Annotated in this window: 32 protein-coding genes and 1 pseudogene; 16 read left to right on the top strand and 17 right to left on the bottom strand. The window is 75.3% G+C overall.

Going from position 1 to position 41,836, the window contains the following annotated elements:
- Together A0J59_RS14055 and A0J59_RS14050 are read left to right on the top strand one after the other, a co-directional pair.
- Window positions 1-691: TetR/AcrR family transcriptional regulator (locus A0J59_RS14055; RefSeq protein ID WP_064316526.1), on the top strand; the 691-nt coding region annotated here is incomplete at its 5' end.
- 63 nt (window positions 692-754) lie between these two features.
- Window positions 755-1,798 (top strand): NAD-dependent epimerase/dehydratase family protein, encoded by a 1,044-nt coding sequence (locus tag A0J59_RS14050; RefSeq protein ID WP_053371728.1) that lies wholly within the window; start codon window positions 755-757, stop codon window positions 1,796-1,798.
- 103 nt (window positions 1,799-1,901) lie between these two features.
- Here the strand turns inward: A0J59_RS14050 and A0J59_RS14045 are convergent, their stop codons facing one another.
- Window positions 1,902-2,345, bottom strand: a complete 444-nt coding sequence (locus A0J59_RS14045) for an OsmC family peroxiredoxin (RefSeq protein ID WP_064316525.1) — start codon at window positions 2,343-2,345, stop codon at window positions 1,902-1,904.
- A gap of 254 nt (window positions 2,346-2,599) precedes the next feature.
- Here A0J59_RS14045 and pnuC point away from each other — a divergent pair, with 254 nt between their 5' ends.
- From pnuC to A0J59_RS14010, 7 genes are all read left to right on the top strand, one after another.
- Window positions 2,600-3,241 (top strand): nicotinamide riboside transporter PnuC, encoded by a 642-nt coding sequence (gene pnuC, locus A0J59_RS14040; protein ID WP_064316524.1) that lies wholly within the window; start codon window positions 2,600-2,602, stop codon window positions 3,239-3,241.
- Window positions 3,238-4,365: an AAA family ATPase gene (locus A0J59_RS14035; RefSeq protein ID WP_064316523.1), complete on the top strand. Its 1,128-nt coding sequence runs from the start codon at window positions 3,238-3,240 to the stop codon at window positions 4,363-4,365. The genes pnuC and A0J59_RS14035 overlap by 4 nt, the downstream gene beginning before the upstream one ends.
- A gap of 82 nt (window positions 4,366-4,447) precedes the next feature.
- Window positions 4,448-6,052: a MoxR family ATPase gene (locus A0J59_RS14030; protein WP_064316522.1), complete on the top strand. Its 1,605-nt coding sequence runs from the start codon at window positions 4,448-4,450 to the stop codon at window positions 6,050-6,052.
- A complete protein-coding gene (locus A0J59_RS14025) occupies window positions 6,028-7,272 on the top strand; it encodes a hypothetical protein (RefSeq protein WP_064316521.1) in 1,245 nt (414 codons plus the stop codon). Before A0J59_RS14030 ends, A0J59_RS14025 begins: the two co-directional genes overlap by 25 nt.
- Window positions 7,269-9,233 carry a hypothetical protein gene (locus A0J59_RS14020; protein WP_156533051.1) on the top strand — a complete coding sequence of 655 codons (1,965 nt, stop codon included), beginning with the start codon at window positions 7,269-7,271 and terminating at the stop codon, window positions 9,231-9,233. The genes A0J59_RS14025 and A0J59_RS14020 overlap by 4 nt, the downstream gene beginning before the upstream one ends.
- On the top strand, window positions 9,223-9,834 hold the full coding sequence (locus A0J59_RS14015; protein ID WP_053371735.1) for a hypothetical protein: 612 nt from the start codon (window positions 9,223-9,225) through the stop codon (window positions 9,832-9,834). The genes A0J59_RS14020 and A0J59_RS14015 overlap by 11 nt, the downstream gene beginning before the upstream one ends.
- Window positions 9,835-9,856: 22 nt before the next feature.
- Window positions 9,857-11,383, top strand: a complete 1,527-nt coding sequence (locus tag A0J59_RS14010; protein WP_064316519.1) for an AMP-binding protein — start codon at window positions 9,857-9,859, stop codon at window positions 11,381-11,383.
- Between the two features lie 4 nt (window positions 11,384-11,387).
- Here A0J59_RS14010 and A0J59_RS14005 read toward each other — a convergent pair whose 3' ends face one another.
- Window positions 11,388-12,113: a hypothetical protein gene (locus A0J59_RS14005; RefSeq protein ID WP_064316518.1), complete on the bottom strand. Its 726-nt coding sequence runs from the start codon at window positions 12,111-12,113 to the stop codon at window positions 11,388-11,390.
- Between the two features lie 288 nt (window positions 12,114-12,401).
- On the opposite strand from A0J59_RS14005, the gene A0J59_RS14000 reads away from it, so the two are divergent.
- The gene (locus A0J59_RS14000) at window positions 12,402-16,025 is read left to right on the top strand and encodes a S8 family serine peptidase (RefSeq protein WP_156533049.1); all 3,624 of its coding nucleotides are present in this window, start codon (window positions 12,402-12,404) and stop codon (window positions 16,023-16,025) included.
- An 89-nt stretch (window positions 16,026-16,114) separates the two neighbouring features.
- Here the strand turns inward: A0J59_RS14000 and A0J59_RS13995 are convergent, their stop codons facing one another.
- Window positions 16,115-16,537 carry a GNAT family N-acetyltransferase gene (locus A0J59_RS13995; protein WP_064316516.1) on the bottom strand — a complete coding sequence of 141 codons (423 nt, stop codon included), beginning with the start codon at window positions 16,535-16,537 and terminating at the stop codon, window positions 16,115-16,117.
- Between the two features lie 84 nt (window positions 16,538-16,621).
- Between A0J59_RS13995 and A0J59_RS13990 the strand changes: the two genes are divergently transcribed.
- A complete protein-coding gene (locus A0J59_RS13990) occupies window positions 16,622-17,311 on the top strand; it encodes a DUF4241 domain-containing protein (RefSeq protein WP_172820065.1) in 690 nt (229 codons plus the stop codon).
- A 104-nt stretch (window positions 17,312-17,415) separates the two neighbouring features.
- Here the strand turns inward: A0J59_RS13990 and A0J59_RS13985 are convergent, their stop codons facing one another.
- The 9 genes from A0J59_RS13985 to A0J59_RS13945 form a co-directional block, all read right to left on the bottom strand.
- Entirely contained in the window at window positions 17,416-18,834 is a 1,419-nt protein-coding gene (locus tag A0J59_RS13985; RefSeq protein WP_053371740.1) for an alkaline phosphatase family protein, read from the bottom strand.
- Window positions 18,831-20,060, bottom strand: coding sequence for a metabolite traffic protein EboE (eboE, locus tag A0J59_RS13980; protein ID WP_220084486.1), 1,230 nt, complete (start codon window positions 20,058-20,060; stop codon window positions 18,831-18,833). Before eboE ends, A0J59_RS13985 begins: the two co-directional genes overlap by 4 nt.
- A gap of 12 nt (window positions 20,061-20,072) precedes the next feature.
- Window positions 20,073-20,951: a TatD family hydrolase gene (locus tag A0J59_RS13975; RefSeq protein ID WP_053371741.1), complete on the bottom strand. Its 879-nt coding sequence runs from the start codon at window positions 20,949-20,951 to the stop codon at window positions 20,073-20,075.
- Window positions 20,951-21,655: an EboA domain-containing protein gene (locus A0J59_RS13970; RefSeq protein ID WP_064316514.1), complete on the bottom strand. Its 705-nt coding sequence runs from the start codon at window positions 21,653-21,655 to the stop codon at window positions 20,951-20,953. The genes A0J59_RS13975 and A0J59_RS13970 overlap by 1 nt, the downstream gene beginning before the upstream one ends.
- Window positions 21,652-22,599, bottom strand: a complete 948-nt coding sequence (locus A0J59_RS13965) for a sugar phosphate isomerase/epimerase (protein WP_064316513.1) — start codon at window positions 22,597-22,599, stop codon at window positions 21,652-21,654. The genes A0J59_RS13970 and A0J59_RS13965 overlap by 4 nt, the downstream gene beginning before the upstream one ends.
- The gene (locus tag A0J59_RS13960; RefSeq protein WP_064316512.1) at window positions 22,596-23,513 is read right to left on the bottom strand and encodes an SCO3242 family prenyltransferase; all 918 of its coding nucleotides are present in this window, start codon (window positions 23,511-23,513) and stop codon (window positions 22,596-22,598) included. Before A0J59_RS13960 ends, A0J59_RS13965 begins: the two co-directional genes overlap by 4 nt.
- Window positions 23,510-24,748, bottom strand: a complete 1,239-nt coding sequence (locus A0J59_RS13955) for an inositol-3-phosphate synthase (RefSeq protein WP_053371744.1) — start codon at window positions 24,746-24,748, stop codon at window positions 23,510-23,512. The genes A0J59_RS13960 and A0J59_RS13955 overlap by 4 nt, the downstream gene beginning before the upstream one ends.
- 288 nt (window positions 24,749-25,036) lie before the next feature.
- On the bottom strand, window positions 25,037-26,500 hold the full coding sequence (locus tag A0J59_RS13950; protein WP_064316511.1) for a hypothetical protein: 1,464 nt from the start codon (window positions 26,498-26,500) through the stop codon (window positions 25,037-25,039).
- A 70-nt stretch (window positions 26,501-26,570) separates the two neighbouring features.
- A complete protein-coding gene (locus A0J59_RS13945; protein ID WP_047232235.1) occupies window positions 26,571-27,134 on the bottom strand; it encodes an RNA polymerase sigma factor in 564 nt (187 codons plus the stop codon).
- 139 nt (window positions 27,135-27,273) lie between these two features.
- Between A0J59_RS13945 and A0J59_RS13940 the strand changes: the two genes are divergently transcribed.
- Complete coding sequence (locus tag A0J59_RS13940; protein WP_082919045.1) at window positions 27,274-29,115, top strand: DUF4012 domain-containing protein; 1,842 nt, start codon at window positions 27,274-27,276, stop codon at window positions 29,113-29,115.
- 243 nt (window positions 29,116-29,358) lie between these two features.
- Window positions 29,359-30,399 carry a hypothetical protein gene (locus A0J59_RS13935; protein ID WP_052877525.1) on the top strand — a complete coding sequence of 347 codons (1,041 nt, stop codon included), beginning with the start codon at window positions 29,359-29,361 and terminating at the stop codon, window positions 30,397-30,399.
- A gap of 99 nt (window positions 30,400-30,498) precedes the next feature.
- Here the strand turns inward: A0J59_RS13935 and A0J59_RS13930 are convergent, their stop codons facing one another.
- Window positions 30,499-31,119, bottom strand: coding sequence for a hypothetical protein (locus A0J59_RS13930; RefSeq protein ID WP_156186331.1), 621 nt, complete (start codon window positions 31,117-31,119; stop codon window positions 30,499-30,501).
- A gap of 203 nt (window positions 31,120-31,322) precedes the next feature.
- Complete coding sequence (locus tag A0J59_RS13925; protein WP_255365228.1) at window positions 31,323-33,494, bottom strand: glycosyl hydrolase family 18 protein; 2,172 nt, start codon at window positions 33,492-33,494, stop codon at window positions 31,323-31,325.
- A gap of 46 nt (window positions 33,495-33,540) precedes the next feature.
- On the opposite strand from A0J59_RS13925, the gene A0J59_RS22660 reads away from it, so the two are divergent.
- Window positions 33,541-33,741 (top strand): glycine zipper domain-containing protein, encoded by a 201-nt coding sequence (locus A0J59_RS22660; protein WP_369799779.1) that lies wholly within the window; start codon window positions 33,541-33,543, stop codon window positions 33,739-33,741.
- Here the strand turns inward: A0J59_RS22660 and A0J59_RS22655 are convergent.
- The 3 genes and pseudogenes from A0J59_RS22655 to A0J59_RS13915 form a co-directional block, all read right to left on the bottom strand.
- A pseudogene (locus tag A0J59_RS22655) lies at window positions 33,693-33,971 on the bottom strand (carbohydrate-binding protein); the annotation flags it as partial. The gene A0J59_RS22660 and the pseudogene A0J59_RS22655 overlap by 49 nt on opposite strands.
- Window positions 33,972-34,270: 299 nt before the next feature.
- Entirely contained in the window at window positions 34,271-36,178 is a 1,908-nt protein-coding gene (locus A0J59_RS13920) for a glycosyl hydrolase family 18 protein (protein WP_064316509.1), read from the bottom strand.
- Between the two features lie 259 nt (window positions 36,179-36,437).
- Entirely contained in the window at window positions 36,438-39,527 is a 3,090-nt protein-coding gene (locus A0J59_RS13915) for a LuxR family transcriptional regulator (RefSeq protein ID WP_064316508.1), read from the bottom strand.
- Window positions 39,528-40,037: 510 nt separating this feature from the next.
- Between A0J59_RS13915 and A0J59_RS13910 the strand changes: the two genes are divergently transcribed.
- Entirely contained in the window at window positions 40,038-40,238 is a 201-nt protein-coding gene (locus tag A0J59_RS13910) for a hypothetical protein (RefSeq protein ID WP_064316507.1), read from the top strand.
- Entirely contained in the window at window positions 40,238-41,269 is a 1,032-nt protein-coding gene (locus A0J59_RS13905; protein ID WP_064316506.1) for a CorA family divalent cation transporter, read from the top strand. Before A0J59_RS13910 ends, A0J59_RS13905 begins: the two co-directional genes overlap by 1 nt.
- The last annotated feature ends 567 nt before the right edge of the window (window positions 41,270-41,836 follow it).

Below are 41,836 nucleotides of genomic sequence, written 5' to 3'. Positions count from 1 at the left end.
CTCCGTCGATCCCCCGCCCCCCGCCGACGCGGCGGGCCAGCCGCACGGCTCGCGCCGCCGCCGCGAGCCCGCCGACCGCCGTCGCGAGCTGCTCGACGCCGCCGCGCAGCAGGCCGACGAGCACGGCCTGGACTCGCTCACGCCTGCGGCCGTCGCCGCGCGCGCGGGGGCGTCCAAGGCGCTCGTCTTCCACTACTTCGGGTCCACCGCGGGACTGCGCCGGGCCGTCGCGCTCGAGGCCGTGGCGGGGCTCGAGGCGGCGACCGTCGCACCGGACGATCGTCCCCTCGTGGAGCGCCCGGCGCTCGCCGTCGCGTCGTTCCTCGACGCGGTCGAGGCCCGGCGCCTCGTCTGGCAGGACCTCTGGCGGGGCGCTCTCGGCGAGGACGACGCGACGCAGGACGCGCTCGCGCGCGTCCGCGAGGGCCTCGTCGCCCGCCTCACCTCGACGGTCACCGCGACGACGGCCGGCCCGCCCCTGGACTCGCCGCGCCTGCGGCTCATCGCGGCGGGCTGGGTCGCGCTCGTCGAGAACGTCACCGCCGCGTGGCTCGGCGGCAGCGACCTGTCCCGCGCGGAGATCGAGCGGCTCGTCCTCGCGAGCACCGTCGTCCTCGTGCCCGAGCTCCCCGAGCCCGCGCGGGGTGCCGTCCTCGCCATCGCCCGGGCGAACTCGGGCGCGGCGGGCTAGCGTCGGGAGAGCGGCCGCCGAACACGGACACCCGGCGGCGCGGACGAGGTCGGGAGGCAGCGCATGCGCGTGGTGGTCGTCGGGGCGAGCGGGAACGTCGGCACGGCGGTGCTGCGCCGGCTCGCGGCCGAACCCGTCGTGACGTCCCTCGTGGCGGTCGCGCGACGCGTGCCGCGCGCCGACGGCTCCAGCACCGTGCGCGCCCCGCACGACGCGGCGACGTGGCGGTACGCGGACGTCGCGGCGCCCGACGCGGACGAGCGGCTCGACGCCGCGTTCGCCGGGGCGGACGTCGTCGTGCACCTCGCGTGGGCGATCCAGCCGAGCCACGACCGCAAGCGCCTGCGCCGCGTCAACGTCGAGGGCACGCGGCGCGTGGTCGAGGCCGCGCAGCGCGCCGGGGTCGCGCACCTCGTCGCCGCGTCGTCGGTCGGCGCCTACTCGCCCGCTCCGTACGCGGGCGACGCGCGCGACACGCCGGTCAACGAGGGCTGGCCCGTCGAGGGGGTCCCCGGCTCGTCGTACTCCGAGGACAAGGCGGCCGTGGAGTCGCTCCTCGACGACGTCGACCGCCACAGCGGGATCGTCGTCTCGCGCGTCCGCTCGGCGCTGGTGTTCCAGCGCGACGCCGCCTCCGAGATCACGCGGTACTTCCTCGGACCGATCGGCACGCGCGTGCTCCGCCGGGCGCCCCTGCCCACCGTCCCGCTGCCCGACGGCCTGCGGCTCCAGGTGGTGCACGCCGAGGACGTCGCCGAGGCGTACGCGCGCATCGTGGTGGGCCGCCACCCGGGGCCGTTCAACGTCGCCCACCCCACGGTGCTCACGCCGCAGGACGTGGCGGACGTCGTCGCGGACGGCTCGCTGCGCACCGTCCCCTACGGCACGGCGCGGACGGCGGTCGCGGCCGCGTGGCGGGCCCGCCTGGTGCCGGTCGGCGAGGGCTGGCTCGACATGGCGATGCGCGTCCCCGTGCTGGACACGAGCCTCGCCGGGGAGCTCCTGCGGTGGCACCCGGCCCACGGCGCGAAGGACACGCTCGCCGAGCTCGTCGACGGTATCCGCGACGGCGCCGGCACCTCGACCCCGCCGCTCCTCCCCCGCTGAGCTCACCCGGGCTGCGCCCCGGGCGTCGCCGAGCACGACCTGAGGGTCGCTATCCCACGGATAACGACCCTCATGTCGTGCTCGGCGCGCGGGTGTGCGTGCGTCAGCTCTCGAGCGCGGCGTCCAGCGTGATCGTCGGGACGCTCGCGAGCGCCTTCGACACGGGGCACGTCGCCTTGGCCGTCTCGGCCGCCTGCTGGAACCCGGCCTCGTCGATGCCCTCGACCTCGCCGCGGACCGTGAGCGCGATCGTCGGGATCTGGAAGCCGCCGGCCGGGTCCGGCGCGAGCGTGACCTCGGCGGTCACCTCGAGCGAGACGGGCGTGGCACCGGCCTCGGCGAGCACCGCCGAGAACTGCATGGCGTAGCAGGACGAGTGCGCCGCGGCGATGAGCTCCTCGGGGCTCGTGACGCCGCCCGCGTCGTCCGCGGCGCGGCGCGGGAACGAGACGTCGTACGTGCCGACCTTCGAGCTCGACAGCTCGACCTGGCCCTGACCGTCCTGCAGTCCACCGTTCCAGGCGGTACGAGCGATACGCGTGGGCATGCGAGATCTCCTTCGACGTCGGGGTGCCCGGGAGGGACCGGGCTCGTCCCGACCGTAACGCCCCGACGGCCCGCCTGCCCCCGAGCGCGGTGCACGTCACAGTGCCGCGAGATCGGCGGTCCCGGTCGAGATCGGCGGTCCCGGTCGAGATCGGCGGTCGCAGTCGCCGATCTCGACCGCAGGCGCCGAGGTGGCGGAGCGCTCGCACGAGCGCCGCCCGGGCTCTCGGCGCCGCGCCCGTAGAGTGTGCGCCCGTGAGCGTCGAGGAGATCCTGGGGTTCGTCACGGGCGCCGCGTGCGTGTGGCTCGCGGTGCGGCAGAACGTGTGGACGTTCCCCGTCGGGCTGGCCAACAACGTCGTGTTCCTCGTGCTGTTCACCGGTGCGGGCCTCTACGCGAACGCGGGGCTCCAGGTCGTGTACCTCGTGCTCGGCGCGCTCGGCTGGTACTGGTGGCTCCGGGGCGGCACCGACCGGGGACGGCTCGTCGTGCACCGCACGCCGCGCGCGGCGTGGGTGGTCGGGCTGGCCGCCGCCGCGGCGACCACGGCGGCGCTCGTCGCCGTCCTCACCACCTGGACCGACTCCGCGGTGCCGTTCTGGGACGCCCTCACGACGTCGTCGAGCCTGCTCGCGCAGACGATGCTCGGGCGCAAGTGGATCGGCAACTGGTGGGTGTGGATCGCCACGGACGTGGTGCTCGTCGGGCTCTACGCGAGCCAGGGCCTGTGGCTCACCGCCGCGCTCTACGTGGGGTTCGTCGCGCTGTGCGTGCAGGGCCTGCGCGAGTGGTCGGCGGCACGGCGCGACCCCGGCGCCGAGCCGGCCGCAGGCACCGCGGAGACCCGTGCCGTCGGCCCGGCCCCCGTGCCCGACGGCGCGGAGCAGGCCCGGTGACCCGGCTCGCCCACGGCCTCGTCATCGGCAAGTTCTACCCACCGCACGCCGGCCACGTGCACCTCGTCCGCACCGCGCTCGCGCGCTGCGAGCGCGTCACCGTCCAGGTGCTCGCCTCGACGAGCGAGTCGATCCCCGCCGCGCTGCGCGCCGAGTGGCTGCGGGCCGAGGTGCCCGGTGCGCGCGTCGTGCACGGCCTCGACGACGCCCCCGTCGACTACGCGGACCCGCACGCGTGGGACGAGCACGTCAAGGTCATGCGGTCGTTGCTCGACCCGGACGACCCTCCGGTCGACGCGGTGCTCACGTCCGACCGGTACGGCGTCGAGCTCGCGCGGCGGTTCGACGCGACGTGGGTCCAGGTCGACCCCGACCGCCGCCACCTGCCCGTGTCCGGCTCCGCGGTCCGCGCCGACCCCGCCGCGCACTGGTGGGCGCTGCCCGCCCCGGTCCGGTCCTGGTACGTGCGGCGCGTCGTCGTGCTGGGTGCCGAGTCCACGGGCTCGACGACCCTCGCGACCGACCTCGCCGCCCACCTCGGCCTCGATCCCGTGCTCGAGTTCGGGCGCGAGTGGTCCGAGGTCCGGCCCGGCGGCCTCGCCGCACCGTGGCACACCGCCGAGTTCGACCTCGTCGCGCGCGAGCAGGCCCGGCGCGAGGACGACGGCGCCGCCGTGTCGCCCGTGCCGCTCCTCGTGTGCGACACCGACGTGCTCGCCACGACCCTGTGGCACGAGCGCTACGTGGGGCACCGCTCCCCCACCGTCGAGGCGCTCGCCGCGGCCCGCCGCCCCGACCTCTACGTCCTCACCGGCGACGAGATCCCGTTCGTCCAGGACGGCCTGCGCGACGGCGAGCACGTGCGCCACGCGATGCAGGACCGGTTCCGCGAGGTCCTCGCCGCGACCGGACCGCGCCTGGCGGACCCGGCCGACGTCGTCCACCACCTCGGCCCCGCCGAGCTGCCGAGGCCGGACGGTGCCCGCCCCGGCGTCCCGTGGTTCGAGGTGCGCGGCGACCGGGCGAGCCGGCTCGACCAGGCGCTGGCCGCCGTCGGGCCGCTGCTCACCACCCCGCGCCACGTCGCCGACCCGCTCCCCCAGGCCGGCACCGACGCCTTCTGATCCTCGGCCCCGCCCCGGCGAGCCTCGCAGACCCGGCACGGACGTCCCCACGACCCGCGGACGACGGTGGCAGGATCGGCCCGTGACCGATCTCGAGCACGTGTCCTCCGCGCCGACCCGGCCGCAGCCCGCGGGGCAGGCCGCGCGCGACCCGTTCGCCCTGGGCGTCGACGACCTGTTCGGCACGCCCGTCGCCGAGGCGGGCCCCGACGGCGGCGCGGCCCCGAGCGGTCTGCCGCTCGACGAGAAGTTGCGCCAGGCGTACTTCTGGGTCGTCAACCACGCGATCATCAGCCCGCACTACGACGTCGAGTTCGCGGCGCCCGGCGCGCGGGAGACGAGCTTCCGCCTCGGCGACTCGAAGGCGCTGCTCACGCTGCCGAGCGACCAGTCGTACTCGAGCTTCGTGCTGCTGCCGCTCCTGACGTTCGCCGTGCGCGGGCGGTGCCTCATGATCGGCGGGCCGGGGCGCGGGAAGACCGCGAGCGCCGTGCTCATGGGAGTCCTGGCGGGCTACCCGGTGCGCGAGGTGCGCCGCGCGATGCAGCACGGGCACCCGCAGCTCACGGTGTCGGACCTGTTCGGCACCCCGCTGCCCAAGGACCTCGTGCAGGCGGACAGCCTCGCGGACGTGGACGTCGCGTGGCGCTCGTGGCTGGGCATGCGCGTGAAGATCGTCGACGAGTACAACCGCATCCCGACGCGCACGCAGTCGGCGCTGCTCACGGTGCTCGCGGACGGGTACGTCGAGGTCTACGACCAGGTGTACGAGACGGGCGACGCCGCCTGGTACCTCACGGCGAACGACGACGCGGGCGGCGGCACGTACCAGGTGGTGGACGCGCTGCGGGACCGCATCGACGTCGTCGTGCACGCGCTGCCGTTCAACAACCGCTTCCTCGGCGACCTCGTGGCCCGGGCGGAGCGGCGCGTGCGCCCGGAGGAGAACGTGCCGCCGGAGATCGTGTTCGACGCCGCCGAGCACGACGCGCTGCACGCCGCGATCCTCGCCGTGCCGTTCCCCGAGCCGGTGCGCCGTCGCCTCGAGTTCTTCGCGAGCCAGCTCGAGGTGCTGGAGCGCGCGGGCTGGCAGTTCGAGTACCGGACCAAGGACACGGCGCGGGTCGCGGGCGTGGACCCGCACCTCGTGGCGACGGCGGACACGGGCCGCGACCGCCTGGGCGACGTGGGCGCGCAGACGCTCAACGGCCTGTCGGTGCGCGCGCTCCAGTCGCTCGTCGCGTACGCGAAGGCGATGGCCTACTTCCGCGGGGACGCCGAGGTGGAGCTCGCGGACCTGCGCGCGGTGCTCCCGTTCGTCCTGCACGACAAGCTGCTCCCCGACCTGCAGTCGGCCCCGTTCGACGACCGCGAGCGGGAGCCGCTGCGCTCGGACCGCGTGTCCTGGATCCGCGACCTGTTCGACACGGCGTGCCGGCAGTACGACGCCGCGGGCCTCGACGACCAGGACGACGTGGGGGCGGTCCTCGCGGACGTCGCGGCCGGGTTCGAGGGGCTGCCCGAGGCGGACGTGCTGCGGCGGCTCGCCCGGATCGAGCAGGTCCTCGCGTCGTGGGAGAAGCACGCCAAGCTCCATGGCCACGTGTACGAGGACGCGCTCGCGCTCAAGTACGCCCACCAGCGGTACACGAACTACCTCGCGTGGCTGCGCTGGAGCGGCTCGTGACCGGGGTCGCCACCGGTCCCGCCCCGGGGCCGCGCGAGGTCGCGCCGACCGCGTTCTCGTCGCGCGCGCTGGCGGCGCGCGAGCGCTACGACGCGGCGCTGGCTCGCGCCCTCGCGCTCGGCGCGGACCGGGACGTGCTCGCCGAGGCGGTGCGCGAGGCGGCCGCCGCGGCGGACCCCCTCGCCGGCCCGCTCGGTGCCGACGCCTTCGCGGCGACGTGCGACGCGCTCCTCGACGCGGTCGCGCGGCTCGTGGCGGCGCGGCGCTGGCGCGTCGGCGGGCCGGAGCGGCACGCCGTCCTCGACCTGGTGCCGCGCCTGGGGCCGTGGCTCACGGCGGCGCCCGCGGTCACGGTCGCCGCCGTCGTCGACGGCGCGCGTGCCGTGGGCGGCGGACCGGGGTCGCGGGGGGACGTCGCCGGCTGGGCGGCGCGCGTCGCGGCCGCGGCCGAGGCGACGCCCGCCGCGGGGCCGGGTGCGCCGGTGGCCGGCACCGTCCAGGACGCGGTGCTCGTCGCCGCGTGGCGCAGCGGGCTCGTGCGCTACCGGGACGCGGCGCTCGACGCCGCGCGCTCGCTCCCGGCGCCGGTCGCGCGTGCGGCGCTCTCTCTCCCGGCGACCGGCGCGGGCACGCGGACCGGTCCCGCCGACCTGGGGGCCGCGCTCGACCGCCACGCCGCCGACCCGTGGTGGTGGCCCGCCTCCCCGCAGAGCGACGAGCCGGGCGGCACGGGGTGGGTCCACCTGCCGGGTGCTCCCGGACCCGCCCGGGTCCTGGGGCGGTTCGGCGGCTTCCGCGGGTTCGGCGGCCCGTGGCGGTCGCCCGCGCTGGTCGTCGGTGCCGACGCGCGCCACCCGGGCGTGCGCTGGGTGCTGCTCTCGACCGGCGACGGGCCGCGGGCCGGCGACGCCGCCGCGACCGACGACGAGACGGTCGAGTGGACGCTCGTCGCCGACGTCCACGGCGCGTTCGTCGCGCGCGCGCCGGGCGCCGGCGACCACGCGACGGGCACGGTCACCCCGCCGGGGCCCGACGCCGTCGACCAGGGCCTCCACGGGTCGGACCACGGTCCCGCCGGCATGCGTGCGACCGCACCGGCCCCCGACGACGTCCTGAGCGACGTGAGCGGCGCCGCGGTGGTCGAGACGCCGTCGGGCCGGCTCGCGCTGCTGAGCCGGACCGGCTCGTACGACGTCCTCCTCGTGCGGTGGCCCCGGTGAGCGCCGCGGCACCGGACCGCCCCGGCGCGCCGCCCGACCTCGGGGCGCTGCGCGAGCGGTGGCACGCCGCGTGGCCCGAGGCGCTCGCGGCCTGGGGGCGGTTCACGCGCCTCGGCGCCCCGACGCTGCACGGCCCCGGCACCGCCCCGGAAGGGGTCGGCTCGTTCGCGTGGTTCTCGACGACGCGCGTGAGCGTCCACGTGGACCTCGCCGAGGTCGTGGAGCTGGGCATCGAGGACCACGCGGTCGCGGTCCTCGCGCACGAGGTGGGGCACCACGTGCTCTCCCCCGGCGACCTCACGACGAGCGCCCTCCTCGTCGCTCGCACGCGCGCCGGGCTCGTGGACCAGGACCAGCTCGCGCCGCTCACCGCCAACCTGTGGAGCGACCTCCTCATCAACGACCGCCTCCAGCGCCGCGCCGGGATCGACCTCGCCGGGCTCTGGCGCGCGCTGGGGCCGGGGACGAGCACCGTCATGCAGACGGTGCTGCGCGCGGACGAGATCCTCTGGGGCCTGCCACGCGGCGACCTCACGTCGTCCGACGTCCCGGTGGCCGAGCGCGAGGCGACGCTCGTGGCGCGGCTCGTGCGCGCCTACGCGGACGACCCCGTCGGCGGCGCCGCGGGGTTCGCCGCGCTGCTGCGCACGCTCCTCGCGTCGGAGGCGGGGTCGCCGGCGACCGCGCAGGACCCGCGCCGCCGGGCACGACCCGAGCAGGGAGACCGCGAGGCCCGACGACGGCACCTCCGGCGTCGGCGGTCCACGCTGCCCCAGGTGGTCTGCGGCCAGGACGAGGTGGCCGGGGCGGTCCCGGGCGGGCTCGCGACCGACCCGCGCGCCGTCGAGCCCGTGCGCCACCCCGCGCTCGACCCGCGCGTCGTCGGGGACCTCGGGCTGGGCACGGACGACGACCCCCCGGCGCGACCGGACACCGCGCAGCAGGTCCCCGGGTCGGACGGCGAGGGCGCGCACGACGCGACCGGCCAGGCGCTCGCACCGGCGGACTACGACGCGACGCTCCGGCTGCTCGGGCTCACGACGGACGCCGCGGCGTCGGCCCGGCGCTGGTACCGCGAGCACGCCGCGCCCCTGCTCGTCCCGTTCCCCGTGCGCGAGCACGTGCGCTCCACCGAGCCGCTGCTCGGCGCGCACGAGCAGTGGGACGTGGGCGACGAGCTGAGCGAGGTGGACTGGACGGGCACGCTGCTGCGCTCGCCGGTCGTCGTACCGGGGTTCACGACCGTGCGCCGGTCGGTCGACGAGGACACGGGCGACGAGCCCGACCGCGTGCCCGTCGACCTCGACCTCTACCTCGACTCGTCCGGCTCCATGCCCGACCCGACGCGGCGGGTCGCGCCGATCGCGCTCGCCGGGGCCGTCCTCGCGCTCTCGGCCCTGCGCGCCGGCGCCCGCGTGCAGGCGACGACGTGGAGCGGGCCGCGACAGGTCGCCGGGACGGACGGGTTCGTGCGCGACGAGGACCGCGTGCTCGACGCGGTCGTCGCGCACTTCGGTGGCTCGACGTCGTTCCCGGTCCCGCTCCTGGAGCGCACGCACCTCGGCGACCCGGCGACCGGAGCCCCGCCGACCCGCACGCGCCCGTGCCACGTCGCCGTCATCTCCGACGACGGCGTCGTCTCGATGTTCGACGACGTCGTCCGGATCCGGTGGGGCGCTCGCCCCGACGCCGAGCTGGTCGCGCCGCACGAGGGCACCGCGGCGCGCGCCGTCGCGGCCGCCGGGGGCGGGGGCACGCTCGTGCTGGACGTCCCGGCGAAGGGCGCCGAGACGGTGCGGGAGTACGCGGTGGGCTACCGGGTCCACGCCGTGCAGACCCAGGAGGACCTCGTCGCGTTCGCCCGCGCCTTCGCGCGCGAGCTGTGGGGCGCCCCGGCGAGCACCTCGACGAGGAGCGCGACAGCGAGCAGCCGACCGGAAGGAGCCCGTCGTGGCCGATGACCTCACCCGCCCCACGGTCGAGGGCCCCGCGCTCGCCGACGTCGTGCACCGCCTGGCCGACACGCCCCCGGACGTGCTGGACCACCCCGTGGTCGTGGCCGCCGCGCTCGTCGGCGACACCGCGGACCTCCTCGCCGGCGGCGGCGCGGTCGGCGTGCTGCGCGGCCCGCAGCGCGCCGCCGTCGAGGCGCTGTGCACCCACGCCCCGTACGCGGCGCTCGCAGGGACGGTCTGCTGGCTCCTGCGCGACGAGCACCTGCTCGCCGCGCCCGCGTTCCGGGCCGCCGCGACGCCGGGCGCGCTCGTCCGGGTCGTCGAGCAGGCCGTGCCCGCCCTGGCGCTGCTGCGGACGCCGGACGACTGGCTGCACGCGCCCACGGCGCGCGAGGAGCTGGCCCGCGCCGTGCTGCGCGAGCTCGGGCTGCGGCCCGCGGGCGAGAGCCCCGAGGTGGCCCAGGACCGGTGGACCGCCGTGAGCACGGCGGAGCAGCGCCGGATCGCTCACGAGATGGCGCAGGAGGCGCGGCGGGCCGAGCAGCTCGCGCGCGAGCTCGCGGAGAAGCGCGCCAAGGAGGCCGCCGCGCAATACGCGAACTACTAGCGAGACTCGTGACGAGGACTCCATGACGACACCCGACGACGCCCCCGACCTCACGCTCGACGAGTACGCCCCCGGCGCGGCGGTCGCGCTCACCGACGCGGAGCGCTGGCCCACGCTCGACGACGCCGGCCGAGCCACGCTCGACGCCGTGCGGGGCCACCCCGCAGCCCCCGCCTGGGTCCACGTCACCGGCGACCGGCTGCGCCCCGACGACCTGCCCGTGCTCGACGAGGTCGCGGCGCGCCTCGCCGCGGGCCACCCCGACGCCCGTGCCGACACCCGCGCCGCGTACCGGGGCGCGCCGCCCGCCACCGCGGACGGGTCGCCGCTCGCACCGCCCGCGTGGGTGGGTGCCCTCATCGACCGGGCGCACGCCGTCGTGCCGCGGTACCGCCGGGCGCGCGACCGCGGCGAGAGCCGAGCCGGGTCACCGCTCACCGCGGTCCCGCCCGTCACGCGCGACGACCTGCGACACGACGTGGCGTCGTTCGTCCCGGTGGACGTGCCGCTCGGCCGCGTGCTCGAGGGCACGAGCTCCGGCAGCACGGGCGCGGCGGTCCGCGTGCCGCTGCACCCCGTCGCCGTCGCGGCGGACCTCGTGCTCCTGCAGCATCTCGTCGCGTCGGCGGGCGCCACGTGGGAGCCCGTCCCCGGCCGCCTCGGTCTGGTGAACCTGGTGGACCAGCGCGACGCCTTCACGTACGCGTCGGCGATGACCGGGTTCCGGCGCGACCCCGGCGTCGCCGCTCCGAGCATGGCGCGCGTGAACCTCGACCCCGGCGCCTGGAGACACCCTGACGACCGCGCGGCGTTCTTCGCGGCGCAGGACCCGCAGGTGGTGTCGAGCTCCCCGCTGCCGCTCCTCGCGCTCGCCCGCCTCGCGGAGGAGCAGGGCCTCGCCCTGCACCCGCTCGCGCTCGTCAGCGGGGCCGCGCACCTGTCCGACGTCGCCCGCGCGCGCCTGCGCGCGACGTGGGACGTCCCCGTCGTCGACCTCTACGGCCTGCGCGAGACGGGCGCGGTCGCGGCCCGCACCGACGCGGGCCCGTTCGTCGTCGTCGCGGGCCGGCGCGTCTGGGTCGAGGTCCTCGACGACGACGGGGCCCCGGTCCCCGACGGCGACCTCGGCGAGGTCGTCGTCACGGTCGACGAGAACCCGTACCTGCCGCTCCTGCGCTACCGCACCGGCGACCGCGCGCGGATCGTGCGGCGCGGGGAGCGGGTCGAGCTGCACGACCTCGAGGGCCGGTCCCCCGTGCGCTACCTGCGGCCCGACGGCGCGTGGGTGCCGTCCGTCGACGCCGCCCAGCACCTCCAGGCCCACGGCATGGCCGCGTGGCAGCTCCACCAGTCCGCCGACGGGAGCGTCGTGCTCGACGTCGTCCCCGACGTCCCGGGCGACGCCGGGGCGCGGGCCGCGCGGACTGCGGGCGACGCCGTCGGGCACCTGCTGGGTCGCCGTGTCACCGTGCGCGAGGTGAGCCCGGCCCGGCTCGGCGCCGGTCGCGCCCGCCGCTGGTCCAGCGACGTGCCCGGCGGTGCCGCGTGACGTCTCAGCCGAGCTGGCCCACGGGGCGGTAGACGACCGAGGACGCCTTGTTGTCGAACGTGCCCAGCGTCGCGCAGTGCGGCGTGCAGTTCTTCTTGGCACCCGCGTAGCTGTAGGAGTCGTAGAGGGTCACCCAGCAGCCCGCGTAGGTCGTCGCGGAGGTGACGACGTTGTTCATGAGCAGGTTCGCGAGGTTCGGGAAGCCGTAGGTCGAGCCGGTGTAGCACCCGTTGGTTCCCGACCCGTAGAGCACCTTGGACGCGCCCTTGTAGTTCGCGTCGCGCCACAGCACGCCCAGGACGAGCGAGCTGGCGGCAGCGGTGGTGGCCCGCTCCGTCCCGGCGAGGCGCTGCCCGGTCGGGGCGGACGACGCCGACGCGTTGAGCTCCGACACCAGTCCCTCCATCTCCGCCGCCGTCGCGTCGGCGAGCCGCGACGAGGCGACGTCACCGCCCGAGACGAACTCGAGCGCCTCCTCGAGCGAGCCGAAGCACACCTCGGGCGCGGGCGGGAGCGTGTCGGGGTCCTGGCCGGGCAGCAGCGGCTGCGCCTCGACCGCACAGCTCGCGCCGGTCGAGACCTGCGCGTCGGCGGCGGGGTCGGCACCGCGGTCCCAGGTCACGACCCGCAGGTCCGGCTCCGACGCGAGGGCGGGCGCCGCGGCGGCAGCGCTGAGGACAAGTCCGGCGACGAGCGCGGCGGACAGGACGCGGAGCGAGGATCTGGTCATGGTTTCTCCTTCTGCGTGGGCCACGCCCCCGGGTTCGCACCCCGTGGACCTGCCGCGGGAAGGGGACTCCCACAGGACGGCCACGTCCTGTGACCCCGCCCGCATCGTAGAGCGTGCGGTGCCCGTTGTCTCCGGCTCGTCGCCGGCCTCCGCACCCGCCGCTGGGCAGGTCGGGCGCTCGTTCGTTACCGTGCTCGGGTGGCCTCCGTCCCACCCGGGCGAGACCGCTGGGAAGGACCCATCCACGAACCCTTCGCCGAACCGGCCCTGCCGGGGAGATGAGTGTCGATGAAGCACCGTTCTCTACCCGTGTCGCTGACCGCTGCCGCCGCGAGCCTCGCCGTCGTCGCCGCGGCCGCCGCACCTGCTGTCGCGGACCCGCCGCCCGACCCCGGGGACACCCTCGGTGTGCAGTCGGGCTCGTCCCTCGCCCCGACCGACAAGGTCGCCCCGTCGCTCGCCACCGCGCGCGGCACGGTGACGGCGTTCGTCGAGCTCGACGCGCCGTCGGCGGTCGACCTCACGGCGCAGGGCGCGTCGCCGGACGAGGTCGAGGCCAACGCGCAGGAGGTCGCAGCGCTCGCGGACGACGTCGTCCCGCAGCAGGCGACCGCCCGTAGCGCCGGCGCACGCGACCCGCAGCAGGTGTCGGTGACCAGCACGCTCGTCGCGGGCGTCGTCGTCACGGGCGACGCGGCCCGGGTGCGCGACCTCGCGCGCGACGCCTCGGTCGTCACGGTCTACCGGATCATCCCCAAGAAGCCCGCGAACAAGGGCACGGACGTGTTCACGCGGGCGCTCGAGACGTGGCAGAGCACCGGCCTCACCGGCGAGGGCGTGCGCATCGGCATCATCGACACGGGCATCGACTACACGCACAAGGCGTTCGGCGGCCCCGGCACCCAGGAGGCGTTCGACGAGGCCTACGGCGACCGCGGCGCCGGCCCGGTCCCCGACGGGACGTTCGACGAGCTGAAGTTCCTCGGCGGGCACGACTTCGCGGGCTACGACTACGACGCGAGCGGCACCGTCCCCGGCACGACGCTCGTGCCGACGCCCGACGAGAACCCGATCGACTCGCTCGACTCGGTCGGCTCGGGCCACGGCTCGCACGTGGCCGGCACGACGGCGGCGTACGGCGTCACCGCGGACGGCGAGACGTTCGACGGCGACTACTCCACGCTGACCGACATCTCCGACTGGCAGGTCGGCCCGGGCTCGGCGCCCGAGGCGGGCCTGTACGCGCTCAAGGTGTTCGGCGACCTCGGCGGCTCGACGGGCGTCGTCGTCGACGCGCTCGAGTGGGCGGCCGACCCGAACGGCGACGGCGACCTGTCCGACCGCCTCGACATCGTCAACCTCTCCCTGGGCTCCGACGGCTCGCCCGCGGACGACCCGGAGAACCTCTTCATCGACCAGCTCTCGCGCCTGGGCACGCTGTCCGTCATCGCGTCGGGCAACGCGGGCGACGTGACCGACGTCGGCGGCTCGCCCGGCAACGCGCGCACCGCCCTCACGGTCGCGAACTCCGTCGGCGACACCCAGACGTTCGACGCGGTGCGCGTCGACGCGCCCGAGTCGCTCGCGGGCGAGTACCCCGCCCAGAACTCCCAGGACTACGCGGGCGGCGCGGACGTGACCGCCCCGGTCGCGTTCGTCGCGGACGACTTCTCCGGGTGCCAGGCGTTCACGCCCGAGCAGGCGGCGGCCGTCGCGGGCAAGATCGCGTTCCTCTACTGGGACGACAACGACGCGACGCGCGCGTGCGGCAGCGCCGCGCGGTTCAACAACGCGCAGGCCGCGGGCGCGGTCGGCGTGCTGCTGTCGTCCGAGCTCCCGTCGTTCGTCGCCGGCATCGCGGGCAACGCGGGCATCCCCGGCGCCCAGCTCACGGCCGCGAGCCACGACGCGCTGCGCCCGGCGATCGAGGCCGGCGAGGTCACGATGACCATCGGCCCGTCGTTCGCGCTGTCGTCGTTCGTCTCGATCCCGGAGATCGGCGACACGCTCAACAGCGGGTCGTCGCGCGGCGTGCACGGCTCGCTCGGCATCGCCAAGCCCGACGTCGCGGCCCCCGGCACGGGGATCGCGTCCGTCGCCTCCGGTCACCTGGACGGCGCGAGCATCAAGTCCGGCACCTCCATGGCCACCCCGCACGTCGCGGGCATCGCGGCGCTCGTCAAGGAGGCCCACCCGGGCTGGGCGCCGGCCGAGGTCAAGGCGTCGGTCATGAACACCGCGACGCACGACGTCTTCACCGGGCCGTCGGGCACGGGCACCGCCTACGGCCCCGAGCGCGTGGGATCCGGGCGCGTCGACGCCGTCGACGCGGTCGGGAACACGACGCTCGCCTACGCGTCGCAGGACTCCGACCAGGTGTCCGTGGCGTTCGGCGTCGTGCCGGTCGGCAAGGACACCGTGACCGTGCGCAAGACCGTGACCGTGCAGAACACGGGCGACGCCCCGAAGACGTACGCGACGAGCTTCGCGCAGTCGAGCACCGCGGGCGGCGCGACCGTGTCCGTCGCCCCGGCGTCGGTCACCGTCCCCGCGGGTCAGCGCACGGTCGTCACCGTGACGCTCACCGCGGACCCGGCGACGCTCGCCAAGGAGCTCGACCCGACGTCGTCGGACGACTCCGGCCTCGGCGTGCCGCGCGACTTCGTGTCCTCGGTCAGCGGCCGCGTCGTCCTCACCCCGACGGACGGCGGCACCGCGCTGCGCGTCCCGGTCCAGGCGTCGCCCAAGCTCGTGAGCGACCTCTCCGGCAAGCCCGTCGCGTTCCCGGGCTCGGCGACCACCGCCGACCTCGACCTCGACGGCCGCGGCGTGGCCTCGGGCGGCTGGTACTCGCTCGTCGCGCCGTTCGAGCTCAAGACGACGAGCCCGCGCCTCGAGGCGGACGCGGCGGTCGGCGCCTCGGCGTCGGCCATCGCGGCGGCCGACGTGCGCGCGGTCGGCTTCACGTCGACGGCGCCGCAGGTCGCGGCGGACGGTGGCGACCCCGCCGACGGCGTCATCGGCATCGGCGTCGCGGTCGACGGGCAGTGGGCGAGCCTCGGCTCCGTCTCGATCCCGGCGGTCGAGGTGGACGTCGACTCCGACGGCACGGCCGACTTCGAGGTCGCGGCGATGAAGCTGAACTCCGAGACGGATCTCACGGTCGCGGCGACGTTCACGCTCAAGGACTGGACCGACCCGGACGGGAAGGCCTGGAAGGCCGGCGCCAACATCGACGTCCAGCCGATCAACTCCGTGTGGGGGAACGTCGACACCTCGGTGTTCGACAACAACGTCGTGGTCATCCCCGTCGGCATCGGGTCGCTCGGCATCGAGGAGGGCGACGTGCCGACCTTCCAGGTCCTCACGTACTCGCCGTACTCGCAGGCCGCCGACCAGCTCGTCGACGCGACCAAGACGTTCACGGGCGACCCGTACGACCCGGCCTACTGGTTCGACGGCGGCGACCAGCTCCTGTTCGTCGGGGCCGACGACACGTCGATCCCGGTGCACCGTTCGGAGGCCGCGGCCGAGGCAGGCAGCGGCAAGCTCCTGCTGCTGCACCTGCACAACGCGACGCCGACCAAGCGCTGGCAGACCGTGGACGTCACGACGTCCGCCGTCGTCGACGCGACGGTCACCGCCGAGGCGCGCTGCCTCGGCGGCAAGGCGCACGTCGCGGTCCGCGTGCTCAACGAGTCGGGCGCGACGGCCGACGTCGTGGTGACCACGCCGTACGGCGAGAAGACGTTCCCGAACGTCAAGGACGGCAAGAACGCCTACCAGTCGTTCTCGTCGCGCGCGGCGTCGTTCGACGCCGGGTCCGTGACCGCGACCCTCACCGCCGAGGTCGACGGCGAGGAGGTCACGACGACCTACGACGCCGACTACGAGGCGCTGAGCTGCTCGTAGTCGTCAGAAATCGTACGCGGCCGTCAGCAGCAGTCGCACGCACGACGGCGAGGGCCGCCATCCGAGACCGGGTGGCGGCCCTCGCCGCGTCAGGGCGCGAGACGACGCGTGCCGGGGCGCACCATCGCCGTGCGGTCGGGCGTCTGGAAGCCGAACTTCACGTAGAGCCCGTGGGCGTCGTCGGTGAACAACGTCCAGCGGAACCGCGCCCCGGGGCCGTCGTCGATCATCGTGCGCACCAGGAGCGTGCCGACACCGCGACCGCGCGACGCCGGGTCGACGACCACGTCCGCGAGGTAGGCGTCGTTCACGCCGTCGGACACGGCTCGCGCGAACCCGAGCTGGCGACCGGTCGCTCCGTCGTAGACGCCGACGACCCGCCAGGCGCCGTCGATCTGCCGCTCCACGTCGGCGCGTTCCCGCCAGCGGTGCCAGTAGACCTCGGTCGAGAGCATGCGCCAGATCCAGTCGCGGTCCAGGTGGCTTGGGTCGTCGTCGGTGGTCAGCGGCATCGGGCCATGATGCCCGGCTCCGCGCCGCGGGCGCAGCCGCGTCTCCCCGGGCGGCACGTCCGCTCCGGCGGCTACGCTCGCGGCGTGAGCGACTTCCCCACCCCTGACACGTTCTTCGCCCTGCGCCCCGGCCCCGCCGCGGGGACGGGGCCCGCCGGAGGCCCCGGCCTGCGCCTCGCCGTGCACGACCTGGGCGAGCTCGTCCTGCCCAGCGGCCGGCTCGAGGCGTCCGACCCGTTCACGCTGCTCGGCGAGGGTCTCGTCGTGCAGGTCGAGCCGGGCCGGTACCCCGTGCGCGTGACCGTCGCCGACGTCTCGGACGAGCAGGACGGCTCCCACCTGCGCGAGGCGTACCTGAGCGTCGTCCTCGCCGAGGGCGAGGTGGCGGCCGTCGAGCCGGTCGTCCCCGAGGGCGCCGACGGGCCTCCCGAGGCCGGGGCCGCCTACGGCGTGCCCGTGGACGCCGGCACGGTCGCGTTCGCGGACGCGGACGCCGTCGCGCGGCTCATGCCCGACGGCGACTGGTACGACGAGGTGTTCGACGACGGCACGGACACGAGCTGGTTCGCGCTCACCGACTCACCCGACCACCTGCGCGAGGGGTCGGCGAACATCCTGCTCCCGGGTGCCCAGGAGGGCGAGAACGTCGTGCTCTCGCACTCCGGCTGGGGCGACGGCTTCTACCCGCTCGTGCGCACCGTCGCGGCCGACGGCACGGTGCTCGGCCTGCACCTCGACCTCCTCGTCGCCCTCCCGGACGACGACGAGGACTGACGGCCGCGCCGAGCCCGGGACCGCTCCTCAGCGGCGGCCGTCGCTGAGGAGAGGTCCCGGGCTCGGCGTCGTGGCCGGGGGACGGCAGGCTCGCGGGCTGCGGGTCAGACGCGGACGCCGAGGCCCTGGAGCTCGAGCACCAGGCCCTTGATCGCCGCCGCCGGGACCTGCCCGCTCCCGCTCTCCACGACCCCTGCGACCGACGCCGGGACCTCGGCGTCGGAGCACAGCACGAGCGGGGTGTCGGCCGAGGAGTCGGGCAGGCGGCCGTGGGAGCCCTTCACGTACGACGCGTCGAGCGGGACGGTGCTCATGGCGTACCGCAGGCCGACCTTCTTCTTGACGAGGTTGAGGCCGGCCTTCGCCTTGGCGAGCTTGTCCGCCGGGTCGAAGAACAGCTCGGCGGGGTCGTAGCCGGGCTTGCGGTGGATGTCGACGCCGCGCGCGTACTCCGGCGCCCGCGCGTCGTCGAGCCAGAAGTAGTACGTGAACCAGGCCCCCGGCTCAGCGACGACGACGAGGTCGCCGGAGCGCTCGTGGTCGAGGCCGTACCGAGCCTGCGCCTCGCGGTCGAGCACCTCGTCGACCCCGGGGATCCCCCGCAGCAGGTCGGTGACGCGCCGCTGGAGCGCGGGGTCGTGCTGGTCTCCCAGGTAGACGTGCGCGACCTGGTGGTCCGCGACCGCGAACGCGCGCGACGTCCACGGGTCGAGCTGCTCCTTGCCGTCCTGCACGTAGACCTCGAGCAGGCCCTCGCGGCGCAGGATGCGGTTGAGGTGCACCGGCCGGTCGGCGTCCGCGATGCCGTACTCGGAGACCACGAGGACGGTCACGCCCTGGTTCGCGGCGTCGTCGAGCAGCGGGGCGAGGGTCGCGTCGAGCTCGGCCGCGGCGGCGTCGGCCTGCGGCGACGTCGGTCCGAACCGCTGGAGGTCGTAGTCGAGGTGCGGGACGTACGCCATCGTGAGGTCCGGGGCGTGCGTGCGCAGCACGTGCCGCGTCGCGTCGACGATCCACCGCGAGGACGAGATGTCCGCCGTCGGGCCCCAGTACGTGAACAGGGGGAACTCGCCGAACCGGCCCACGAGGTCGTCGTGCAGCGCCGGAGGGCGCACGTACGCGTCGGGGGACTTGCGGCCGTCGGCGTGGTAGATCGGGCGCGGCGTGACGGTGACGTCCGTCGACATGCCCATCGCGTACCACCAGCAGACGTTCGCCGACGAGTACTCGCGGCGCGCCCGACGCGCGGCCTCCCACAGCTTCTCGCCCTCGACGAGCCGGGCGTGCTGCCGCCACAGGTACACGTCGCCGAGCTCGCGGAAGTACCAGCCGTTCCCGACGATCCCGTGCTGCGAAGGGCTGAGCCCCGTCGTCATCGTGGCCTGGACGCTGCACGTCACCGCGGGCAGGACCGTCGCGAGCTCGGACTGCCAGCCGCTCGCGGCGAGCTGGCGCAGTCGCGGCATGTGCGCGAGCGCGGTCGAGGTGAGCCCGACGACGTCGAGCAGCAGCACGGGCTTCATGCGGTCCTCCTGGTGGTGAGGTCGGTGTCGGCGGTGAGGTGGGTGGTGGCCCAGCGGAGCTCGGCCGCGATGCCGGCGACGAGCGAGTCGGTCGCCGCACCCTCCGGGAGCACCGACCACGTGTACGTCTCGACGTCGAGGTGCGCCTCGTCGCCGTGCGGGGCCGCCCGCACGGCGTCGACGGCGTCGCGCAGGACGTCGGTCGTCGCGGCGAGCGGGGCGGCGGGCTCGTGGTGCAGCGGCACGTGGAAGTGCACGCGCCACGGCCCCTCCCCCGGCAGCGCGTGCCCGACGGCGTCCCCCGCGTCAGGCGCGGACGCCTCGCCCAGGGCGTCGGGCAGGTCGTCGGCGGCGAGGACGTCGCCCGCCGCCGTGAGCTCGCGCACCTGGTGGATGTAGCGCTTCTCGGCGAACGCGCCGACGGCCGCGCGCGCGGCCGGGTCGGACGGGTCGTCGACGTGCAACGCCGCCGACGCCTGCACCTTGACCACGCGCAGCCCGGCGTCCGTGATGCGGCGCACCGTGGCGGCCGTCCCCGCGCGCCGGTCCGCGAAGGACACCGCGAGGTGGCACGTGTCGAGGCACACCCCGACGTGCTCGGGGTCGATCCGCTCCTCCCCGGCGCCCGCCGCGATCCCGCCGCCCTCGGTGCGCGCCGCGAGCCAGGCCACGACGTCGTCCACCGTGTCCAGCACGCAGCCGGGCTCCGGCTCGACCGCGACGCGCACGACCTTCCCTGTGCGCTGGCGCAGGTCGCGCAACCCCGCGCCCAGGGCGACGAACGCGCGGGTCGCCGCGTCGTCGTCGGCCGCGGACCACGGCTCGCGCCACGCGAGCGGGAGGGTCGAGATCGAGCCCGCCGCGCCGTCGGGCAGGAGGTCGGCCAGGACCTCGGCGCACTCGAGCGTGTACGCGAGCCGCTCGGGCTGCGCCCACGTGGGCGTGTAGACGTCGAGCTTGACGACGTCCGCGTGGAACCCGCCGTACGGGAACGCGTTGAGCGTGTGGACCTGAAGACCCTGCTCGTCGAGGACGGCGCGCAGCCACGCCCGGTCGGCCGGCGACGCGGCGAGCCGGTGCGCGAGCGTCGCGGGCATCCAGAGCCCGACCCCGAGGACGTCGAGCCCCGCGGCCGCGCGGACCGGGCCTGCGTAGGTCACGAGCTGCTCGACGACCCCGTCGAGGTCCTCGGCGGGGTGGACGTTGGTGCAGTACGACAACAGCACGGTGGTGCCGCCCTACGCCCGCACGCCGCGCAGCACGGACGAGCCCTCGAACTCGACGCCGGGCGTCGGGAGGTCGCCCTCGACGAAGCCCGGCACCGGGTCGAGCACGAGGTTGCCGGACTGCCCGTAGAACTCGACGGGGTTGCGCCACAACACCTTGTCGACGTCGTCCTCGGTGAACCCGGCGGCGAGCATCGCGCGGCCGGTCTTGAGCGTCTTGAGCGGGTCGGACCGCCCCCAGTCCGCCGCGGAGTTGACGATCATCCGGTCGGTGCCGTGCTCCTGGAGGATCGCGACCATGCGGTCCTCGTCCATCTTGGTGTCCGGGTAGATCGAGAACCCGGCCCACGCGCCGGCGTCGAGCACGAGCGCCACGTTCGTCTCGTTGAGGTGGTCGACGAGCACGTGCTCGGATGGCACCCCGGACTCGCGCACGACGTCGAGCGTGCGGCGCGTGCCCGCGAGCTTGTCGCGGTGCGGGGTGTGCACGAGGACCGGCAGCTCGACGTCGCGCGCCATCTGGAGCTGGCGGGAGAACACCTCGTCCTCCTCGGGCGTCATCGAGTCGTACCCGACCTCGCCGACGGCCACGACGCCGTCCTTGAGCAGGTAGCGCGGGATCTCGTCGAGCACCTCGCGGCAGCGCGCGTCGTTCGCCTCCTTGGGGTTGAGGGCGATCGTCGCGTGGTGGCGGATGCCGAACTGCGCGGCCCGGAACCGCTCCCAGCCCAGGAGCGCGTCGAAGTAGTCGAGGAACGACCCCACGTTCGTGCGCGGCTGACCGAGCCAGAACGCCGGCTCCACGAGCGCGCGCACGCCGGCCGCGTACAGGGCCTCGTAGTCGTCCGTCGTGCGGCTGGTCATGTGGATGTGGGGGTCGAAGATGCGCATCAGGCGGTCCTCCCGGTGGTGACGTCAGGGGCGAGGCGGGCGACGTCGTCGGGCACGACGCGGCCCGCGGCGCGGCGCTCGGCGGCGAAGTCGCGCGCCATGCGCGCGAGCTCGTCGTCCGCGCGGTCGTCGAGGCCGGCGACGGCGTCGAGGCTCACGCCCATGAACACGAGCTTGAGCACGGCGTGCCGCCACGCGTGCGGGTCGAGGTGCGCGGCCGCGAACGGCCCGACCGCCGCGGCGACGAGGCTCTGGTCGTTGGTGCGCAGCGCGTCGGCGGCGAGGTCGCGCCCGACGGCGACGACCGAGGCCGCGGAGTCGCCCGCGAGCGCCCCGCGCTCGGTGAGCGCGTCGAGCCCGCGCAGGACGCCGCGCCGCTCGGCGGTGTCGCCGTGCTGGTACAGGTCGGCGAGACGCGCGGCGAGCGCGGCGTCGGCGTCCGACCCGCGGCGTCCGACGGCCTCGGCGAGGGCGACCACGAGCGCGGCGCGCGCGCCGTCGTCGACGGTGCCGTGGACGATCCCGGCGGGGTCGGTCTCGGGACGGACCGGTGTGCGGCCGACCTTGCGCCCGGCGAGCGCGAACGCGCGGGACACGGCCGCGGGGTCCTGCTCGACGGCGGCGCGCGCCTCGGCGAGCCAGCGCTCGCCCTCGGTGGTCGCGCCGTCCTGGGCCGCGGGGGCGGCGGGGGCTGGCTCGGTCATGGCACCTCCTGGGGGTGGTCGGAGACGGGTGGTTCCTGGTCGGGCGCGGGCGCCACGGAGCGTCGGTCCCAGGCCTGCTCCAGCGCTGTCATGCTGCGGTGCGCGAGGCCGGGGGCGTCGTACGAGTGGCGGGGCAGCTCGACCGCGGCGACGCCGGTGTACCCGACGTCGGCGAGGGTCGCGAGCACGAGCGGCAGGTCGATCTCGCCCTCGCCGAACGGGCGGTGCTCGTGGTGCGTGCGCGGCATGTCGTCGAGCTGCACGTTCGCGAGGTACGGCGCGGCAGCGCGCAGCGCGCCCACGACGCCGTCGGGCTCCACGACGAGGCAGTGGCCCACGTCGACGGTCACGCCGAGGTCCGCCAGGTCGCCCGCGTCGCCGCCGAGCTCGTCGCGCAGCCGCAGCGCGTCGCCGACGGTCTCGACGAGCATCCCCGGCTCGGGCTCGAGCGAGAGCCGCACGCCGTGGTCGCGGGCGTGCTCGACGAGCCCGGGCAGACGGTCGCGCAGGAGCGACCAGCCCTCGGCCGGGGACGCGCCGTCGGGCAGGACGCCCGAGAAGAAGGACACGCACTCCGCGTCGAGCGCGGCCGCGATCTCGACCGCCCGCCGCAGGAAGCGCAGCCGGGCGCCGGCCTCGGCGTCCACGAGCGTGGGCCGGTGCTTGCGGTACGGGTCGAGCAGGAACCGCGTGCCCGTCTCGACGACGACGCGCATCCCCGCGCCGCCGTGCAGCGTGGCGAGGCGGCCGCGCAGCGCGTCGACCTCCGCGTGCCACCCGTCCGCGAACGGGTCCAGGTGCGGGAACCCGAGCGTGAGCGCGACGGCGCCGTAGCCCTCGTGGTCGAGCACGTCGAGCGCGACGTCGAGCGGGTGGTCCGTGAAGCCGTTGGTGCCGTACCCGAGCGTGAAGGGCATCCCCTGCCGGGTCTCGTGCGCGCTCACGTCTCGCTCATCTCGGCGCGCCCGCGGCCGGCCCGGCGCAGGAGCCGGCCCGCGACCTCGACCCCCGCGAGCACGCCCACCGACGCGAGGCTCCCGCCGCGCGCCGCCCACGCGGCCTGGAGCGGGAGCATCGCGCGGATCCCGGCCTTCGTCGCCGCGAAGGCGTTGCCCGCGGACGGCGTGATCGCGGCGTCCACCTGACGAGGCAGCGCTGTCGCGAGGTACGCACCCGCCGCGACGACCCCGGCGACCGCGGTCGCCACGCGGGTCGCGCGGCCCGGGCCGGCGCCACGACCGCGGCGCAGCGCCCCGACGCCGACGACCGCCCCGCCCACCGCGGTGGCGGCCGCCACGCCGGCGGCGAGGGACGACGTCGTGCCGTGCACCTCGCCGCGCGACACGAACGTCACGCCCGCGGTGTGCACCGCCATCCCCGCCGCGGCGGGCAGCGCGGCGCGCAGGTGCCCGACGCCGGCGCCCAGCAGGACGTCGAGCCCGCGGCACGCGGCCATGACGACGGGGCCGACGGCGTGCTCCTTGGCGACCGTGTCGTACGTCCAGACGCTCGCGGCGAGCGGCACGGCGACGGCGAGCGCCCGCGCTCCCCCGCCCGCGGCGGCAAGGCCGACGCCCGCGGCCGTGAGCCCCACCGCCACCCGGAGCGCGCGGCCCTCGGAGATGCGACCGGACGGGATCGGCCGCTCGGGCCGCTCGACCGCGTCGAGGTCGCGGTCGGCGTAGTCGTTGAGCGCCATGCCGCCCGCGTAGAGGCACGCGGACGCGAGCGGGAGCAGCGCGCGGCGCGGCGTGACCGCGTGACCGGCGGCGGCAGCGCCCGCGAGGGTGTCACCGACCACCGAGAGGACCGCGGGGGCGCGGACGAGGTCCAGGTGGTCGTGGAGGGAGCCGGTCACGGCCGGTCGGCCGGTGCGGCACCGACGCGGGCCGCCGCCTCGCGGACCCAGTCCGCGAGCGCCACGGTCTGCGCCGCGAAGTCGTGCACGTCGCTCCCCCACGGGTCCTTGAAGAAGAACCCGAGCTCGGGGACCGGGCCCCCGTACCCGGCGGCGTCGGCGAGCGCGAGCAGGCGCGCGAGGTCGAGCACGAGCGGCGCCGCGAGCATCGAGTCGTAGGCCGACCACGTGGTCTGGAGCGTGAGGCGGGAGCCGAGGAAGCCCTCGACGTGCACGTGGTCCCACGCGACCTTGATGTCGCCGAGGTCCGGCACGTTGTCGATGTGCAGCGGGGTGACCTGGCTGCCCGTGAGGTCCTGGAGGCCGCGGGACTTGGACGCGAGCTTGCTCTGCACGGCCTCCGGGTCGGCGAGGGTCGCGCCGTCGCCGCCGCCGAGCAGGTTGGCCCCGGCCCAGGACAGGACGCGCAGGCCGCGCGCCGCGAAGGCGGGCGCGAGGATCGTGCGCAGCCACGTCTGGCCGGTCTTGCCGTCCTGGCCCGCGACGGGGACGCCGCGCTCGGCGGCGATCTCGAGGAGCACCGGCAGGTGCATGCTCGCCGACGGCGTGAACTCCGCGAAGGGCGCGCCCGCGAGCAGGGCGGCGTACGCGGTCACGGAGCTCGGCGGGAGCACGGCGCGCTCCGGGTCCGCGAGCGCGGCGCGCAGGAGCTCCCGGTCGGAGAGCTCGGGGCCGGGCTCGGGCAGGGGCTCGGTCGACACGAGGTCGACGACGACGACGCGCGCGAGCCCGTGCCGCTCGCGGAAGTCGACGATGTCCGCGGCCAGACGCTCCGCCGCGGCCTGCTGGGACTCGCGCGGCGACCCCTCGGCGGGGTGGGCGGTGTAGCCGGGCCGGACCTCGGCGTCGGCCCGCTCCAGCGCGGCGTGCGCGGCGGTCAGCAGGCGCGGGGCGATCATCCCGGCCTCGACGAGCTGCTCGGCGTGCTTGACCATCGAGACGTCGGAGATGTCGTGGCCACCCACGACGAGGTCGCCGAACGCCGGGAGCGGGGCCGACGCGAAGGGCTCGGAGACCGTGACGCACCCCGTCGGCGCGGCACGCCCGTCCGCGATGGCGGCGAGGCCGAGGGTCGCGGTGGTCGCGACGGAGCCGCGGGCGCCGACGAGCCAGAGCCCCGTGCGCGCGTCCGGTGCCGGGCGGTCTGACGAGCCGTCAGAAGCGAAGTGGTGCATCGTTGCTCCCGTTCCCGTCGGCGGGCGCCGGAGCGCCGCCGAGCACGACGACGATGGCCTCCCTGCCATCGTCGGACCGCACGCCCGGACGAGGGCGTGTGAACGCTCTCCGACCCGGTGGGCGCCCGGTCTGCTGCGACCCTAGTCACACTTTTGTCGATGGTCAATCAAAAGCGTGGCCACTTTCGCGAGGCAGAACGCTTGCAGCGTGCAAAAGCGTACGACAAACACGACCGGGCGGTCGCCATCGCGCGGACGGCGACCGCCCGGCCGCTTCGGTGGACCCGGTCAGCCGGCGGGCGCGAAGTCGAGCTGGTCGTCGACGACGGCCACGACCGACCACACGTTCCCGTCGGCGTCGGACAGCTCGTACGCGGGCAGGAGCACCGCCGCGCCGTCGGGCTGGTACTGCACCGCGAGGCCGAGGCGCGCGTCCGTGATCGTCACGTCCGTGACCGGCCACGCGAACCGGGCGCCCTCGCCGACCGTCGGCGGCACGGTCGGCGCCTCCGGCTCGGCGGGCGCGGTCTCCGGCACGAGCTCGGCGGCGGCTCCCTCCCGCGCCAGGGCGATCATCCCGCCCCCGCCGAACCGCGGGTCGCCCAGGCGGTCCACCGCCTCGGCGGGGCTCACGACGTCGTAGGAGCCGATCGCGACGCGCGGAGCGAGGCCCCCGTACAGCGACGCGAGGCCGGCACCGGAGTACGTGGCGCTCCACTGCGTCCCGGTGCGCTGCCCCTCGACCACCTCGTACGCGGTCACGGTCGTCGCCCGCGGCGCGCCCTGGTCGGCCGGCTGCTCGTCCGCCACGACCTCGTACGCGGCGGGGTCCAGGCCGAGGGACCCGAGCACGTCGCGGAGCGCGTCGACGGCGTCCGCGCCGCTCGGGGGCGCGCCGTCGTCGGACTCCTCGCACGCCCCCGGCTCGGCGTCGGAGCTCCCCGAGCCCTCGTCGCCCTCGGCCGGCATCGGCGACACGACGACGCAGCCCCACGGGTCCTTCGTCGGGTCGTTGAAGCTCACGCTCGCGAGCCCGTCGGCCTGGAGCGAGACCGTCGGCCCCGTCCAGTCGGTCGACCCCACGACGTACGACCCGTAGTCCTCGCGCACCTCGCCCGGGACCCCGAGCACGTCCGCGACGCGGCGCGCCGTCTCCTGCGAGTACACGCCCGCGGCGTCGTACGCCCACGCGTCGGCGCCGGCGCCCTGCGTGGAGAGCCCGTCCTGGTGGAACACCGTGCGCCCGCCCCAGAGCCCGGGGTACGCCATGTCCGCCGTCGCGCGCGACCCGGCGGCGAGACTCTCGGGGGCGACCGCCCCGCCGGCCGCGTCTCCCGCGGCGGGCGCGTCGGCCGCACCGAGCTGGATGGGCGCGAGCGCGGTGGACTCGACGGCCGAGTCCCCCGCCGACGAGGCCCCGACCGCCCCCGCACCGAGCGCGTAGCCGCCCGCCCCGACGACGAGCACGCCGGCCACGGCCGCGGCGACCTGGAGCGGGGCCCGTCGGCGCAGGCGGCGGGCGCGGCGCTCGGCGAGCTCGTCGACGAGCGTCGCCGTCGCACCCGCGGGCCCGGAGATCGGGTCGCTGTCAGGCGCACCGGCCGTCGCCCCGCCGGCGAACGCCTCGGGGACGCGGTCGCGGACCGCGGCCTCCAGGGCGCCGGTGTCCGGCGCGGCGCCGGCCGCCGGGTCGGCGGCGCGGAGGCGCTCGAGGTCGGCGTCGTCGGGCTGGTCGGGGGTGTGGCTGGTCATGTCGCCCTCCAGGTACTGCGGGGCCGTGCCGCGGAGTCCGCGGCCGGTCAGGTCTACCCGTGATGTGTGCTCAGGCGCCCGACTCTTGCGCGAGGGCCGACTGCTCCGCCCACGCGGCGCGCAGCCGGGCCCGGGCCCGCGAGAGCGCGGCGTCGGCGCCCCCGCGCGACGTGCCGAGGACCGCCGCCAGGTCGTCGCCGCCCAGGCCCTCCCACGCGTGCAGGAGGAGGATGCGCCGGTCGCGGACCGACAGCGCGCCCAGCGCGCGCCGGACCTCGTCGTCCTGCACGACGACGTGCTCGACGTCCGCGTCCTCGTCACCACGGTCCGGCACCTCCGCGACCGGTACCGCCCGCGCCTTGCGCCGGTGGTTGGCGAGGACGAAGCCCGCGGTGCGGTACAGCCACGGGAGCTCGGCGCCGTCGGGCACGTCCTCGCGGCGCCGCCAGGCCGTCGCGAGGACCTCGGCCGTGAGGTCGTCGGCGTCGGGCCCCACGGAACCGGCGGCGCTCGGCAGCCGGCGGCGGAAGTAGCGGTAGAGCGGCGTCGCGTGCGCGGCGAAGAGCGCGGCGAACCAGGCCTCGTCGTGGGCGGCGACCTCGTCGGTCTCGTCGTTGCCCTCGTCGGTCGTCACGGCGGCTCCTCGTCGGCGGGGCGGGCTGTCAACCGCTCTGTGTCCCGGGCGGACCGTTCCTTGCACGGCGCGTCCTTCACCCGAACCTCACCCGCGACGGCACCGATCCTGCCACCGCCCAGCACCTACGCTGTGGGGCATGACGACGTCGGAGCAGGTTGGGGCGCCCGCGACGCCCTCGCCGCGCGGCCGCGGCCGGCACTGGACCCGCTGGGTGGGCTGGGGCCTGATCCTGCTGGCCGTGCTGCTCGTGGCGTGCGTCGCGCTGCTCGCTCGCGACGCCCTCGCCGCGCGCGAGGCGTTGACCCGCGCCCTCGACGAGGTCCCCGCGGCCGAGGAGGCGCTGCGTGTCGGGGACGTCGACACCGCGGACGCCGCCCTGGAGCGGGTCCAGCCGTTCACCGCGACGGCGCGCGCGAGCACCGACGGCCCGCTGTGGTCCCTCGCCGCGCACCTCCCCGTGTACGGGCAGGACCTCCGGGCGTTCTCCGCCGCCGCCGCGACCGTGGACGACCTCGCGGCCGTCGTCCTGCCGTCGCTCACGCAGGCGCTCGGCGCGATCGAGGGCGACAGCGTGACGATCACGGACGGCGGCGTCGACCTCGCACCGCTCGTCGACGCCGCGCCGGCGGTCGCGCGCGCCGCGGACGCGTTCGACGACATCGACGCGCGCCTCGCGGCCGTCGACCCCACCGCGCTCCACCGGGAGATCGCCGAGCCGTACGCGACGCTCGTCGCCCGCGCGGACGACCTGCGTCCCGTCGTGCAGACCGCCGACCGCCTCACCTCGCTCGGTCCGGCCATGCTCGGCGCCGACGGACCGCGGCGGTACCTCGTGGTCTCGTTGAACAACGCGGAGCTGCGCGCGGGCGGCGGCATCCCGGGAGCTCTCGCCGTCCTCACCGTCGACGACGGCGCCGTCTCGCTCGAGCGTCAGGCCTCGACGGCCGACGTCCCGCCGTTCGCCGAGCCCGTCCTGCCGCTGGACCCGGGGGTCGAGCAGCTCTTCACCGACCGCGTGGGCCGGTACGTGCAGGACACCCCGCTCACGCCGGACTTCCCGACGACCGCGGAGCTCACCGCGACCATGTGGGAGCAGTCCCAGGGCGAGACCCTCGACGGCGTGGCCGCGATCGACCCCGTCGCGCTGTCCTACCTGCTGGAGGCCACCGGGGGGATCGACGTGCCGTTCGGGGAGGGATCGGTCGCGCTCGACGCGGGCAACGTCGTCCAGGTCCTCCTCTCGGACGCCTACGCCCAGCTCGAGCCCGGGGAGCAGACGGACGCCTTCTTCGCCTCCGTCGCCTCGACCGTCCTCGAGACGTTCCTCGGCGGCACCGCGGACCCCGGGGTCGCGCGCGACGCCCTCGCCCGGGGCGCCGCCGAGCACCGCGTGCTCCTGTGGTCCGCGCACCCGGCAGAGCAGGAGCGGCTTGCGGGGACGGTCGTCGCGGGAGACGTCGACACCGCCGACCGCGCGGCGAGCTCGGTCGGCGTGTTCCTCAACGACGCCACGGGCGGCAAGATGAGCTACTACCTGGCGACGGACGTCCGGCTCTCCGGCAGCGTCTGCACGGACGGCGGGCGGGTCGACACGTTCCGCGCCGTGCTCGCGTCCACCGCGCCCGCCGACGCCGCGACGAGCCTGCCGTGGTACGTCACGGGCGGCGGGATCTCGGGCGTCGCACCCGGGAACGTCCGCACGATCGTCGTGCTCTACCCGCCGCGCGACGGGGTCGTCGGCACGGTCCGGGTGGGCGAGGAGCCGAGCGGCGCGCTCGTCGCCGACGTGGCCGGGCGGCGCGCGGCCTCGTTCCCGGTGGAGCTCGCCCCCGGGCAGAGCGCCACCGTGACCTTCACCGTGACGGCCCCGGCCGAGGGCCCGGGGACCGGGGGCCCGGACGGCACGATCGACCTGTGGACCACGCCGACCGTCGCGGAGCCCGGGCTCGCGGTCGTGCCCGTCGCGGCGTGCGGCTGAGCCCGGCAGAACCGTCACCGAGAGGTCCGCGAGACACCAGATCACGGCCGGATAACGATGGCCCCGGCGGGCCACAATTCACCCGGACGACCGTCCAGTTCAGGCCCGGATCCTCGCTATTCTGGCGCCAGTCGCTCGACCCGTGCCACCGGCCCGTGGCGCCCCGTGCATCACGGACCGCACTCCGGGGCTCTCTGCGTACCGGAACTCCTCAATCCTTGAACCGAGACGGGTGAAGAAGCCATGCGTACCTCGAAGGGTCCGCGCAGCACGGGACGGGCGGTGCTCGTCGGAGCGCTCTCGGCCGTCGCCGCGCTCCTGACCGTCCCCGCCGTCGCGACCTCCTCGAGCGCGGCCACCGACGACCCCGAGACGTACGTCCCGGAGATCACCGTGGCCTCGCCGGTGTGCGACGGCGACGTCCCCTACCTCGACTACGTCTTCGAGCTCCCCGAGAACTACGAGAACGACGAGGCGAACCCGCTGACGATCACGTGGGTCAACCCCGACGGGGACGACGTGGTCCAGTCCGGCCTGCCGCTGTCAGGCCGGGTGCTCTGGCCGGGTGCCGAGGTCGACGGCGCGGGCAACCCCGTCGACTGGCCCGGATGGAGCCTCGTGGACGGCGAGTGGGTCGTCGGTGACGAGTTCGACTGGGTCCGCGCGGGTGTGACGGTGGTCTTCGAGGTCAACCCGACGGCCGAGACCGTCGTGGCCTACCCGCCGTCGACCCCGGAGTGCGCGACGAACCCGCCCGGGACGCCCGAGCCCACGATCAAGGTCGACGTGCTCACGCCCGTCTGCGTCGAGGGCGTCTCCTACCTCGACTACGGCGTCTCGGTCACCGGCACCCCGAACACGACGGCGACGCTGACGTGGCACAACCCGGACGGCGAGGACGAGGTCATGGCCGACCTGCCTCTCAGCGGACGGGTCCTGTGGCCCGGCGCGTATCCCGAGCGCTTCGTCGACCTGCCGGCCGACGAGGGCTGGGAGCTCGTGAACAACATGTGGATCAACACCGCGACCCACGGCTGGGCCACGGGCACGGTGGACGTGACGTTCGCCGTGAACCCCGAGGTGACGGTCCCCGTGACGTACCCGCAGGACACGAGCAACTGCCTCCCCGGCGTGACGCCGGTCGACAACCCCGTCGCCGGGAGCCAGAACCCGACGCTCGCGGAGACCGGCGCGACGGTCGGCCTGTACGCCGCGATCGCCGCCGGGCTGGCCGTGGTCGGCGTCGCGATCGTCCTGCTGACGCGCCGGACCCGCAAGGGCTGACCGGACACCGCACGCACGGCGAAGGCCTCGCACCCGCAAGGGTGCGAGGCCTTCGCCCGTCGGGTCCCGACAGGGGCGCCCCGGACGGGGACCGATCGGTCAGGCCGCCGCCCAGCCGCCGGCCGCCAGGCGCGACTCCAGGCCCTCGAAGGCCCAGCGGTCGACGACGAGCACCGCACCGCCGGGGGCGTCCGGGACGTACCACTGGAGCTGCTCGACGGTGCGCACCTCGGCGCCCGACGCGTCGACGCACGAGAGCGTCCAGCGCGCCAAGGTGGCGGGTGTGCCGGCGACCTCCACGTCCGACTCGGTCGCCTCCCCGACCGCACGCGCGGCGAGCTCGTCGCCTCCGGGGCAGGTGGCGCCGTCGGGCACGTGCGCCGCGGCGGGGTCGACGCCGTCGAGGGCCGCGCCGGTGAGGATCTCGAAGCTGGGGCAGACCGCGTCCTCGGGGCACCCGCCCGCGCGGACCTGCGTGAGGCCGTCGGCGGGCTGGAGCACGGACCAGTACTCGGCGGCCGGGAGCTGGAGGGGGCCGACCGGGACCTTGCCCTCGTCGGCGTGGGCGCCGTGCGCGCCGTGGTCCTCGGCGGTGGCCGGGCCCGAGCCTCCGTCGGCCGTCGCATCGGGCTCGGAGGCCCCCGAGCACCCGGCCAGGAGCACGCCGCCGAGCGCGACGACCGCCAGGGAGCGGGAGAAACGGGTCGTTCGATGATGCACGTGCACGATGGTCGCCTTTCACGGTCGGAGGTCCCCGCAGCCCACTGGGGGGAGCTGCGGAGACCTCGTCGGTCTTGTCACGCTAGCGAGCGCGAACGTCGGTGGAGATGCGTGAGACCCACACGATGGCGGCTCGCGGGTACGGGATTCCCCGTACCCGCGAGCCACCGAGGCGGAATCTCGTCAGGGACGTCGGTGGTGCGTCAGCACGCGCCGCCGTCGGCCCACGGCCCCCACGCCGAGGCGCCGGGGGTGTCGTTCTGGGTCCAGTAGCGCGCCGTCCACACGTGGCCGCCGTGGCTCACGACCGCACCACCCGTGTAGACCGTGCCCGCGACCCAGGCCGGTGCGGTGCACGTACCGGTGCCGGTGCCCGGCCCGCCCGGTCCCTCGCCGCCCCCGGAGCCCGGGAGGTCGACGACGGTCACGCCGCGCGGGTGGTCGTACGTCGTGGCGTAGTCCACGCCGTCGACCGTGACGATCACGTTGGAGAACTGGGCGGCCGGCATCGACCACTTGAGCTGGTTCGTGATCGAGCCGCCGGCCGGGATGCCCCCCGTCGGGACCGTGAACTGCACGGTGTGGAAGTCGCCGTCGAGGCCGCCGACGTTGTCGCCCGTGTGGCCCTTCGCGGTGACGGTGGTCTTGAAGCCGCTCCAGTCGCTCATCTCACCCGGGTCGGTCGTGCCGTACTGGAACGAGATCGTCGCACCGGCCGGGATGTCCGTCGCACCGTCGTTGGTGAAGACGACCTTGGGCGAGATCGGGTAGTTGTTGTCGCCGAGCGCGAACTCCGTGTACCGGATGTCGACGTCGAGCGCCTGCGTCGGCATCTTCCGGTCGGCGTTCGCCTTCGACGCGCCGTAGGGCGTCGTGGCCGAGAGCCTGCTGTGCATGAGGTCGACGAGCGTGCTGCCGATCTCGTACTGACCCTTCGCCTGGTCGTAGCCGAAGTCGCCCGCGAGCTCCCAGATCATCAGGCCACCGAGCCCGGTGTCCGCGACGTAGTCCGCCTTGGCGGCGATCGCCTCGGTCGAGTCACCGGAGAGGAACGTCTTCGTCTGCGCGTTCCACCACCACTCGTTCTTGGTGACCGGGTCGAAGTGGCGCTCGTACGTGCCCTGGATCGTGTCCGTGACCCCGTACGCGGAGACGTAGTCGCCCGTCACGCCCTTCTCGAGGTTGAGCACGTGCCACATCGGGTTGACGCCGGCCGGGACCGCGTTGCCCTGCGGGTCGCTGTCGTACCAGAGGTTGTCGATGCCCTCCGCGCCGTAGCCGCACTTGTTGTTGGTGCCCGCCGGGCAGAGGAACCCGGCCGGCGCCTTCGCGGTGCCACCCATGCCGTAGGTGCCGCCCTGCACGTTCTGGAAGCCGCGCGTGTAGAACGGCACGCCCAGGTTGATGCGGCCGGCCTGCATGGCACCCCGGAAGTAGTGCGAGGCCCAGTCGCCGTTGAGGTAGCCGATGCCCTTGTAGGCGCTGTAGACGCCGCCGGCCGCGAGCTCGGGGTCCTTGCCGTCGTCGAACAGGGCGCCGTTGCCGCCCACGTACTCGTTCCAGGCGCCGTGCAGGTCGTACGTCATCATGTTGACGTAGTCCGTGTACTGCGTGACCTGGTAGACCTCCATGCCGCGCAGGAGCCAGCCTGACGACGGCGTCGCGGTCGTGAGCATGTAGTACTCGCCGTCCTGCGCGCCCGCCGCGTCGAGCTTCTCACGAAGCGTCTTCATGAGGTTCACGTAGCCCTGGAAGAGCTGCCCGCGGCGCTTGTCGGAGATCTGGAAGTCGTCCGGGTTGCCGGCCTGGTTGTTGGACGTCGGGTACTCGTAGTCGATGTCGATGCCGTCGAACCCGTACTGGCGGACGAAGTCGACGACCGAGTCGGCGAAGGTGTCGATCCGGGCCTGCGACTCCGTCATCGTGTAGAAGCCGCCGGACGCGACACGCTTGCCGCTCGCGTCGAAGTAGCCGCCCGTCTCGGCCCAGCCGCCCACGGCGGGGATGACCTTGACGCCCGGGTTGGCCTTCTTGTACTTCGCCAGCAGGTTGAAGTGGCCCGTGTAGTCGAGCGTCGGGTCCATCTCCGCGCCCGCGACGCCCGGCCAGGTCATGTCGGTCGCCGCGTTGCCCGCCGCACCGGCGTTCACCGAGACCTTGTCGTTCCCGTCGATGTGCGCGAACGCGTAGTTGATGTGGGAGAGCTTGTCCCACGGGATGTCGCTCGCGAGGTAGCGCGGCTGGCCGTTCGCGCCGGTCCGCCAGCTCGAGAAGTAGCCGATGACGCGGCGGTCGAGACCGTTCGGCAGCTTCTCGCGCCCGCTCTCGTCGTACACGTCGCAGTAGGGCGTCTTGACGCCCGGCGTCTGCGCCATACCGTCAGGACGGCACTTCTCGTCCGGGTTCGCGGCCGGGTCGGTCGTGGGGTCCGTCGTGGGGTCCGTCGTCGGGTCGGTCGTGGGGTCCGTCGTCGGGTCGGTCGTGGGGTCGGTCGTCGGGTCGGTCGTCGGGTCGGTCGTGGGCTCCCCGGTCGGGGTGTCGCCGCACGCTCCGAGCGACTCCCACGGCCCGTACTGCTCCTTGCCCGGGACGTTGTTCTGCGTCCACCACTTCGCCCGGTAGTTCTGGCCGCCGTACGAGACGGTCGCGCCGCCCACGTAGGCCGGGGCGGCGGACCAGGGGTCCGCGCACGCCGTGGTCGCGGCGGCGGCCACGGGGGTCGCGGCCTGCGCGGCCGCGGCGCCCGCGAGGCCGGTGGCCAGCACGGCGAGCGTCGTGACGGCCGCGACGACCTGTGGCCGGCGTCCGGGAGCGCGGGGGGCGCGCGCCCGGGGGGTCAGGGACAACCGCATGGGGGTACCTCGATCTGCTGGGTTGCTGCGCACGACGCCGGACGGCGTCGCGTCGGGCACGGTCGCCCGGGGAGGGCGACCGACGGGTCCTGAGGGGTGCTGAGGGGTGCCGGGCGGGACCCGTCACGACGGCGGGTCCACGACGGTGCGTCGGCGACGCGGCGAGGGGAGGGTGCACGGGCGGGTGCACAGGACTCGGTCACCGCGACCGCCGTCGACCACGTCGTGGACGGGTCCCGCTCGGCGGCGCCGGTCGCACGTGGCGACCGGCGCCGTCAAGGGCCGACGAGGGCCGAGCGTCAGCAGGCGCCCAACGACGCCCAGGGGCCGTACTGCTCCGCGCCCGGGACGTTGTTCTGCGTCCACCACTTCGCGCGGTAGCTCTGGCCCTGGTAGGAGACCGTCGCGCCACCGGTGTAGACCGCGCTCGACGACCACGCGGGTGCGGTGCACGTGCCCGGGTCCGTGGGGTCGGTCGGGTCCGTGGGGTCGGTCGGGTCGGTGGGGTCGGTCGCGCCGCACGTGCCGGTCGCCTCCCACGGGCCGCCCGCGCTCGGGCGGTCACCCTGGGTCCACCACTTCGCGCGGTAGTTCTTCCCCTCGAACGACACCGTCGCGCCGCCCGTGTACACCGCGCTCGATGACCATGCCGCCAGGCAGTCCGTGGGGTCGGTCGGGTCCGTCGGGTCGGTCGGGTCCGTCGGGTCGGTCGGGTCGGTCGGGTCGGTGGGATCGGTCGGGTCGGTCGGGCCGTCCGTGCCGTCGACCGGACCGGCCGGGAGCGCACGGACCTTGTCCGTGAAGGCCCCGAGCAGCGTGCCGTCGTGGTTGCCGGAGAGGTCCCACCACATGCCGCCGCCGAGGTTCAGGCGGTCGATGTACTCCGCCTTGGCGGCGACGGACCGCGCGTTGTCGTAGCCCCACCACTGGTCACCGTCGTAGCGCCAGGCCGAGACCGTGGCCGGGTCGTAGTAGTCCTGGCCCCGCGTGCGGAGCTTGTCGTAGTCCTCGTTGCCCGCCTCCCAGGTGCCGGGGGCCGCTCCCGTCGCCGCCGACCACGGGGCCGAGGACGTCACGCCCTTCCAGCCGCGGCCGTACATGGCCATGCCGAGGCCGAGCTGGCTCGGGTCGACGCCGCCGCGCAGGTACTCCTGCACCGCCTTGTCGGCGCTGAACCGACGGTTGGCGGCACGCGGGTCGGCGGGGTCGTCGTACAGGTTGGCCTGGGGACCGGCGAGCGCGGGGTCCCACGCGCCGTGCAGGTCGTAGCCCTGGACGTTGCCGTAGTCGAGGTACTCGAAGATCGCCGGGTCGTTCCAGCCGCCCGCCGCGATGTCGTCGGGGTTGGCCGGGAGGAAGGCCGAGAGCAGGTAGTGCTTGCCCGTCTGCGCGCCGTACGCGTCGAGCTGCTTGCGAAACTCGGCGAGCAGCAGCTTGAAGTTCGCGCGGTCGTTGACGGTGTCGACGTAGTTGCCCACCTCGCCGTTGTTCGAGCCGGGCCACTCCCAGTCGATGTCGATGCCGTCGAACACGCCGGCGGCAGCGCCGGCCCCGCCGCGGCCGTCGATCACGGGGAGGTTGCCCTTGATGTAGATGTCGATGCACGACGACACGAACTTCTCGCGCGACGCCTGCGTCGCGGCGGCCTTCGAGAAGTTCTTGGACCAGGTCCAGCCGCCGATGGAGATGAGGGCGCGCAGCTGCGGGTTCTTCGCCTTGAGCTGCTTGAGCTGGTTGAACGAGCCGGCGAGCGGCTGGTCCCACGTGTCGGCGACGCCGGCCACGGAGTTCGCCGCGGTGTAGCCCATGCCGAAGTCCGCCCACGCGTCACCGGCGCCGTCCGAGCCGTTCGGCCCCGTGCCCTGCGCCTTGTTCGCGATGAAGCACGTGAGGTTCTGGTAATGGATGTTGCCGAAGGAGTAGTTGATGTGCGTGAGGTCCTGGGCAGCGCCGGAGTCCTGGACCTTCTTGAGCTGGAAGTTGCGGCCGTACACGCCCCACTGCGTGAAGTAGCCGACGTTGCGGTAGCCGTTCACGTCGCTGTCGCCCGGGTGGGAGACGGCGGCGGGTGCGACCTCGGCGGCCTGTGCGGGCGCGACTCCCGCGAGGAGCCCGCCCACGAGCGCCGCAGCGGTCGCGAGCGCCGCGAGGCGTGCGCCGCGTCGGCGCCCGGCGCGGGGTGGTCTGGTGAAGAGGGACACGTCCATGGGTCCTGCCTCGTTGCTGGTGTGGTGGGCCACGTCGCCGTCCTCCGGAGTCGCCGTCGCCCTCGGGTCCTCCCGAACGTAATGACGCGGGGACCGCGGCGTTATCCGCGCTTCCCACATTGTTCATGGTGCGAACTTACCCGCCACGTAAGGGTTACCCCGTAGGACAGAAGTGTGCACAAGCGGACGAAACCTCTCGAACCATCCCTGGCCCGGGCGCATCGGTACGTACCGTGGCGACGCGGGTCGTGGATTCCCCTCAGCGCCCCACGCGGTGCGCGAGCACGGTGAGCTCGACGCGCGAGCGCACCCCGAGCTTCCGGAACACCCGGCCGAGGTGAACCTCCACCGTGCGCACCGAGAGGTACAGCTGGTCCGCGGCCTCCCGGTTCGACGCACCCTGGACGACGAGCAGCGCGACGTCGAGCTCGCGCTCGGTGAGCTCGTCGGACCACCGTCCCCGAAGCTCGGCCAGCGCCTCGTCCGACACGTCGCTCTCCCGCACCGCGAGCCGGCACGCGTCCGGGGGCGTGGGACGGGCCGCGACCGCCGGATCGGCCCCTGGCCGGGACCCGCCGAGAACTCCGGGCAGCGGCGCGTGCAGTCCCGCCGCACGCGCCGCGGCGGCCCACGACCCGGACGGCGCCCCGCCCAGCGCCGTGCCGAGCCCGGTGGCGGGCGCGGCGCCGAGCGGGCCCGCGGACGCCGGGGCGCCGGACGTGGCATCGTCCGTCACCGGCCCGCCGAGCAGCCGGACGACGTCCGCGTGCTCGTCCCGCGCGATCGTCGTCCAGGCGTCCGCGCCGGCGTCGTCGAACAGCTCGATCGCGGACAGGAAGAGGCCGTGCGCGCGCTGCAGCTCCCCCGCGCGCACGAGGGCGCGCGCGGCGCAGAGGTCGGTCCGCGCGTGCTCGTACGGCGAGGCCGTGGTCCGGTTCACCCGCGTCGCCCGCTCGAGCGGCACGGTGAGGTCCTCGGGCGCGGCGAGGGACACGTCGGCCCGGACGAGCGTCGCCGAGCGCAGCGACGGCGGCAGCTCCTTCGCGTCCACCTTCCGTCGGGCCAGCGCGCGCTGCGCCGCGTCGTGGCGGCCCGCGACGACCCACGCCTCGACGTCGTCCAGACCCGGCAGCGGGAGCATGCGTGCGCTGTCGGGACGCTCGCGCTCCGCCGCGAGCTCCAGCAGCGTGGCGGCCTGGGTCACGTGGTGCGCGAACGCCGCGCCCATCGCCCGGTCCACGAGGAGCCCGAGCCGCACCGGGCGGGACGTCGGGCTCGCGCACGTCTCCTCGAGCGCCGTCGCGACCGGGCCGACGACGCCCCGGGTCATCATGTCGAGGCGACGCGCGGCCGCGACCCCGAGACCGGCGAACGGCAGCCCGAGCGGCAGGCGGAACGCCGCCTCGGCGAGCTCGTCGGCGGCACGCGTGAGCGTGCCGCGCCAGAGGTGCACGAGCGTCTGCGCGAGGCGCACGTGCGCCTCGGCGAGCGGGGTCAGCGCGGTGTCCGGGCCGTCGAACCAGCGACCACCGTCGCGGACCGGCGCGAGCGACGCGACGACGCTCGCGAGCGTCTGCGCCGCGTCCTCGAGCCGGTCGTCGGCCGCGAGGGCGAGGGCCCGGCCGACCTGGACCGACGCCTCGTGGTCCGGCCCTAGCTCCACGTCGGGGACGGCCGCGCGCTCGCCCACGCCGAACACCGCGGCCCACGACCGCGCGAGCGCCAGCCCGGCGGCCGTCTCGTCGTCGTCGCACCAGGACGCGAGGAACGTCGCCGTGTCGAGGAGCTGGGACGTGCTCACGCCGTCACCCCGCTCGGCGTGCAGCCGCGCCGCGTTGAGCACGCCCGACACGACCCCCGCCACGGCGTCCGGTGCCAGGTCGTCGGGCTGCCCGCCGCGCAGGTAGGGCGAGAGCACGTCGTCGGGCACCTGACCCTCCGCGAGCGTCAGCGCGGCGACGAGCGGCCCGAGCGTCCGCGCGCGCAGCGCGTCGTCACCGCTGCGCGACGCCTTGCGCAACCAGTCCGCCGCGTCCTGCACGTGGCCCGACCGCAGCGCGGCGACGCCCGCGATCGCGAACGCCTCGGCGCGGTGCTCGGTCGCGGCCTGGCTCGCGGCCTCGCGCGCCACCTCGTGCGCCCAGACGACGTCCCCGCGGTCCAGGTGCCGACGCGCGATCCGCAGGAGCCCCGGGACGAGCGCCGGGTCGCCCACGAGCGTCGCGAGCGCCGAGTGCCACACCGCGACGTCCTCCTCGCCCGCCCGGCGGTGCGCCTCGGCGAGCGCGACGTGCGCCGCCGTGCGCTCGGCGAGCCGCGCGTCCGCGTGGACCAGGGACCGCATGCGCGGGTCGACGAACGCGAAGCGGCCGCCGACGAGCGCGAGGTGCTCGGCGAGCGGGCCGTCCAGCACCCCCTCCATCGCGAGGCCGGTCGCGGACAGCAGCAGCTCGGTCCGGTCCACGACGGCGACGGCCGCGACCAGGAGCGCGTGCCGCTCCCCCTCGCTGAGGGCGGCGAGGCGGTCGGCGAAGAGGGAGCGCACGGCGGGGACGGCCGGCAACGGGTCCGGGAGGATCGACCCCCCGGAGAGCTGCTCCGGCGTGAGCAGGGCCGCCGTCTGCGTCAGCGCCGCGGCGTTGCCGCCGAGGAGCCCCGCGAGGCGGGCCGCGACGTGCGGCGCGACCGCGAGCCGGCGCTCGACGAGCAGCAGGTGCAGGGCGTCGGCCGGCGCGAGGGGCGGCACGGCGCGGAGCTCGAACGGTCCGGAGGACGGGTCGAGCGCGCCCGCGGTCGCCGTCCCGAGGAGCACGACCGGCGCGTGGCGCTGCGCGACGAGGCTCGCGAGGACCGACCTGCTGAGCTCGTCCTGGAGGTGCAGGTCGTCGGCCACGAGCACGACGGTCGCGCCGTCGAACGACTCCACGAGGAGCTCGGCGAGCGCGACCGCCGCGACCTCGGGGAGGTACCCGAAGCCGGGGTCGACGGGTTCGAGGACGCGCGTGAGGCGCTCCGGGACGACCCCGCCCGCGAGCTGCGACACCTGCGACACGAGCGACACGACCGCGGAGCCCGGTGCGGGCGCACCCGCGGGCGGGCGACACCGCAGGGTGAGCGTCGGGTGCGCGAACGTGTGCGACGCGACGGCCTCGCACACGAGCTCGAGCGTCGCGCTCGCCCCCATGCCGTGCTCGGCCGTCCACACGAGGCCGCCCTTGCCCTCGCTCACGGCCGCGAGCGCGCGGTCGACCTCCTGCGCGCGGGAGGAGAGCCGCTCGAGACGGCGCGCGGACCGCGCGTCCGCGCGACGATGCGGCTCGGGAACCAGGTAGTCGTGCAGTTCTGACATGTCGGGACCCTCCGTCCGGGGGCTTCTTCGCCCGTCGACCGGATGAAATGTTAACAACCCTCCGTAAACAAGGGATCACCTCATCGTTTCCCGGCCGTCACACGATCGCCACCTGGGCCGACGCCGCTTGCCCCGCCTGGGCGGGAGGGCTAGCCTGGCCTCGATCCCCGTCGTGGCCACGGCTCTCGTGCGCCCCGACCCGGGTGCGGCGCTCATGGCGCCGCCGCCACGAGAGCGAGGTGAGCCCCATGCCGGACGGCAGCAGTCATAGAACCGTGCACTGCGCGCTCACCCTCCGTGGCCCGCAGCCCGTCGCCTGAGTCGGCGAACTCCTCCAGGACTCCCGCGACCGGCCGTCGTCCCGCGCGGGGAGGTCGCCAGTGCGCACCGCGCGCGCCGTCGTGCGCGCCGCCGGACCACCCGCTGACGCACCCGCCGACCCACCGCGCCCGCCACCCACCCCGTGGCGCCCGCCCGTGGTCGTCGGCCCGCAGGAGAAGGACGACCACCATGACCCAGCGCTCGCCTGCCACCGAGACCCGGACCCGCCCCGCACGCGTGCCCCTGCGGGACGCGCGCGCCGTTCGACCTCGTCGACACCGCGCCCGCCGACCGAACCTGGAACGCCAGTCGATCTCCTTCACCGTCGGCCTGTACCTGTTCATCTGCGTCGCGCTGCTGCTCGCGCACGTCACCGCCGGAGGTGTCTGATGACGACGACGCTGCCCGAGCCCACGAGCCTCGTCCCTGCACCCGGCGTCGACCGCGTGGTCCCCGCGCCCGCGCGCGGCGGGCTGGACCTCCACGCCCGCGCGCACGGCACTGGCGCACCCCGGTTCGACCCGCGCGTCCTGCGCTCCCGCTGGGTCCAGGTCGGCGTGGGCGACCCCGACGCGACCGCCCGCGCCGCCGAGCACGGCGTCGACTTCGCCGCTGCCGGCGGCCGGGTCTGGGAGACGGACGCCCATGTGTACCTCCCCGTGACCGCCACGCGGCGTGACGGCGACCGGGTCGCCTACGAGCGGATCGTGCTCGCCCTCTCCCCCGACGTCGTCGTGACGGCCCAGCCGCAGCGGCACTACGGCGTCTTCGACAAGGCGATCGCCCGCATGCGGCGCACCCCGTGGCTCATCGGCTCCTCGTACGGCATCGCGTACGCGCTGCTGTACGCGCTCAACGAGGCGGCGGACCGCGTCGTGGCGTACGCGAGCGACCTGCTCGAGGACATGTCCGACGAGATCGACGAGGCCACCCGCGGCGTCGACGCCCGGGGCCGGGAGATCGGGGTGAGCGACATGCAGGACACCATCACCCGCATGAACCGTGCGGAAGAGATCGTCTCGCGCGCCCAGGAGTCCCAGCTCTCGCTCGCCCGCGCCGCACGGCACCTGCGCAGCGAGATCGCGGACTCCGACCCCGTGCTCGCCGGGCTCGTCGAGACCCTGGTCGCGGACATCGACGGGGTGAAGCAGCACGCCGGGTTCGAGCACGACAAGGTGCGCTACCTCCAGCAGGCGATCATGACCTCGCTCGACGTCAAGCAGGCCCAGATCGTCAAGGTCTTCACGATCATCACCGCCGTGTTCCTGCCGCCGACGCTCATCGCCTCGTTCTACGGCATGAACTTCACGCACATGCCGGAGCTCGACCGCCCCTCCGGCTTCACCGTGACGGTCCTGCTCACCCTGGTGGCAGCCGTCATCCCCCTCGCCTACATCAAGCGCCGCGGCTGGCTCCGCTGATCTCCACGACCCACGCCCCGCCCGGGCCCCCGAGGTAGGACGGTGGTCGGTCCCAGACCCGGGGTCGGGTCCGCTGTGCAGCTCAGGTCTCAGGCCCGCCGGGTCGGGTCCGCTGTGCAGCTCAGGTCTCAGGCCCGCCGGGTCGGGTCCGCGGTGGGGGTGGCCTCGGTGCTCGGGGCTGCGGCGCCGTCACCCTGGCCCTCGGCCGTGGGTTCGAGGAGCGCCGCTCTGACGCCCCTTCGCATCCGAGCCCACCCCCACCGCTCAGCCGTCGGCCGACCATGGCCAGCCGACAGGCCGACCGGCCCGGTCCGTGCAGGCCGAACAGGCGACCCGACTCGTCAAGCACCCGGGACCAGCCCACACAGGCTGTTCGGCATGACGTCGCGCCGACCAGAACGGGACGCGACGATGGCGCGACCCACGCCCGCGGGCGGTCGCCGGGGTGAGCCACGACCAGGGCGAGACGACGCAGGGCGGGGTGGGTGGTGGTGCCGCGTCGTGGCGGGCCTGGCGGGAGCCGCGAGGAACGAGCGGCGGATGGTAGACGCGGCACCACCACCCACC

This window comes from Cellulosimicrobium sp. I38E, assembly GCF_001647255.1.
Classification (GTDB): domain Bacteria; phylum Actinomycetota; class Actinomycetes; order Actinomycetales; family Cellulomonadaceae; genus Cellulosimicrobium; species Cellulosimicrobium cellulans_E.
Note: the sequence above shows the minus strand (reverse complement) of the source record. Positions and strands in the feature narration are given on the sequence as shown.

What these genes read in the sequence shown, in the direction of transcription:
- A0J59_RS14050 (WP_053371728.1), top strand. Translation starts at nt 755, where the DNA reads ATGCGCGTGGTGGTCGTCGGGGCGAGCGGGAACGTCGGCACGGCGGTG.
- A0J59_RS14045 (WP_064316525.1), bottom strand. Translation starts at nt 2,345, where the DNA reads ATGCCCACGCGTATCGCTCGTACCGCCTGGAACGGTGGACTGCAGGAC.
- A0J59_RS14010 (WP_064316519.1), top strand. Translation starts at nt 9,857, where the DNA reads ATGACGACACCCGACGACGCCCCCGACCTCACGCTCGACGAGTACGCC.
- A0J59_RS14005 (WP_064316518.1), bottom strand. Translation starts at nt 12,113, where the DNA reads ATGACCAGATCCTCGCTCCGCGTCCTGTCCGCCGCGCTCGTCGCCGGA.
- A0J59_RS14000 (WP_156533049.1), top strand. Translation starts at nt 12,402, where the DNA reads ATGAAGCACCGTTCTCTACCCGTGTCGCTGACCGCTGCCGCCGCGAGC.
- A0J59_RS13995 (WP_064316516.1), bottom strand. Translation starts at nt 16,537, where the DNA reads ATGCCGCTGACCACCGACGACGACCCAAGCCACCTGGACCGCGACTGG.
- A0J59_RS13985 (WP_053371740.1), bottom strand. Translation starts at nt 18,834, where the DNA reads ATGAAGCCCGTGCTGCTGCTCGACGTCGTCGGGCTCACCTCGACCGCG.
- A0J59_RS13975 (WP_053371741.1), bottom strand. Translation starts at nt 20,951, where the DNA reads ATGCGCATCTTCGACCCCCACATCCACATGACCAGCCGCACGACGGAC.
- A0J59_RS13970 (WP_064316514.1), bottom strand. Translation starts at nt 21,655, where the DNA reads ATGACCGAGCCAGCCCCCGCCGCCCCCGCGGCCCAGGACGGCGCGACC.
- A0J59_RS13955 (WP_053371744.1), bottom strand. Translation starts at nt 24,748, where the DNA reads ATGCACCACTTCGCTTCTGACGGCTCGTCAGACCGCCCGGCACCGGAC.
- A0J59_RS13950 (WP_064316511.1), bottom strand. Translation starts at nt 26,500, where the DNA reads ATGACCAGCCACACCCCCGACCAGCCCGACGACGCCGACCTCGAGCGC.
- A0J59_RS13940 (WP_082919045.1), top strand. Translation starts at nt 27,274, where the DNA reads ATGACGACGTCGGAGCAGGTTGGGGCGCCCGCGACGCCCTCGCCGCGC.
- A0J59_RS13935 (WP_052877525.1), top strand. Translation starts at nt 29,359, where the DNA reads ATGCGTACCTCGAAGGGTCCGCGCAGCACGGGACGGGCGGTGCTCGTC.
- A0J59_RS13925 (WP_255365228.1), bottom strand. Translation starts at nt 33,494, where the DNA reads ATGGCGCAGACGCCGGGCGTCAAGACGCCCTACTGCGACGTGTACGAC.
- A0J59_RS13920 (WP_064316509.1), bottom strand. Translation starts at nt 36,178, where the DNA reads ATGGACGTGTCCCTCTTCACCAGACCACCCCGCGCCGGGCGCCGACGC.
- A0J59_RS13915 (WP_064316508.1), bottom strand. Translation starts at nt 39,527, where the DNA reads ATGTCAGAACTGCACGACTACCTGGTTCCCGAGCCGCATCGTCGCGCG.
- A0J59_RS13910 (WP_064316507.1), top strand. Translation starts at nt 40,038, where the DNA reads ATGACCCAGCGCTCGCCTGCCACCGAGACCCGGACCCGCCCCGCACGC.
- A0J59_RS13905 (WP_064316506.1), top strand. Translation starts at nt 40,238, where the DNA reads ATGACGACGACGCTGCCCGAGCCCACGAGCCTCGTCCCTGCACCCGGC.